Here is a 56,682-nt window from a genome sequence, read left to right on the forward strand (position 1 = left end):
CCAACGTCTACGCGACCTTCGCCAACCGCGGCACCTACTGCACCCCGGTCGCGATCAGCGGCATCACCACGGTGGACGGCAAGGACGTCCCGGTCAGCCCCGCCACGTGCGAGCGGGTGTTCTCCGAGAACACCGCCGACATCATCAACACCGTGCTGCTCGGCGTCACCGAGAAGGGCGGCACCGCGCGCGACCTCGGCCTGGACGACGACCGCCAGATCGCCGGCAAGACCGGCACCTCCGACGAGAAGAAGTCCGCCTGGTTCAGCGGCTACACCGGCAACCTCGCCGCCTCGGTCTGGCTGGGCGGTCCGGCCGGCGGCGTGAAGATGAAGAGCATCCGGATCGGCGGCAAGTGGTTCGACGAGGTCTTCGGCGCCACCGGCCCCGGGCCGATCTGGCAGATGGCGATGAACGACGCCGTCCGGGGCATGCCGGAGAAGGAGTTCGAGACCGTCTACATCCCCAACCCGGCGCCGAAGCGCGACCCCTCGGCAAGCCCGGGCTCGGGCAGCGGCTCGCCGGGCGGCTCCGCGACCGACGCCCCGACCTGGCCCGGGCGCCCGCAGAACACGGGCCGGCCGACGCGCAACCCCAACCCGAACCCCAGGACCACGCAGCAGCCCCAGCAGCCCCAGCTGGACCAGCAGCCGCAGGGCCAGCCCGCGCAGCCCGAGGAGCAGCACCAGGACGGCTGACCCGGCCCGCCCCGCACGGCACCGCGCCCCCGCACGGCACCGCGCCCCGGAACGTCGACGGACGTTCCGGGGCGCGGTCGCGCTCACCGGGCACGGGAGGGCCCCGGAGGGCCCCGGCGTCAGTTCACGCCCTTGGCCGCCCAGAAGTCCTGGCGGGCCAGCACGCTGCTGTCCGTCTGGTCGGTGAAGAAGCCGTCCACGCCGAGCTCGTACAGGTACTTCGCCCAGCCGATCGCGTCGCCGTACGCGTTCGGGTCGGTGCCCCGGCGGTAGTCCAGCGGCAGGAAGGCGTTCTCGTTGCGCACCGTGTACGGGTGCAGCAGCAGGCCGGCCGCGTGCGCGTCCTTGACCAGGGTGGTCGGCGGCAGCAGCTTGCCGGTCGCGTCGACGGGCGCGATCAGCGTGGTGGTCGGGCCGAGGCCGTGCGCGAAGGAGGCGATCCAGCGCAGGCCCTCGGGCTTCACCAGGTCGGCCACGGTGCGCTGGTCGCCGGACAGCACGAAGTCGTAGGGCCGGCTGGTCGGGCCGCTGAGCAGGAAGACCTTCGGGTTGTCGACCAGCTTGGCGAGCCGCTGCAGGCTGCTCGGCTCGAAGGACTGCAGGATCGCGCGGCCGTTGCGCCCCGCCAGGCCGGTGCGGCGCAGCTCGTCGGCGAGGCGCTCCTCCAGCGGCAGGCCGATCGAGCGGAAGTAGCTCGGGTGCTTGGTCTCGGGGTAGACCCAGACGTCCCGGCCCAGCTCGCGGCCGCGCTTGCGGGCGAAGTCGGCCACCTCGCGGAAGGTCGGCACGGCCCAGCGGCCGTCGTAGAGCGTGTTGCGCTGGCGCTGCTGCGGCAGCCGCTCCTTGGCGCGCAGGGTGCGCAGCTCGGCGAGCGTGAAGTCCTCGGTGAACCAGCCGGTCTGGGCGGCGCCGTCGATGCTCTTGGTGGTGCGGCGGTCCGCGAACTCCTTGTGGTCCGCGACGTCCGTGGTCTCCGCGATGTTGTTCTCGTGGCGGACCACCAGGTGGCCGTCCTTGGTGGGGACGAGGTCAGGCTCGATGACGTCCGCGCCCAGCTGCAGCGCCAGGTCGTAGGAGCCCAGGGTGTGCTCGGGGCGGTAGCCGGGGGCGCCGCGGTGGCCGACGATCAGCGGGTGCGGCAGGCGGTCCAGGCCGGTGCCGGTGCGCACCGGCGGGCGGGTGCCGGTCGCGCGGCCGGCGGCGACGCCGCGCTCGTCGGCGGCACCGTACTGCTCGTCGCCCGGCTGGTCCCCGGTGGGGGCGGCGAAGGCCTCGCCGGTGCCGGCCGCGAAGGCCGCCGCGCCGAGCCCGGCCGCGCCGGTGGCCCGCAGGAAGGTCCGGCGGGAGGAGGCGGTGGCGTCGGCGGACTCCGCCGGGGTGCTGCCGTCGGACGGACGGTACGTCATGGATGCTCCTAGCTCGCGCTGATGGCGTCGCGGTGTGAGTGCCGCCCGCAGACTAGGAGCAGCGGCGCCCGGCCGGGTGGCCTCCGGGCGAACTGCGGGAGAAGTTCCTGCACCCACCGCCCTTCGCGCACAGGGAGGCCGCCCGTACTCGCGGGGGGAGGCCGCCCGCACGCTCGGGGAGGCCGCCCGAGCGCGGGGAAGGCCGGCCGCGGTCACGCACCGCGGCCGGCCTCCGGTCCGGGGTGACGGACCTGTGCGGGGCCTCCCGGCCGCCGGGCCCGGCCAGGGACGAGGCGGGGCGGGACGGTGGAACTCCGGGAGGTGGTCCCTCGGGGTGGTGGATCTGCACCGATTCTGCTCGGGTGCCCGGGCGTCCCGCCATCCCCGGAATCTGGGATCGCGGGGCGGGCGCCCGCCGACCCCGCCGGCGGCCCGTCCGCTCAGAGCGCGGCCAGCAGCTCCCGGCCCAGCGGCCAGTCGCCCAGCCCGGAATCGGAGTTGAGGTGCCCGAAGGCCCCCGGCTCGACGTACCGCGCACCCCAGGCCCCGGCGAACTCCCGGGCGCGCGCCGCGCTGACCCAGGGATCGTCGGTGCTGGAGACCACGGTGGCCGGGAACGGCAGCCGGGACAGCGCCACCGGACGGAAGCCCAGCAGCTCGGGGACCTCCGCGTGGTCGACGTCGGCGGGTGCGACCAGCAGTGCGCCGCGCACCGCCGCCGTCCGCCCGGCCGGGGCCCCGGCCGCCCAGCGGGCCACCGTCACGCAGCCGAGGCTGTGCGCCACCAGCACCACCGGTCCGTCGGCGGCCGCCGCGGCGACCGCCGCGTCCACCCGCTCCACCCAGGCGTCCGGCTCGGGGTGGTCCCAGTCCTCCTGCTGCACCCGGACGAACGCCGCCGGGTCGGCGGCCTCCCAGCGGCTCTGCCAGTGGGCCGGTCCGGAGCCCTGGTAGCCGGGCAGAACGAGATAGGTGGTGCGGTCCGACATCGGGGCGTCATCCCTCCGGGCTGTCACGGGGACGGACACGACGACGCCGGGGCGCGGAAGGCGCGCCCCGGCGTTGGGTCGAGGGCGAGGAAAGCGGAGGGACTAATTCAGTGGAGTGGAGAAGGAAGCCCCTCCATGGCCTCGCCGGGTCCCACGCTACCAGTCAGGCGGGGACCAGGTCGCGCAGATTTCCGGGGGTGACGATCCGGGAGCCGGGGTGCAGCCCCTCCGGCCGCTCCAGGCCGATGTACGTCACCGGGCCGGCCGGGACCGCACCGCCGTCCCACAGCGTGACGGCGGCGGCCCGGTCCCGCATCAGCTCGGTGAGGTGGCGGACCGTGAGGTAGTCGCGTTCGACGACGCCGCGCAGCAGCACCGCGACCGACACCCGGTTCCCCTCGACCCGGTTGGCGCTGGGCGTGCCCGCGAGGTGGAGGTGCAGCCACTTGGCGCGCCAGCGGCCGTCGGCCCCGCGCAGGAACGCCAGCGGCAGGGCCACCCGGCCGGGGCCGCGCAGGTCCGACTTCATCCGCACGGTGCGCGCCTCGAAGGGCCGTCCCGCCTGCTCGCCGTCCCGCAGCATGAAGCCGAAGAACGACTCCTCGACCTCCTCGAAGCCCTCGCCGGAGAAGATGTTGACCTGGGGGACGATGTACGCGCCGCGCACCGCGTCGAGCCGGAGGTTGATGAACTCCGAGGCGCCCTCCGGTGCTTCGGTAATGTCCCCCGAGTGCTCGCCCCCGATGTCGGTGAGGGCCGTGTACGAGAGCCAGGAGACCGTCCTGTAGGACTCGTCCAGCATCAGTGCCGACAGGTCGAAGTCGGTGTTGTGCTGGGTCTGCTTCCAGTGGACGAAGAAGCGCAGCAGTTCGCCGTCGACGGGGGAGACCGAGCCGCGGGGCAGCACGCCCAGGCCGGCGGACGTCGCCTTGCCGCTGAGCGGCAGGGAGACGTCGAGGACGGCCGGGTCGATCAGCAGGTGCCCCGGATCCGGGAGCCGGCGGACCGTCTCGGCGTCCAGGACGGCGATCAGGCGGCGGCACTCGTCGGCCGGCAGGGGCGGCCGGGTGTCGGCGGCGACCCAGGCGCGGCCGGAGCGGTTGACGAAGACCCGCCGGGCCCCCGCTCCTTCGGAACGGCGGTTCTGGAGGTGCTCGCGGACCGACAGCAGCACCCGGCCGGCCGCCTGCCCGGCCGCCGCCTCGGCGGCGGCCACGACGGCCTCGCGCTGCTCCTGCGTGGCGCAGGCCCGCAGCAGGCGGTCGAGCGCGCGGAACAGCTTCCCCGGGGCGGCGGACAGCAGCCGCACCGCCGCGGTGACGTCCTCCGCGCCGAGCGCGTCCTCGACCCGGCTGTCGAGGGAGCGCGCCTCCCGCTCGCCCCGGGCGACGGCGAACACCTCGGCGGCGTGCGGCCAGCGGGGGTACTCGTGCGGGTGGAGCCGCTCGCCGAGGCGCTTGAACGGCTCGCGGTGCGCGCCGACGTCGGCGAGCTTGGCGGGGGCGGCGGCGACCACCGCGTCCAGGCCCGCGAGCAGCGCGCGGCGGACCGGCCGGGGGAACGCCCGGAACCGGGTCGGCTGCGCGAGCGTGACGTCCCCTTCCGACAGTGCGCAGGCGAGGCGGAGCACGTCGGTGACGGTGTCCAGCAGGAGGTCCGCGCCGGCGTCGAGGCGGGCGCGGTTGACGACGGCGCGGTTCTCCCGGACCGGGATCGCCTCGGGCTGCGGTCCGTCCACGCGGTGTCCGGCGAGTTCGCCGAGGTCGCTCAGGGCCTGCTCGCCCAGCGGGGTGGCGCTGCCCGCCAGCGCCAGGTACAGGGCGGTGACCTCGTCCTCCAGCGGGCCGCCCGGGTGCAGGACGGTCATCCGGTCGCCGGCGGCGGCGATCAGCTCGTCGTGGGCGGCGAGCAGTTCGGCGTAGCCGTGCCGGTAGCGGCCGTAGCCGGGCAGCGTCAGCAGGTCGAGCACGCCCGCGCTGAGCTGGGCGATCGTGCCCTCGCGCTCCCCGTCGTCGGCGAGCGCCTCGGCGATGCACCCCGTCCAGAAGTCGACGGTGTCCGGCACGTTGGCCGGGAAGTCGATGAAGTAGACGTTGTGCCGGACGTGGTCGCCGACCAGTTCGCGCACGGTGGCCAGGGTGCGGGCGGCGGTCGCGCGGACGGTCTCCCCGCTCAGCCCCGACAGCCGCTCCAGTACCCCGGCCGAGAGCTTGAAGCCCACGGACATCAGGGCGGCGTCGAACTGACGCGCCGCGGCCTCGCCGCTCCCGGCCGGACCGTCGGGGACGGGCAGGCGGAAGGTGTGCCGGACGACCATGGATTCGAGGCGGTGGGACATTCCGCCATGATCCCAGAGCCGTGCGGACCGCCGCACCCGGGTTTCGCGGATTCGGGCCGCCACCGGCTCGGGGGCGCACGCCCCCGGGCGTGCGCCGGGTCGGGATGCCGCGCCCCGTTGCGTGGGCGCACCGGGTGCGGGAGCTTGGTGCCGTCCCGTTCGGAGCTCTCCGTCCCGGGAACGTAAAGACGTTGACGGTAAATCACTTCGGAGGAATGTCGGCGATGGCAACGAAGATCCTGCTCGTCACCGGGGACGCCGCGGAGTCGCTGGAGGTGTTCTACCCGTACCAGCGGCTGCGCGAGGAGGGCTACCAGGTCGACATCGCGGCGCCGGCCAGGAAGCGGCTCCAGTTCGTGGTGCACGACTTCGTCGAGGGCTTCGACACCTACACCGAGAAGCCGGGCTACACCTGGCCCGCCGACCTGGCGTTCGCCGACGTCGACCCGGCCGACTACGTGGCGCTGGTCGTCCCGGGCGGGCGCGCCCCCGAGTACCTGCGCAACGACCCCGAGGTGCAGCGGATCGTCCGGCACTTCTTCGAGAGCGAGAAGCCGGTCGCCCAGATCTGCCACGGCCCGCTGGTGGCGGCCGCCGCCGGGGTGCTCGGCGGGCGGACCAGCGCCGCCTACCCGGCCCTGGAGCCGGACGTGAAGGCGGCGGGCGCGACCTACGTGGACGGCGAGGCGGTGGTGGACGGGGTGGTGGTCTCGGCCCGCGCCTGGCCCGACCACCCGGCGTGGCTGCGGGCGTTCATCGAGGTCCTGCGGGTCAAGGCCCCGGTCGGCTGACGGCCGGCGGGAGGGGGCGCCCGCGCTCGCGGCCGCGGGCGCCCGCCGGACCGGCCCCGGCGGGCGGTACCCCGAGCAGGCCCCGGCGGTACCCCCGAGCCGGTCTCGGGGGTGGCCCGGAGCGGGTCTCGGGGGCGGCCCCTCCCTGAGGGGGAGCGGCGCGCCGGGCGAAGCTCGGCCCAGGGACCGACGATCTTTCAGCAGAGTCCTGCCAGAGTGTCAAGTGCCGATATCGGAACGGATGTTGTGGTCATCCGTCGGCACGGACACGAGAGGCGGACGGACATGGCGGAGCACAGGAACGGGACGGATCCGGACGGTCGCGGGGGCACGGGGCGCAGGCGGCGCCGCTCGGCCGTCCGGGTCGTGGCGCTCGCGCTGGCGGGCGCGGGCCTGGTGGGCGTGACGGCCCCGGCGGCCGGCGCCCTCGGCACGGCGGAACCGGGCGGGGTGGTGACGGTGACCAGCACACAGGACACGGCGCGGGACGCCGCGGACCGGGGGCCGCGGAAGGGCGTCGACACCAAGGCCCTGAACGCCGCGCTGCGCGGCATCGTCGACTCCGGCGGCACCTCCGCCGCGCTGGCCAGGGTCGGCGATCACGGCCGCACCCTGTGGAAGGGCGCCTCCGGGGTCGCCGACCGCACCACCGGCGCCCCGGCCTCCGTGGACGGCCGGTTCCGGATCGGCAGCGTGACCAAGACCTTCGTCTCCACCGTCACCCTCCAGCTGGTCGCCGAGGGGCGGCTCGGCCTGGACGACCCGGTGGAGCGCCTGCTGCCCGGCGCGGTGCCGAACGGCGCGAACATCACCCTGCGCCAGCTGCTCAGCCACACCAGCGGGGTGTTCAACTACACCGAGGACCAGGCCTTCGACATCGAGGCGCCGGGCGCCGTCGAACGGTGGCTGGAGTCCGGCCGCTGGACCCGCTGGACGCCGCAGCAGCTCGTCGCCCTCGCCAACGCCCACCCGGCGTACTTCCCGCCCGGCCAGGGCTTCCACTACTCCAACACCAACTACGTCCTGGTCGGACAGATCATCGAGCGGGCGACCGGCCGCAGCTGGCAGCAGGAGGTGGAGCGCCGGGTGATCCGCCCGCTGGGCCTGACCGGCACCTCCATGCCGGACCACGGGACGACCGTCCCCGGCCCGCACGCGCACGGCTACTACGAGCTGCCCACCGGCCCCGTGGACGTCACCGAACTGGACCCGAGCATGGCGGGCGCCTCCGGCGCCGGGATCTCGACCACCGCCGACCTCAACACCTTCATCAACGCCCTGGTCGGCGGCCGGCTGCTGCCCCGCCCGCAGCTCGCGGAGATGATGACGGCCACCCCGCAGAGCGAGAGCCGGTACGGCCTCGGCCTGGAGCGGGCGACCACGGACTGCGGCGTGCTCTGGGGCCACACCGGCGGCATCCCCGGCTACAACACCGTCCTGTACACCAGCCCCGACCTGCGCCGGCAGCTCGCGGTCTCGATGAACGCCCAGGGCATCTCGACCCCGCCGGCCACCCGGGAGGCCTTCGAGAAGCTGCTCGCCGCCGGGACCTGCGCCGACTGACCCCGGCGGGCCACCCGCCCCCGGCGCGGCCGGGCGGGGATGCCATCATGGCCCGCACCTGATGGGCCGTCGTCGCGAGGAGGACGAGAGATGGCAGAACCGCTGATCGCCGAAGTCGGGGGCCGGGTGCCCGCCGTCGACCCGGGCGCCTTCGTCGCGCCGAACGCCGTCGTGGTGGGCAGCGTGACGGTCGGCGCCGGGGCGAGCGTCTGGTACGGCGCGGTGCTGCGCGGGGACGCCGAGGCGATCACGGTCGGCGCGGGCAGCAACGTCCAGGACAACTGCACCCTGCACGCCGACCTGGGCTTCCCGCTGGTGATGGGGGAGCGGGTCTCGGTCGGCCACAACGCCGTGCTGCACGGCTGCGTGATCGAGGACGACGTGCTGGTCGGGATGAACGCCACGGTGCTCAACGGCGCCCGGATCGGCGCGGGCTCGCTGGTCGCGGCGGGCGCCGTGGTGCCGCAGGGCACGCACGTCCCGCCCGGCTCGCTGGTCGCCGGGGTGCCCGCGAAGGTCCGCCGCGAGCTGACCGAGGAGGAGCGGGCCGGCATCACGTTCAACGCGGAGGGCTACCTGCTGCTGGCCGACGGCCACCGGGAGCTCCGCCCGCTGCCGCCGGCCCCCTGACGCGCCTCAGCGGCCCGCGCGGACCCGGTCGTCCGGGGCCGGCGCGGGCCCGGGCACCCGGGCCGCGGAGCCGCCCCCGGCGACCACGACCGTCGCCGTCCGCCCGCGCCGCCGGTCGACGGCCCAGGCGGCCACCGCGATCGCCGCCCCCGAGGCCGCCAGGCCCGAGCCGACCAGCGGCGGCGAGGTCCAGCCCAGCCCGGCGTCCAGCGCCAGCCCGCCGAAGAACGCGCCCTGGGCGTTGGCCAGGTTGAACGCGCCCTGCACCGTCGCCGAGGCCAGCGTCGGCGCGCTGCGCGCCTCGCGCATCACCAGCGTCTGCACGGCCGGGACGATCGCGAACCCGAACAGCCCGACCAGCACCACCGTCACCGCCGCCGACCACTCGCTGCGCGCGGTCACGGCGAACAGCGCCAGCACGGCGGCCAGCAGGACGAACGCGGCGCACACGGTCGGTCGCAGCGCGCGGTCCGCCGCGTAGCCGCCGAGCAGGTTGCCGATCGTCATCCCCACCCCGAACAGCGCCAGCACCAGGGTCACCGAGCCGGTGGCGAAGCCGGAGACCTCGGTGAGCAGCGGGGTGATGTACGAGTAGCAGGCGAAGAAGCCGCCGCAGCCGAAGACCACCGTGGCCAGCGCCAGCCAGAGCTGCCCGCTGCGGAACGCGCCCAGCTCGTGCCGCAGGCCCGCCTGCGCGGGGGAGGGCAGCACCGGGACGAGCCGGGCGATCGCCACCGCCCCGGCCGCGCCGATCGCCACCACCACCAGCATGGTCGCCCGCCACCCCAGGTGCTGCCCGAGCAGCGTCGCGGCCGGCACCCCGACGACATTGGCGAGGGTCAGGCCGGAGAACATCACCGCGACCGCCCGGGCCCGCCTGTCCGGGGCCACGAGCTCGGCCGCCGCCACCGCCCCGGCGCCGAAGAACGCCCCGTGCGGCAGCCCGGTGACCAGCCGGGCGGCGGCCAGCGTCCAGAAGTCGGGGGCGAGCGCGCAGAGCAGGTTCCCGAAGGCGAAGAAGGCGGCCAGCGCGACCAGCACCGCCTTCCGGGGCCGCCCGGCGGCGAGCGCGGTGAGCAGCGGCGCCCCGATCACCACGCCGATCGCGTAGGCCGAGATCAGCCAGCCGGCCTGCGGGATCGAGACGTCCAGGCTGTCCGCCACCTGGGGGAGCAGCCCCATGGCGGCGAACTCGGTGGTTCCGATGGCGAACGCGGTGACGGCCAGGGCGACCAGCGCGAGAGGCAAGGGGGTACTCCGGGAGGGCGTGGGGAGGGAGGAGTCGGGTTTGTCCGGCCGAAATCCTAATCCGAATCCCCGGGCGATCGGATGACGAGCCCGTGTGGCGGGCAGGGCGGTCCGGTGACGGACGGGGGTCGCCTCCCGGACGTCCGCGCGGGAGACTGGGGTCATGTGCCGCAGTATCAAGACGCTCAGACCGCCGGTGACGCCCGACGCCACGGAGGAGGACTACCGCGCGGCCGCGCTCCAGTACGTGCGCAAGGTGTCCGGCTTCCGGGCGCCGGCCGCGCACAACCGCGAGGCCTTCGACCGGGCGGTGGAGGCCGTCACCGAGGCCACCGCCCGGCTGCTCGACGAGCTGGAGGTCCGCGGCGCCTCCGCCCGTCCGTCCCGGGCCGCCGCCTAGGCACGGACCGGGTCGAACAGGGAGCAGGAGGTCGGTGATGAGCCCCGTCACCCGTTACGTACTCACCTTCCCGGGGACCCCCGGCACCCAGGCCCCGCAGGACGTGGTCGTGGTCGCGCGCACCAGCGCCACCGGGCCGGGCGGACACCCGGTCTACGAGGACGCCAGCGGCATCGTCCGGGCCGAGATCAGCGAGGCGGGGGAGGTCCGGATGCTCGCCACCGGCGGCCACCAGACGCCGCACTGCCCGGTGCACGCCCAGCCACTGCCCTGATTCCGGCCCCGGGCGCCCGCCTCGGAGGCCTGCCCCGGTGACACCGCCGCGTCCCGTCGGGCAGACTCGCGGCATGACCACAGCACGCTGGCAGGGCACCGTCGTCGCCGAGAGCGAGGACACCGTCGTCGTCGAGGGAAACCACTACTTTCCGGCCGACTCCGTGCGCACCGAGTACCTGCGCCCGTCCGACACCACCACCGTCTGCGGCTGGAAGGGCACGGCGGAGTACTACTCCCTGCACGTCGACGGCGCGACCAACCCGGACGCGGCCTGGTACTACGCCGACCCCGACCCCGCGGCCGAGCACATCCGAGGCCGGGTGGCCTTCTGGAGGGGCGTGGAGATCACCGGGTGAACCGGCGGCCCGGCGGACGGGACCGGCCGGCGCCCCGGTACACGGCCGTCGTCGTCCTGTCGCAGGACCGCGACACCCCCGGGGCGTATCGCGCCGGGCCGCCGGGTACGGCCACACCATGGCAATCTTCAGGAAGCCGGGACGCCCCGGGCAGCCCGAGCCCACCCCGGACCGCCTCGCCGACGAGCTGGCCGGACTGGTCGAGGAACTCGAACCCGGCGAGCCCGCCGAGGGCGGCCCCGGCGGGCTCGCCGAGTACCGGGCGGAGACCGAGCGCGGCCGGCGGCGCGGCGCCCGGCTGGTCAGCGCGATCGCCCGCCGGCTCGGCACCGGCGGCCGGGTCGCCGCCAAGGGCGCCGCGGTCGGCGGCCGCGCCCTCACCGAGCAGCTGCTCCAGACCGCCCCGCGCATCCCGATCCGCAGCCTCGCCACGCTGCGCGCCCAGCACCCCGGCGCCGCCGACCCGGAGCAGCTGGCCGACCTGCTGATCACCGGCGCGAGCCGGGCCTCCAGCGCGCTCGGCGCCGGCGTCGGCGCCGCCGCGATGCTCCCGGTGCCGCCCGCGATGCCGGTGGAGATCGCCGCCGAGACGATCGCCGTCGCCGCCGTCGAGATCAAGCTGATCGCCGAACTGCACGAGGTCTACGGTTTCCCCGTCCAGGGCACCGCCACCCAGAAGGCCGGCGCGTACGTCGGCGCCTGGGCCAACCGGCGCGGCATCGAACCCACCCTGCTCGCCAAGCCGGCCGGCCTGGCCGCGATGGCGCTCGGCAGCGAGGTGCGCCAGCAGGTCCGCCGCCGGCTCACCCGCAGCTCGCTGCGCCGCCTGCCGTCGCTGACCCCGCTGCTGGTCGGCGCGGGCATCGGCGCCACGATCAACCTGCGCGACACCCGCAAGGTGGCCCGCGAGGTCCGTGAGTCGCTGCGCGGACTCCCGCCGCTGGACCCGGCGTACTGGGCGGCCGCCGCCCCCGACCCGCGGCGGGGCGGCGACTGACCGCCGCGCCGCGGCCGCCACGCGCGCCGGCCGGCCCCGCGCGGACCGGCCGGTGCGGCCTGCGGCGGCGCCGCGGGGGCGGGTCACCCGCCCGGTGTCTGCGGGGCCCCGGCGCCCCGCCCCGCCTTGACGGCGTTCACCATCGCCTGGTGGACGGCCCGCGCGGTGGTCTCGTCGGCCGCCGGGACGGGACTGCCCGCCACCGAGTACCAGTCCAGCGCCCCGGTGTACTGCACGGTGAGCCGCGCCTCACCGTCCGCCCAGGTGGTGTGCACGGTGAGGTCGCCCGAGATCGGGCCGACCTCGACGGTGGTCACCCCGCCGGGCCCGCTGATGATCGACTGGGTGGTCCAGGTGGCCCACGAGGCCCTGGGGTCGAGCGGCGGCTCCACCCGCGCCGCCGGGCCCGGGTCCTGTCCTGCCGTGCCCTGCTGCTGTTCGGTCATGCGCCCATCCTCCCCCGCCGGTCCGCCGCCGCTGGGGCAGCGACACCGGCGGTCGCGAAGGCCGCCCGAGAACCGGGCGGCCTGTGGCAACTCGTCGGTGCGAGCGGGTCAGCTGTCCGCCCTCGGCTCCTCCAGGGGCTCGCCCTCCGCCTGCGAGGTGTCCTGTGCGTGCTGGTTCTGCATCGAGGTGATGCCCTCCTCGGGGTCGGCCGCGCGGACGTCCTCGTCCCGGTCGGTGCTCACCTCGGAGCGTGCGCTCATGTCGGTCATCGCGGGCTCCGTCTCCTCGGCCGGCCGGAGCGACCGGACCCGCCGCGGTACGCCGTGGTGCCGGGCGGCCGCCGGGCCGGTGCGCTGTTTCGCACCTCAAGCCTGCCTCCGCACCCCGGCGAGGGCCAACCGGGGGCCGACCGAGGCCGGCCGGGGCCGGTCGGGGACCGGGCGCGCCGCCCCGCCCGGCCCGGGCGTCACCAGGTGACCGGCAGCGACCTCAGCCCGTAGACCAGCGCCTCCGTGCGGAACTCCAGCGCCTGCTCCGGCACCGCCGGCCGCAACCCGGGGAGCCGCCGGAACAGCGTGCCCAGCGCGATCTGCAGCTCGGCCCGGGCCAGCGGCTGCCCCAGGCACTGGTGCACCCCGAAGCCGAAGGCCACGTGCCGGCGGGAGTCCCGGTCGAGATCGACCTCGCCCACGCCCAGGCGGCCCTCGGTGCCGAACAGCGCGTCGTCCCGGTTGGCCGTCGACAGCATCGCCATCACCCCGTCCCCGGCGCGGATCAGGGTGCCGCCCAGCTCGACGTCCTCCACCGCCAGCCGCGGCACGCCCATGTGCAGGATGGTGAGCACCCGCAGCAGCTCCTCCACCGCCCCGGGCACCGCGGCCGGGTCGGCGAGCCGGGCGGCCTGCTCGGGGTGGCGCAGCAGCAGCGCGGTGGAGAGCGCGATCATGTTGGCGGTGGTCTCGTGTCCGGCCACCAGCAGCAGCAGCCCGGTCCTGGCGATCTCGTCGACGGTGAGGTCGTCGCGGACCGCCAGCCGGCTCAGGGTGTCCTCGCCGGGCCGGGCCCGCTTCTGCTCGGCGAGCCGGGTCAGGTAGACGAGGAGCTCCTCCTGGGCCCGGGCCACCTCCCGGTCGTCGCCGTCGGTGGCGAGCAGCAGCCGGCTGTTCGTCTGGAACACCTCCCGGTCCTCGTACGGGACGCCGAGCAGCAGGCAGATCACCAGGGAGGGGACGGGCAGCGCGAACTCGGCGACCAGGTCGGCCGGACCGCCCCCGGCCGTCATCCGGTCGAGCGCGTCGTCCACGATCTGCTGGATCTCGGGGCGCATCGCCTCCACCCGCTTGACCAGGAAGTCCCCGGTGACCATGCGGCGCAGCCGGGCGTGCTCGGGGTCGTCGAGGCGCACGAAGGAGGGGTTGGCGGCGACCAGTTCGCGCCGTCCCTCGGTCAGGAACGGGAACGCGGGCCGGCGGGCGTCGGCGCTGAACCGGCGGTCCGACAGCACCGTGCGGACCTCCTGGTAGCCGGTGACCAGCCAGCAGGGGCTGCCGTCGGGGAGCTCCGCGCGGCTGACCGGGCCGGTGCTCGCGGCCTCGGTGTACGCGGGCGGCGGCGCGAACGGGCAGGCGGTGTCGTGCCGGGACGGGATCGGGGTGGCGGGAACGGTGGACGTGGTCAAGGTGGTCTCCTCGCGTGACAGGTGGGCCCGTGGCAGGCGGTGGGAGACGGCGGGAGGGCCGCGGGCCCCCGGGCGGTCGTCAGGCGGCGCTGCCGGGCCCGTCGTCCTCGGCCACGGCGATCGCGCCGCCGGGGCAGAGGTCGGCGGCGAGGCGCACGTCGGCGAGCAGCGCGGCGGGGACGGTCGCCCGGCGGACGTTCACCAGGCCGTCCCGCTCGTCCTGTTCGAAGACCTCGGGCGCCGTCATGACGCACTGGCCGGAGCTGCAGCAGCGGTCCCGTTCGACGTTCACCTGCATGTCGGACACCTCTCCGTGGTGTGGCACCGGGTGCACCCGGGCCGGGCCGCCCTCCGCTGTCAGGGTCAAGCTATCCCCGCCTCCTGACGCACACGAAGGGTGGACGGCCACCTTCCGAAGATTGGCCGATTCGCCTCTGGTCGTGAACTGTTGTGGAAAAAACGGAGTTTGATCGAGCGTCAGGCAAACCGTCCGGGACCGCCGGCGGTCCCGGACGCCCGGCCGAGCCCTTCCGCCGCGGCGATCTCCCGAACGGCGGCGACGGTGTCCGCCTCCGCGGCGCCCTTGTCGGGCCGGTAGCGGACCACCCGCGCGAAGCGCAGTGCCAGCCCCGCCGGGTAGCGCGGGCTTCGCTGGACGCCGTCGAAGGCGATCTCCACGACCAGCTCGGGCCGGACCCGGACGGTCCAGGCGTCCCGCTCCACCTCGCGCTCCAGCAGCGCCCCGGTCTGCCAGGCGAGCGTCTCGTCGGTGAGCCCCTTGAAGGTCTTGCCGAGCATCACCCACGGGCCGAGCCCCGGCTCGCCGCCCGCCCGCGCGCCCAGGTGCAGATTGCTGAGGAAGCCGCGCCGCCGCCCGCTGCCCCACTCGGCGGCCAGGACCACCAGGTCCAGGGTGTGCCGGGGCTTGACCTTGATCCAGCCGGCGCCGCGCCGCCCGGCCCGGTAGCCCGCCGCCGGGTCCTTCACCAGGACCCCCTCGTGGCCGTGCGCGAGGGCGTCCTCGAAGAAGGCGAGCGCCTCGGCGCGGTCCCCGGTCTCGGTGTGCGCGACCCGCAGCCCCGGCGGGACCGTCGCTGCGAGGGCGGACCAGCGCTCCCGCCCGGGCCGGTCCACCAGGTCCCCGCCGTCCCGGTGCAGCAGGTCGAAGAACCGCACGCTGAGCGGGACCTCGGCCCGCAGCCGCTCCGGGTCCCGGCGGGCCGCGGTGCGGGCGGCGGTCTCCTGGAACGGCCGCGGCCGGCCGTCCGGCCCGAGCGCGATCGCCTCGCCGTCCAGCACCGCCGAGCCCACCGGCAGGGCCAGCGCCGCCTCCGCCACCTCGGGCACCCGGGCGGTGATGTCGTCCAGCGAGCGGGTGAAGACGCCGACGTCCCGGCCGTCCCGGTGCACCTGCACCCGGATGCCGTCCAGCTTCCACTCCAGCGCGGCCGGGGCGGTGAAGCGGTCCAGCGCCGTGCCGACGTCCGGGGCCGAGGCGGCCAGCATCGGCCGCACCGGCCGGCCCACCTCCAGCCGGAACGCGGCCAGTCCCGGTTCCCCGTCGGTCAGCGCGGCCGCGGCGACCGCCCGGGCCGAGCCGCGGAACATCAGCGCCCGGCGGACCGCCGCCGCCGGCACCCCGGCGGCCCGCGCGACCGCGTCCGCGACCACCGCGTCCAGCGCCCCCTGGCGAAGGTCGCCGACCAGGACGGCGCGCAGGAACGCCTGCTCCGCACCGGTGGCCCGTTCGAAGAGGCCGGTCAGCAGCCGGCGCCGCTCGGCCCGGGCGCCCGCCCCGTGCACGGCGGCGATCGCCTCCAGCGCCCGTTCGGTCTCCCGCACCCCGAGCCGCGGTTCGGCGGCGGGCGGCGGCAGGTCGCGCAGGGCGGCCGGGCCGAGGCCGGTGCGCAGCCGCTGGGACTCGCCGGACAGCAGGGCGACCGCCGCCGGCGCCTCCTCGGGGCCGAGCTCGCGCAGGCAGTCGGCGAGCAGCCCGGTCTTGGCCCGGCGGCCGGGCTCGGCCGCCACGGCGCGCGAGGTCAGGGCCAGGCGGTGGAGCAGCATCGCGGGCCTCCTGGGGAGGGGCGGGCGGTCCGAGGAGGGCCCGCCGGGATGGGCGTCCAGGATCGGCGATCGGGGCCTCCGGCGCGCGTCGGCAGCCGTACGGTCGGGGGCTCCGGCGCGGTCGCCGGAAGGGAGCGGACGGTGCGGACCTCTTGGCCGCACCGTAGATCGGCGCGCTGCCGACGGGCCGTCATGCCGGCGCGTGTCCGGCCACACCGTCCACCGCCACCCCGGGGGAGCCCCGCCATGACCTCGGCCGCCGCCGGCCCGGACGCCGCTGCCCCGACCGGCCCGACCGTTTCGCCCGCCCGCGGCACGTACGACCGGGTCGCCACCCGCACCCGGTCCGTGACCCACGACAGGCCCCCGGCCGGGGCCTGAGCGGACCGCGCGGCAGCCCGCGCCGCCCGTTCGGAAATCCGTTCGCACTTTTCTGTTATCCGGTCACCGCGCGCCGGTCTCCGAGGTGTCGGCACCCGTCCGCCGGACCCTCCGGCGGACCCGACGGCTCCGAACACAGAAAGCGTGCGCGCAGGTGAACAGCGAAGACCGGACGACCATCCTCCCCGCGACCGGGCGGCCCGGCCCCGGCGGGCGCTCCGCGCGCCGCGCCGCGGAACGGCGGCGCGGCCACGGCCGACGGCGCCGCCGCGGCGGGGTCGGGCCGGTGGTGGCCGTGGTCGCGGCCGTTGCCGGCACGGGCGTGATCGCCGCGCTGACCGGCGCCGGGTACGCGGTCTACCGGGGTGAGGAGGGCACCGACGCCGCCGCGCGGGCGGTCTCCCACGAGCCGTTGATCGGCGCGGAGGCCGGTGACCTGAACGGCATCCAGGTGCCCGGCGCGGGCGCCGTCGCCGCGGGGCCGGCCGCGACCGACCCGGCCCGCGCCGCCACGGCCGAGCCCGCGCCCAGCACCGCCCCCGTGACCCCGGCGACGCCCTCGGCGCCGACCGCCACCCCGGGCCGGAGCGCCTCCACCGCACCCGGCACCGCCTCCGCCGCGCCGCGCGACCCGGCCGCGGGTACGGCGCCCGCCGGTGCCGCCGGCGGGGCGGCCGAGCCGCCGAAGCCGACCGCCCCGGCCGCCACCACCACCGCCCCCGGCGCCAAGCCCTCCGCGACCGCCCCGCGCCCGACCGCCACCGCCAACCCGGGCGGCTCGGCCAACGGCTCCTTCGCCCAGCAGGTGGTGGAGCTGGTCAACGTCCAGCGCGCGCAGGCCGGCTGCGGACCGCTCAGCGCCGACTCCCGGCTGGCCACCGCCGCCCAGGTCCACAGCGACGACATGGCCGACCGCAACTTCTTCGACCACGCCAGCCCCGAGGGCACCCACGCCGACCGTCGCATCGAGGCGGCCGGCTACCGGTGGAGCACCTGGGGCGAGAACATCGCGCGCGGCCAGAAGGACCCGGCGGCGGTGATGGAGTCCTGGATGAACAGCCCCGGCCACCGCGCCAACATCCTCAACTGCTCCTTCCAGCAGATCGGCGTCGGCGTCCGGACCGGCTCGGGCGGGCCCTGGTGGACGCAGGTCTTCGCCGCACCGTCATGACGGCCGCCGTGACGGCCGCGGCCACGGCCGCCGTTCGGGGCCGGCCCGAGTCCGATTTTCCGAATCAGCGCGAATTGTTGTTATCTGAGCACTCCCCAGAGGTCTCCGAGGAGGCAGCGGCGGACGGACGACAGCAAGACGGAGTGCGGACCCATGAACGTTGACGTGCAGAGCGGGGCCGGGACGACCCTGGTGCTCGCGGCCCAGGCGGGCGACCCGCAGGCGCGCGAGGCGCTGGTCGCCGCCTGGTTCCCGCTGGTCTACAACGTCGCCGGCCGGGCGTTGAACGGCCACGCCGACGTGGACGACATCGCCCAGGAGACCATGATCCGGGCCCTGGACGGGCTGGAGGGCCTGCGGGACCCGGAGGCGTTCCGCTCCTGGCTGGTCGCGATCACCATGAACCAGGTCCGCAGCCGGTCGACCGGCCAGCAGCAGGCGGCCGTCGGCGGCCTGGACGAGAGCTGGGAGCTGGCCGACCCGCGCGCGGACTTCACCGATCTGACCATCCTCCGGCTCGGCCTCTCCGGCCAGCGCCGGGAGGTCGCCGAGGCCACCCGCTGGCTGGACCCGGACGACCGGGAACTGCTCGCCCTCTGGTGGCTGGAGGCCGGCGGCGAGCTGACCCGCGCCGAACTCGCCGAGGCGCTCGACCTGACGCCGCAGCACGCCGCCGTCCGCGTCCAGCGGATGAAGAAGCAGCTGGAGGCCGGCCGGGTGGTGGTCCGCGCGCTCACCGCCTACCCGCGCTGCCCGGACCTCACCGAGCTGACGGCGGGCTGGGACGGTACGCCGAACTCGGTCTGGCGCAAGCGCACGGCCCGGCACATCCGCGACTGCGCCGCCTGCGACGGGCTGGGGCGCGACCTCGTCCCGGCCGAGGGGCTGCTGGCGGGGCTGGCGCTGGTTCCGGTGCCGATGGACGCCCCGAGCGGGTTCGCCTCCCAGGCCGCGGGTGCGGCGGTCGGCGGGTCCCCGGGCTCCGTCGACGCGACGGGTGCGGCGGGAGGAGCGCCGCCCGCCGCACCGCCCGCCGACCCGGCCGGAGGACCGGGCGGCTGGACCGGGTACGCCCGCCGGAAGACCGTGCTGGCGGGCGGGACGGCGGCGGTGCTGGCCGCTGCGACGCTCGCGATGGTCTGGCCCCAGCACTCCGGACCGGGTGACCAGGCCCCCGACCCGGCGCCCCGGGCCACCGCCCTCGATGCCCCGGCGGCGACGGCCCAGGCGCCCGCAGTGCCGACGGACCGGCCGACCGCGCCGAGCCCGAGCACGTCCCCGTCGGCCGCTGCCGCACCCGACCCGGCGGAGACCCCGGCCGCGGCGACCGTCCCGGCGCCCACTCCGACCGCGAGTCCGAGCACCGGCCGACCGAGCACGGCCCCGGCCGGCTCGGCCAACCTGGAGCGCCAGCTGGTCGAGCTGGTGAACGCCGAGCGGATCCGGCGGGGCTGTGCCGCGCTGCGGATCGACCCGAAGCTGCACGCCGCCGCCCAGAAGCACGCCGAGGACATGGTCGCCCGCAACTACTTCGACCACGCCGCCCCCGACGGCAGCCGGGCGGACACCCGGCTGACCGCGGCCGGCTACCGCTGGTCGCAGTGGGGCGAGAACCTCGACCGGGGACCGAGTGCCCCGGCCGTGGTCTTCAACCGCTGGATGGACGGCGGCATCCACCAGTCGAACATGCTGGACTGCGCGTTCAAGGACGTCGGCATCGGTGTGGCCGGCGGCCCCGGAGGCCTCTACTGGACCCAGGACCTCGGCACCCCGCTCGGCTGACCGGGCCGGTCAGCCTCCCGACCGACCCGCCGTCAGACCGGCAGGCCGACCAGCCCGGGCGCCTCGCCCGTGACATGGCCGGTGGCCTGGCCGACCACCGCGCCGGCGTCCGCGACCTGCCCCGGCAGGGCGTCCGGCACCGAGGCGAGCGGTCCGCCCTGGAGCGGTCCGGTCAGGTCGGCCGGACCGCCGGCGGCATGGGCACTGGGGGCGGTCAGGGAGGCCACGACGCCCACGGCGAGCGAGGCGACGGCGAGCATGCTGCGCTTCTTCATGCCCCCTCCAACGACGTTCCGCCACCCGGGTTACGGCCCGGCCGTCCCCAGGGGGCGCGTCGGGGCCTGTGACGCGCCCCTCGGTGACGCCGGCCGGGCTGTCACACCGGCCGGGCTGTCACTTCGTCCCGGCAGCCGGGACGGACGGGACGGCCCAGGGGGACGGGAGGGCCGAGTCCGGCGGGACGACCGGTGCGGTCCCGGCCGGGCGCAGCGAGGAGAGCGTCCAGGCCAGGGCCTCAAGGGTCCCGTCCGAAGGGCGCCGCATGCAGGCGGTCAGCTGGACGACCTCCGGGCGTCCGCCCAGCATGACCGTCCGGTGCCGGGTCAGCTGCTCGACGCCGCCCCGGAAACTGCATTCCTTGGTGGCCTGCGGGTTGGTCGTCGGATCCGCGTCGTCCCGGTACTTGCCGACGGCCGCCTGGTCGCGGATCAGCCGGAGCGTGATGAGGATGCCGTCGTCCAGGAGCATCCCCGAGGAGACGCACACCGGGTCCTGATGGCCGTCGCGGATCGGGCAGCCGGCCGCGCCGGAGATCTGCTGGGAGGCGAGGTAGGCGGTCGGAACCGCCTGTTCGGCGCTGGGTTGCGCGGTGAGGCTGTACCAGCCCTCCGGAACGTCGACGGTCAGGTCGTCCAGCAGGGGGAACCGGACCGTCCTGCCGTCGACGGCTCCGTCCTCCGGCAGGGGGCTCGGCGAGGCACCGGGGGACGCGGTGGCGGCCGGGCCGGAGGCGGCCGGGCCGAGTACGGTGGCCGGCGGTCCGGGCGCCAGCGCGGGGGCCGCGGCGAGCACGGCGGCGGTCAGGCCGATGCCCAGTCCGCCCGCCAGGGCGGCCCGGCGGCGGCGACGGCGGGTCCGGATCACCCGGGCCAGCACCCGCTCCATCCGGTCCTCCGGCGCCGGCAGCTGCGGGGCGGCCAGCTGGAGCAGGACCCGCAGCTCGTTCGCGACCTCGCGGTCCTCGGCCGACTCGTGGTCCCGGGCGTCCGAGGCCGTGAACTCAGGCTCCGTCACGACGGCCTCCGTCCAGGAGCAGCTCCCGGGCGGGCAGTCGCCCGCGCAGCGTCTGCAGGGCGCGGTGCGTCTGGCTCTTGACGGTGCCCGTGGTGCAGCCCAGCGCCTCGGCCGTGTCCTCCACGCTGAGGTCCTCGAAGAAGCGCAGCACCACCACCGCCCGCTGCCGGGCGGGCAGCGCCCGGACGGCGGCCGCCACCACCTGGCCCACCACCACGTCGTCGAACGGATCCGCGATCGTGGGAGGCTCGGGCAACTGGTCGTGCGGCAGCTCCCCGTGCCAGCGGCGGCGCCACCACGAGACGTGCGAGTTCACCAGCACCCGGCGGACGTACGCCTCGGGCCGGTCGATGGAGATCTGCTCCCAGCGCGGCCACACCTTGGCGAGGGCCGTCTGCAACAGGTCCTCGGCCAGGTGCGGGTCGCCGGTCAGCAGCCAGGCCATCCGGAGCAGCCGGGGGCTGCGGGCGGCGACGAACTCCTCGAAGTCCGGTGTCGCGTTCCTCATCCCGCCGCCCCTGCCATACCGTTCCCGCCACCGTCTCCGTCACCCGCGCCGCCACGTCGGTGGCGGCGGTCCTGCCGGTCGGCCGTGGCCGCCGGGTCCTCGCTGTCGTTCTCACGGCTGCTGAACGCGTTGGGCTCCGCTCCGGGTTGTCCGGGCGGCGGGCCCATTTTCCCCGGGCCGGTCCGGCCGGGTCTCCGCGGGGTGGGGGAGCGTCGCCGGGGCGGCGGAGGGAGGGGCCGGGCGCGGACGCTGGACGGCCCGCGAGCCGGCCGGGACTCGGCCGGGCGGCGGGCGGGCCGTGGTCATCACGATCCGCCGCCCGCCGCCGCCCGCCAAGGGCGCGCGGAGGGCGTTCGGGGGCACCGGCAGGGCGCGCCGAGCCGGGCGGGCCGCCCGTGGCCCGCCACCGCACCTCCCGCCCCCGTGCGGAGCGTCCCCGTCCGGAGCGTCCCCGACCGGCTCAGAGCGTTCCCGACCCGTGCGGCACACCTCCCGTCTCCCGGGCCGCACCGGGATCCACCGGGTCCACCGTCCAGTCGGGGTGACCGGGCATCGGCGGGGTCCGCTCGCCGTAGAGCCACTCGCGCAGGAAGGCGCTCAGCGGCTCCCCGGACACCTCGTCGGCCGTGCGCAGGTAGTCGGCGGTGGTGGCGGTGCCGTGGCGGTGGCGTTGCAGGAAGGCCCGCTCGATCCGGTCGAACACCTCCGGCCCGACCCGCTCCCGCAGGGCGAACAGCACCAGCGCGCCGCCGGTGTACCGCTGGCTGTCGAACAGCGTCGCCGCGGTCGGCGCGGCCACCGGACCGGAGTCGTGGCGCCACTGGTCGCCCTCGGCGTAGACGCTGCGCATCCGGTCGGTGAGCGTGGTGAAGCCGCCCGAGTCCGGCCAGCCGCGCTCGTAGCGGTACATCAGCCCGTAGAGGTCGGCATGGCCCTCGTTGAGCCAGAGGTCGGCCCAGGTGCCCGGGGTGACGCTGTTGCCGAACCAGGAGTGCACCAGCTCGTGCATCATGTGCGAGCCGATCCGCGCCTCCGCCTGGCGCAGGAAGTTCGGCTTGTAGAGCGTCAGCGTCTGCGTCTCCAGCCCGGTGAAGCCGAAGGCCGCCGGGTCGTCGGTGTCGACGGGCAGCAGCCCGTACGTCTCGAACGGGAACCGTCCGAGGCGCTGCTCCGCCCAGGCCAGCTGGCCGGGGGTCAGGGCGAGGGCCGGCTCCAGGTCGGCGGCGCGCGCGGTGGGCACCACGTCGCGCAGCGGCAGCCCGTCCGGGCCCGTGCGCGCGCGGACCGTGTAGCGGCCCACCGAGGCCTGGAGCAGCTCGGTCGCCATCGGCTCGGGTGCGACGTACCGCCGGGTGGTCGTGCCGTCGGGGTGCGGCTCGGTGGCGTCGAGCAGGCCGTTGGCCACACCGAGGAGGTCGTCCGGCGCGGTGACGGAGACGGTGAAGCGGGCCTTGTCGCCCGGCCGGTCGTTGCAGGGGAAGACGGTGTGCGCGCTGTCCGGCTGCCCGGCCACCGCGAAGCCGTCGGGCGTCACCACCCAGCCCGTGTGCGGCAGCGGAGCGCGCGGGTCGGCGGTGTACTCGACCTCCACCCGCAGCACGCGGCCCGCCCGCACCGGACGGGCCGGCCGCACGGTCAGCTTCTCGTCGTGCGCCCGGAACCCGGCCGGGCGGCCGTCGACCCGCACGGCGCGCACGTCCAGGCCCAGCGCGTCCAGCTCCAGGTCCGCGAGCCGGGTCAGCGCGCGGGCGGTCAGCACCGTGGTGCCGTCGACCGTGCGGGTCGCGGGCCGGTAGGTGAAGGCGAGGTCGTAGCCGAGGGCGTCGTAGGCGGTGGTGCCGAGCGACGGGTAGACCGGGTCCCCGGTGCCCGTGACCGGCACGGCCACGGCCGGGGCCGGCCCGAGCGGGAGCGCCGCCAGCGCGAGCAGGCCGGCGAGGACGGGACGGTGCCAGGACAGGATGACCACCTCTCTCGTGTCGTACGGACCCGCGCCCCGCCTCGGGAAACGGGCCCTGTTCCGCGGAGCGACCTTCCGGACACGGACCGTAGCAGAGGGCTCCGACAATCCGGGCGACACGCGGCGTCCCCCGGACGGCCCACTGTGGTAGCCGCGCGGCTGCGCACTGTCATACCGTCGAAGAGTCCCGCCCCCTGACGGACGGGGCCACGGCCGCCGGAGCGCCTGGCCAGGACCGGCGGCCGTACTCATGCCCCGGCGCGCCCGGCCTGCCGCCCCGCCACCTCGTAGGCTGGACAGCCGTGCCGGCCGCCCGCAGCCCCGCCGGCCCACCGGACCGGCAGGAGCGAGCCCGTGACCAGCCCGCATTTCGTGGTGATCGGCGAGTGCGTCGCCGACGTCGTCCGCGCCGACGGCGCGCCCGACACCGTCCACCCGGGCGGCAGCCCGGCCAACGTCGCGTACGGGCTGGCCCGGCTGGGGGAGCCGGTCGCGCTGCTCACCGAGCTCGCCGACGACCCGTACGGCCGGCTGATCCGGGCCCACCTGGAGTCGGCCGGCGTCGTACTGCTGCGCGAACCGTCCGCGGTGGACGGCGACGGCGGCCCCCGCACCCCGTCGGCGGTGGTGCGGCTGGACGCCGCGGGCCGGGCGCACTACACCTTCGACATCGGCTGGACCCTTCCGGCGGTCGAACTCCCCGTCCCGCCGGGACACCTGCACATCGGCTCGATCGCGGCCGTCACCGAGCCGGGCGCGGCGGCCGTGCTGGAGCTCGTCGAGCGGTGGCGCGGCCGGGCCGTCGTCAGCTACGACCCGAACGTGCGGCCCGCGCTGATGGGCGGGCACGCCGAGGCCGTCCGCCGGGTCGAGCGCTGCGTGGCGCTCAGCGACCTGGTGAAGGCCAGCGACGAGGACCTCGGCTGGCTCTACCCCGACCGCACCCCGGAGGAGGCCGCCCGGCACTGGCTCGGCCTCGGCCCGGCCACCGTCGCGGTCACCCGCGGCCCCGCCGGCGCCTTCGCGCTGACCGCCGACGGCCACCGCGCCGAGGCGGCGGCCCGCCCGGTCCGGGTCGCCGACACCGTCGGCGCGGGCGACGCCTTCACGTCCGCCCTCCTGCACGCCCGCCGCACCGGCGCCGACCTCGCCACCGCCCTCACCCGCGCCACCACCGCCGCCACCCTGACCGTCACCCGCCCCGGCGCCACCCCGCCCGACACCGCCGAACTGACGGCCGCCCTGCGCGGATAGCGCCGCACGGCCGGCCCGGCCCCGGGAGGGCCGCCCGCGCGCGCCGTGCCGAGGAGCCCCGCGCCGTCCGCCGATGAGCCCGTCGTCCCCGTGGCTTCAGCACCGAAGCGCGGCAGCAGAGGCCGGGGGCACGGCGCATGGCGCACGGCGTGGACGTTCCGGCGAGGGGCGCGTGTCCCGTCGGCGCGCCGGATCGCCGAGGCGGCGCGACGACCGTTTCCACGGCAGTGTCGGCCGCAAGCGCTTCGACCACGGCCCCGTCCACCGCCACGTGGGTCCGGCGGTGCGGTGCGACCCCGGCGCCGAGGCCGCCGCGGTGGTCCGCACCAAGGCCCGACGGAGGCCTCCCCCGCTGCCGGTGGGCGGCCGCATCTCGGCCGTGATGCCGCCGTGCGGCGCCCCGGCCCTGACGACCCGTTCGCCGGCTTCCCGTGCCGGGCCACGAGGGCCCCCGGGTCGGCGGCCCGAGGAGTGCCACCTCCGCGCGGGGCTTCTCGTGGGCGGACCGGCGCTAAGCGGCCCCTCGCGGACTGCCCAGGGGGCGGGTCCGCTGGGTCTCGGAGTCGAAGCTGCGGGCGGCGTCGAAGGCGCCCGTGAGGTCGGGGTGGCGGCCGAGGAGGGCGTGGGCGAGGGTGACGTCCTCCGGGGAGAGGCGGCGTGTGAGGCCGAGGTGGGGGGACCAGCGGCCGGGGACGTAGTGCGGGTCGGGCTCCTCGGCGTGCTCCAGGACCTCCCAGACGCGCTCGTGCAGCCGCATCAGCGCGACCGTCGGGACGACCGACCAGCTGAGCACCCGGCGCCGGCTGCGGGCCGAGAAGGAGAGCAGGCCGGTCAGCCGGACGGTCAGCGGCAGGGCGCCGGCGAGGAGTCCGTCCAGCCGTTCGCCGGCCCCGTCGGGCATCCGGGCGCAGGCGGCCAGCGTGAGGTGGGGGCGGTGCCCGGGGTGCGGGTTGTGGGCGAGGCTGTCCACGCCGCCGTCGGCGAGCTGCCGCCAGACCGCGCGCACGGCGCGGTCGAGCGGCGGGTCGCAGAGCAGCTCAACGGTCTGCACGGACCAGGTCCTTGGCGTACCAGATCTCGGCGTACGGCCGCTCGCTGTAGGCGGGGATCTCCCGGTAGCCGCAGCGGGCGTACAGGGCGCGGGCCTCGACCAGGTCGAGCCGGGTGTCCAGGACGATCCGCCCGGCGCCGAGCGTCCGCGCCGCCTCGTCGATCGAGGCCATCAGCCGCGGGCCGCCGCCGGTGCCGCGCCGCTCCGGGCGGACGTAGACCCGGGTCAGCTCGACGGTCGCGGCGTCGACCACCCGCAGTCCGGCGCAGGCGGCTGGCTGCCCGGCGTACCGCCCGAGCAGGAAGACCCCGGTCGGCGGCGCGAGGTCGTCGCTGGGCGAGTCGGCGAGCCCGGTCTCGATCTCCTCCGGCGTCCCCTCCCGGCCGAGGTGCAGCCGGTAGTAGCTGTTGGCGACGTCGACGTAGTAGTCCCGCAGCAGCGCCAGGGCCTCCGCGGACCCGACGTCGGCGGGCCCGATCGCCCAGGGTTCGGAGGTGCCGCGCTGCGTGCTGATCGTCATGCGCGCATTATCGGGCGCCCGCCGCCGCCGTCGCGAGCCCTTTTCGATCATGCCCGCCGCAGTGGGCGGGGAGGGTGAGCAGGGAGGATGCGCCGACGGGTGGGCCGGGCGGGTGACGGGGGGATTGGCCGGTCGGCGTGGCGGGGGAGCAGATGATCTATGAACAGACCATCAGATTGTCCTACTGGTGGGGGATCGGTGCGTCGGCGGCGTCGGAGGGGACGGAGCGGACTGGTCGCGGCGGTGTGCCTGGCGGCCGCGGTCGCGGGGTGCGGGGGGACGGGCGGGGGCGGTGCGGTGCCGTCGGCGGAGCGGACCGAGGTGAGCGCGGCGGCGGACCGGGGCGGCCCGCGGCCGCCCGCGGCGCCGCTGGTGCTGCCGGGGCCGGCCCGGGCGGAGGAGGAGGCCGGCGGCGAGGCCCTGGCCCGCAAGGCGCGGGCCGCCCGGGCGGTGCTGGAGACGGCGGCCCGGTGGGGGCTGGCACGGCCGCCGCTGCTCGCCCCGCCGCCCCCGGCGAGCCGCCCCGAGCTGGTCGCCGCCCAGGGGGTGAAGCTCGCGAACGGGCTGCCGCCGGTGGTCTACCGGGTGCCCACCGAGGAGCGGATCGTCTTCCTGACCGTGGACGACGGTGCCGAGAAGGACCCGGAGTTCAGCAGGATGGCCGCCGAACTGGGGATCCCGCTGTCCGTCTTCGTCGCGGACTACCTGGCCCGCGAGGACTACGGCTACTTCCGCCGGCTGGCCGCCCAGGGCGACGTGGTGAACAACCACACCGTCAACCACCGCAACCTCAAGGTGCTCGGCTACGGCACCCAGCGCGAGGAGATCTGCCGCCAGCAGGACCAGCTGGAGGAGCAGATCGGCGTCCGCCCGCGGCTGTTCCGCCCGCCGTACGGCGAGTACAACGAGGACACCCTGCGGGCCGCCGCCTCCTGCGGGGTCGAGGCGGTGCCGCTGTGGAACGAGGAGGCGTTCCCGGACCGCATCGAGTACCGCTACGAGGACCAGCGGCTCCACCCGGGCGACGTCATCCTCACCCACTTCCGCGGCACCGACCTGTGGAACGGCAGCATGACCGACCTGCTGCGCAAGGTGGTCGACGAGGTGACCGCGCAGGGCTTCGCGCTGGCCCGGCTCGACGACTACCTGTAGCGGAGGGCGGGGCGGGGGCGTCAGTCGAGCGCGAGGGCGTCCAGGTACACCCAGGCGCCCTCATGCCGGACGAACCGGCTGTGCTCGGTGAGGACGCCCTCCTCCCGCCCCTCCGTGTAGTGCGCGCGGAAGGCCACCGTGCCCTCGGCGTGGAACGGCCCGCCCTCGGTGCCGGAGAGCACCTCCAGTCGCAGCCAGCGCAGCCCCGGGTCGAAGTCCACGGAGTCCGGCCGGGTGTCCGGGTGCCAGGTGCGCAGCAGGTAGGCCTCGTCGCGGGCGGCGAAGGCGCTGTAGCGCGAGCGCATCAGCGCCTCCGCGGTGGTCGCGGCGGCCTGGCCGCGGTGCAGCCGGCCGCAGCACTCGGCGTAGCTGGCGGGCAGGCCGCAGGGGCAGGGCGAGGAGGGCAGCAGGCGCGGCGCGGGGGCGGTGGCGCGGGCGGCGGAACGGCGTCGGGACATGGGTCCATTCTGGCGCCTCGCCGGAGTCTTCCGCGGCCCCGGCCGAGTGGCCTGAAATTGACTGTCCTCGGACAGTTCGGAGGGCGGAAATCCGCTTGCACCCTCGTCAGGGCATGCCGGGGCGTAGCTGACGGAGTGTCGAAAGAGAATCTAGCGGCCCGCACTGTCCCTGCCAAGGCGCCTGACAATGTGTACGAAATCGCCAACGAACCGTCACACTTGCGCACCGCTGACGGGCGTGGCGAGGGTGATCTTTCCGGCATATCGAACGAGTGACGGAAATGTGCTGGTGATTCGTAGATCTTTACCCCACCATCTCCCAGGGCACACCGCCCATTTCTCGCCGACCACAAGTCGATGCAGCAGCACCCCTCGGGAGAGAATGATGAGTTCTACGGAACTTCCCCCGCTGGATCCGGCCGCTCCGCTGGCCGCTCTGGTGGCCGCGCAGGTCAGACGGACTCCGGACGCCACCGCCGTGATCGACGGCACGCGCCGACTGACCTACCGCGAGCTGGACGCCGCCGCCGGCGCGATGGCGGGCCGACTGGCCGCCGCCGGCGTCCGCGCCGAGACACTGGTCGGGGTCTGCCTACCGCGCACGGCGGACCTGGTGGTCAGCCTGCTGGCAGTGCTGCGGGCCGGCGGCGCGTACGTGCCGCTCGATCCGGCGTATCCGCGCGACCGCCTCGAACTGGTCGTCGGCGACGCACAGGCCCCCGTCGTGGTCACCGACCGTGCCCACGAGCACCTGCTGAACGGTGCCGGCGCCACCCTCCTGTACGTCGACGGCGACGGCCCCACGGCCCCGCTCGACCCGGCCGCCGAGCGCCCCACCACCGGTGACGCCGACACCGACGCGCTCGCGTACGTGCTCTACACCTCCGGCTCCACCGGCCGCCCCAAGGGCGTCCAGGTCACCCAGCGCAGCGTCAACGCGCTGCTCCGCTGGGCCGCGGCCACCTACACCGCCACCGACCTGGCCGGGGTGCTGTTCAGCACCTCCGTGTGCTTCGACATCTCGGTGTACGAGCTGTTCCTCCCGCTCTCCGTCGGCGGCACCCTCGTCGTCGCCGAGAACGCCCTCGCGCTGCCCGAGCTGCCCGCCCGGGACGAGGTCACCCTGATCAACACCGTGCCCAGCGCGATGGCGGCGCTGCTGCGCGGCGACGGTCTTCCCGGCGGCGGGGGTCTGCCGGGCGGCGTGCGCGTGGTCAACCTGGCCGGTGAGGCGCTGCCCCGGCACGTCGCCGACAAGGTCTACGCCCAGCCCCTCGTCGAGCGCCTCTACAACCTGTACGGGCCCACCGAGGACACCGTCTACTCGACCTGGTCGCTGGTCGCCCGGGAGGGGACCGGCGAGCCGGTCATCGGCCGCCCGCTCGACGGGACCCTCGGCCACGTCCTCGACGAGCACCGGATACCCGTGCCCGACGGCGGCATCGGCGAGCTCTACCTCTCCGGCGAGGGCGTGGCCCGCGGCTACCACGGCCGCCCCGACCTCACCGAGGAGCGCTTCGTCCACGTCGACGGCCTGCGCTGCTACCGCACCGGCGACCTGGTCCGCCGCCTGCCCGACGGCGACCTGGAGTACCACGGGCGCGTCGACCACCAGGTGAAGGTCCGCGGCTTCCGCGTCGAACTCGGCGAGATCGAGGCCGTGCTGGCCACCCACCCCGCCGTCGAGGCCGCCGCCGCCGTCGTCCAGCGCGACGAGGCCGGCGACTACCTGGCCGCCTTCGTCCAGCCCGCCCCCGGGGCCGCCGAGCCCACGCCCGCCGAACTGCGCGCCCACTGCGCCGCCTCGCTGCCCGGCTACATGGTGCCGCTGGCCGTCGCCGTCCTGGAGCACCTGCCGCTCACCCCCAACGGCAAGACCGACCGCAAGGCCCTGCCCCCGGTCGCCCGCAGCCGGGCCGGACAGGAGCTGTTCGTCGCCCCCCGCACGCCCGCCGAGATCCGGATCGCCGAACTCTGGCAGGGCCTGCTCGGCGTCCCCGAGGTCGGGGTGCACGACGTCTTCCTCGACCTCGGCGGCCACTCCCTGCTCGCGGCCGGCCTGCTCGCCCGGGTCGAGCGCGAGTTCGGCACCCGGGTGCCGCTCGCCGAGTTCTTCGCGGCCCCGACCGTCGCCGCCCTCGCCGTCCGGGCCGCCAACGGCGGTGGCGGACGGGCCTCCGTGGAGCCCCCGAAGCGGGAGGCCGACCTGCCCGCCCGCGCCACCGAGTTCCAGCGCGAACTGTGGCTGCACGAATCCGTGCAGCCCGACAGCCCGCTCTACAACGTGCCGGTGCGGATCCGCGCCGAGGGCGCCCTCGACCGCGAGGCCCTCGGCCGCGCGCTCACCGAGGTCGTCCGCCGCCACGAGTCACTGCGCACCGCCCTGTACGGCGACCCGAACCCGAGCGAGAACGACGACGCCGTCGCCGACGTCCGCCCGCCGTACCCGGTCGAGGTGCCGCTGCTCGACCTCACCGGCCCCGACGGGCAGGCGCCCGACGAGGTGACCCTCGACGCCGCGCTGCGCGCCGAGGCCGCCCGCCCGCTCGACCTCGCCGGCGGCCGACTGCTGCGGGTCCTCGCCGTGCGGGTCGGTGCGGACCGGCACGAACTGCTGCTCACCGTGCACCACGCCGCGGCGGACGGCTGGGCCGCCGGGCTGCTGCTCGCCGAGGCCGCCCGGGCCCTGCGGGAGGGCGAGCTGCCCGAGCCCGCGATCCAGCTGTCGGACGTCGCCCGCTGGGAGCTGCGCGACGTCGAGGCCGGCCGCGAGGGCGCCGAGCGCTGGGCCGAGCGGCTGCGCGGCGTCGGGGGCGACCAGTACCTGCCCGGCGACCGCTCGCGCCCCAACCCGCAGGACATCGCCGGCCGCCGGGTCGCCCGTCGACTGGACAGCGGGTTCGTCGACGGCGTCGGGAAGTGGGCCGCCGAGGAGGGGGCCAGCCTCTACATGGTGGTGCTCGCCGCGCTCGGCGGGGTACTGCACCGCTACACGGGCCACACCGACGTCGCCGTGCTCAGCCCCTTCGCCGTCCGCCCGGTGCCCGAGCTGGAGACCGTGATCGGCTCGCTGATCAACACCGTCGCGCTGCGCTTCGACGTGTCCGGCGCCGACACCTTCCGCGAGCTGGTCGCCCGGGTCCGCCCGACCGTCCTGGAGGCCGCCGATCACAGCGGCCACCCGTTCGTCGACCACGCCCGGCGCTACGGCGGCGCGCCCGGCCTCACCTCCTCGCCGATCTCGCAGGTGCTGCTCGCCGTCCAGAACCACCCGGTGGCCGGCGTCGAACTGCCCGGACTGAACCTGACGTTCGTCGCGGAGGTGTGCAACAGCACCGCCAAGACCGACCTCTCGCTGTTCCTGGAGTTCCCGGCCGACGGCCCGCTGCTGTCCGCCGAGTACCGCACCTCCCGCTACGAGGAGCGGTCCGTGCGCGCCGCGCTCGACCACCTGGTCGCGCTGCTCGCCGCCGCCGTCGCCGAGCCCGACCGCCCGCTCGCCGAGCTGGTCATGCTCTCCGCCGCCGACGGCGTGTACGGGCAGGGGGCCGCCGACGATCCGGTCAACCGCACCGAGGCGCCGGTCCCCGACGCCCGGCTGCACGAGCTGGTCGCCGCCCAGGCCGCCCGCACCCCGGACGCGACCGCGGTGTCCGCCGCCGACGGCACCCTCGGCTACGCCGAACTCGACGCCGCCGCCAACCGGTTGGCGCACCTGCTGGCCGCCCGCGGCGCGGGCCCCGGCAGCCTGGTCGCCGTCGCCGTCCGGCGCGGCCGGATGCTGCCCGCCGCCCTGCTCGGCGTGCTGCGCAGCGGCGCCGCCTACCTGCCGGTCGACATCGACCAGCCGCTCGCCCGCAACCGGGGCGTGCTCGACGACGCCGGCGTCACCCTGCTGGTCGCCGAGACCGCCACCGCCGGCGACGAACTGCTGCGGGACCGCGAGAGCGTCCTGGTGGACGGCCCCGAGCACGCCGCCGCCCCCGCCGAGGCGCCGGCCGTCACCGTCGGCCCGGAGGACCCGGCCTACCTGCTGTACACCTCCGGCTCCACCGGCAGCCCCAAGGGCGTCGCCGTGCCGCACCGCGCGATCGTCAACTTCCTGACCTCGATGGGCCGTGAACCCGGCCTCACCGAGCGGGACGTGATGGCCGCCGTCACCACCGTCACCTTCGACATCGCCGGCCTGGAGCTGTGGCTGCCGCTGGTCACCGGCGCCCGGGTGGAGATCGCCGACCGCGCCACCGCCACCGACGGGACCGCGCTCGGCGCCTGGCTCGACAAGCAGGGCGTCACCCACCTCCAGGCCACCCCCGCCACCTGGCGGATGCTGCTGGAGGCCGACTGGGCCGGCCGCCCCGGGCTGACCGCCCTGTGCGGCGGCGAGGCGCTCACCGCCGACCTCGCCCGCGCCCTGCTCGGCCGGGTCGGCACGCTGTGGAACCTGTACGGCCCGACCGAGACCACCGTCTGGTCCACCGTCCAGCGGGTCACCCCGGAACTCGCCGACCACGGCGGCGTGGTGGCCCTCGGCGCGCCCATCGCCAACACCCGGCTGCACCTGCTCGGCCCCTCCGGGCAGCCCGTCCCGGTCAACGGCATCGGCGAGCTCTGCATCGCCGGCGCCGGCGTCGCGCTCGGCTACCACGGCCGGCCCGACCTGACCGCCGAACGGTTCACCGCCGAACCCGGCCGCACCGACGGCGCGCCGATGTACCGCACCGGCGACCTCGCCTGCCGCCGCGCCGACGGCCGCCTGGAGTACCACGGCCGCGTCGACGCCCAGGTCAAGCTCCGCGGCTTCCGCATCGAGCTGGGCGAGATCGAGGCCGCGATCAGCGCCGTCCCCGGCGTCACCGCCGGCGCCGCCCGGCTCGTCGAGACCCCGGCCGGCCCGGCCCTGGCCGGCTACGCCGTCGCCCCCGGCCTCACCGAGGACGCGCTGCGCACCGCCCTGGTCGAGCGGCTGCCCGACTACATGGTGCCCGCCGGCCTGGTGCTGCTCGACGCGCTGCCGCTGACCGCGGCCGGCAAGGTCGACCGGGCCTCGCTGCCCGTCCCGGAGCTCGGCGGCGCCGGCGCCCCGCCCGAGGGCGACTGCGAGGAACTGCTCGCCGACCTGTGGATCGAGGTCCTCAAGGTCGAACGGGTCTCCCGGCACGACGACTTCTTCGCGCTGGGCGGCCACTCGCTGCTCGCCACCCGGCTGCTCGCCCGGATCCGGGACACCTTCGAAACGGAACTGCCCTTGCGCGTCGTCTTCGAGGACCGGACGCTGGCCGCGCTGGCCCGCCGCGTCGAGGAGCGCCTGCTGGAGGAGATCGACGACCTCGACGACCTCGGCGACGACCTCGACGGCCTCGACGAGACCGCCGGGAGCACGCTGTGACGACCCACCGCACCGAATCCGGAACCACCGGCAACACCGGAGAGTCCGGACCCATGAACGCACACCCGGCCGCCGGCGACACCGGCGCTCGAACGGGGGAGACCGCATGACCGACCAGCCCACCGCCGGGACCGTCCCGGAACCGGATCCGGCCGCCAGACGGCAGGAACTGCTGCGCGCCCGCCTCGCCAAGGCCAAGGCCGCCAAGGCGGCGGCCGCGGCCGGCGGCACCGACCGCCGGACCATCGCCGCGCGCCCCGAGGGCACCCCGGCGCCGCTCTCCTCGGCCCAGCGCCGGATGTGGTTCCTGGCCCAGTACGAGCCGGACAGCGCCGCCTACCACATCCCGCTCGCCCTGCACCTCGACGGCGAGCCCGACGAGGCCGCCCTCGGCGCCGCCCTCACCGACGTCCTCGCCCGGCACGAGGTGCTCCGCACCGTCTACCCGGAGGTCGACGGCGAGGTGCGCCCCGAGGCGCTGCCCGCCGACCGCTTCACCCTCACCACCGCCGAGGTCCCCGCCGAGGAGGTCGACGCCTGGCTGGAGACCGAGGCCCGCCGCCCCTTCGACCTCGCCGCCGACCTGCCGCTGCGCGCCGCCCTGCTGCGCACCGGCGACGGCGCCGTGCTCAGCCTGGTGCTGCACCACATCGCGGCCGACGGCTGGTCGATCGGCGTGCTCTTCGGCGACCTCGCCACCGCCTACGGCGCCCGCTGCGGTGGCGCCGCCCCGGTGTTCGAGCCGCTGCCCGTCCAGTACGCGGACGTCGCGCACTGGCAGCAGACCGAACTCGCCGCCGAACTCGACCGCCAGCAGGCCTGGTGGCAGGAGCGCCTGCGCGGCGCCACCGCCACCGTCACGGTGCCCGCCGACCGGCCGCGGCCCGCCGTGGCCGGCACCGCGGGCGCCCGGTTCACCGCCGAGCTCGGCGCCGAGCGCAGCCGCCGGATCCGCACCCTCGCCGAACAGACCGGCACCACCGTCTACATGGTGCTGCTGGCCGCCCTGCAGACCGTCCTCGGCCGCTACACCGGCAGCGAGGACGTCACCGTCGGCACCCCGATAGCCGGGCGCACCCGCAGCGAGACCGAGCCGATGGTCGGCTGCTTCGTCAACACCCTGGCGATGCGCACCGACCTCTCCGGCGACCCGACGGTCCGTGAGCTCCTGGAGCGCGTCAAGGACGCCACCCTCGGCGCCTACGGCCACCAGGACCTGCCGTTCGAGCGGCTGATCGACGCGCTCGGCCTGGAGCGCGAGCTCGCCCACACCCCGCTGTTCCAGGTCCTGCTGAACGTCCACAACCAGGCCGAGGCCCGCCCCGAGCTGCCCGGGCACAGCGTCCACTGGCGGCCGATCGGCACCGACACCGCCAAGTTCGACCTGTCGGTGGCCGTCGTCGACACCGGCGGCGAGCTCGCCGCCGACCTCGTCTGGCGCACCGAGCTGTACGACGAGGCCACCGTGCAGCGCGTCCTCGGCCACCTCACCACGGTGCTCGACGCGATGGCCGCCGGCCCCGACCGCCCGCTCGCCGACCTTCCTCTGCTCACCCCGTCCGAGCAGCGGCAGCTCGCCGGTTGGGACGACGAGACCCTGCGCGGCTGGGACCTCGGCGGCACCCTGCACGGCCTGGTCGAGGAACAGGCCCGCCGCACCCCCGACGCGCCCGCCGTGCGCGGCGCCGACGGCGTGCTCAGCTACGCCGAACTCGACCGGCGCGCCAACGCGCTGGCCCACCGGCTGCGCGCGCACGGCGTCGGACCGGACCGCCCGGTCGGCCTGCTGGTCGAGCGCTCCGCCGCCCTGGTGGTCGGCATGCTCGGCATCCTCAAGGCCGGCGGCGCCTACCTGCCGCTCGACCCGGTCTACCCGGACGGACGCATCCACGGCCTGCTCGACGCCTCCGGGGCCGCCGCCGTCGTCACCACCGACGACCTGCGCGACCGGCTCACCGGAGACCTGCCGGTGGTCGTCCCGGACGGCGAGGAGCGCGCCGACGCGCCCGAGGCGGACGTCCGCCCCGAGCACCTCTGCTACGTCATCTTCACCTCCGGCTCCACCGGCGCGCCCAAGGGCGTCGCCGTCGAGCACCGCAACTACCGCAACTACCTGCACGGCCTGCGCGAGCGGATCGGCGGCGACCAGCAGGGCTGGAACTGGGCGCTGGTCTCCACCTTCGCCGCCGACCTGGGCACCACCAACGTGTTCGGCGCGCTCACCGGCGGCGGCTGCCTGCACCTGCTGACCCGCGACCAGGCCACCGACCCGGACGCCTTCGCCGCCTACGCGGCCGAGCACCGGATCGACGCCATGAAGCTGGTCCCCAGCCACCTGGAGGGCCTGGCCGCGCACGGCACGGGCCTCGGTGCGATCCTCCCCGCCCGGCTGCTGATCTGCGCCGGCGAGGCGCTGCGGCCCGACCTGGTGGCCCGGATCCGCGCCGCCCGGCCCGACCTGCCGCTGCACAACCACTACGGGCCCACCGAGACCACCGTCTCGATGCTCGGCATGCCGGTGCCCGCGGACCTCGGCGACGCGGCCACCGCGCCGCTCGGCCGGCCGTTCGGCAACGTCCGCGCCCACCTCCTGGACGCCCGCCGGCGTCCCGTCCCGCTCGGCGTCCCCGGCGAGCTGTACGTCTCCGGCGGCGGCGTCGCCCGCGGCTACCTCGGCCGCGACGACCTCACCGCCGAGCGCTTCCTGGAGATCGAGGGCCGCCGTGCCTACCGCACCGGCGACCTGGTCCGCCGCCGCCCTGACGGCGCCGTCGAGTTCCTCGGCCGGATCGACCACCAGGTCAAGATCCGCGGCTTCCGGGTCGAGATCGGCGAGGTCGAGGCCGAGCTGACCGCCCGCCCCGAGGTGCGCGAGGCCGTCGTGGTCGCCCGCGGCGAGGGCGCCGCCCGCTCCCTGGTCGGCTACCTGGTGCCCGCCGACCCGGCCGCCGCGCCCGACCCGGGCGAGCTGCGCGCCGCGCTGCGCACCCGGCTGCCCGACTACATGGTCCCGGCCGCCCTGGTCGTCCTGGACGCCCTGCCGCTGAACGCCAACGGCAAGGTCGACCGGGCCGCCCTGCCCGAGCCGGTCGCCGCCCAGCCGGTCTCCGGCGGCGGCGAGCTGACCACCGCCACCGAGCACGCGGTGGCCGAGGTCTACCGTCAGGTGCTGGAGGCCGAGGAGATCGGCGCGGCCGACGACTTCTTCGCGCTCGGCGGCGACTCCTTCTCCGCCGTGCGGGCCGTGCGCCTGATCGGTGACGGGCTGTCGGTCATCGACCTGTTCCAGCACCCCACGGTCCGCGAGCTGGCCGCGCTGATCGACGCCCGGGCCGGCGGCACCGCCGACGAGGGCCCGCGCACCCTGCTGCACAAGCTCACCCGCGGCAACGCCCCGGCCACGATCAACGTGGTCTGCGTCCCCTACGGCGGCGGCAGCCCGATCACCTTCCAGCCGCTCGCCGACGCGCTGCCGGTGGGCCACCGGCTGTACGCCGTCGAGCTGCCCGGGCACGACCCGAGCCGCCCCGACGACGAGCTCGCCGAACTCGACGGGCTCGCCGACACCCTGGTCGCCCAGGTGCTGGAGAAGGTCGACGGCCCGGTGCTGCTCTACGGCCACTGCCTGGGCGGCGCCCTCGCCACCGCCCTGGGCGCCCGGCTGGAGGCGGCCGGCGTCGACCTGCGCGGCCTCGCCCTCGGCGGCACCTTCCCCGCCGCCCGGCTGCCCGGCCGCTTCGCCGAGTGGATGGCGCGCCGGATGCCGGGCGACCGGGTGCTGTCCAACCGCGGCTACCTCGAGTACCTGCGCGCCATGGGCGGTTTCACCGACGTCTACGACCAGGCCGAGCAGGACTTCCTGGTCCGGGCGCTGCGCCACGACGTGCGGCAGGCCGAGGACTTCTACACCCGGGCCTACGGGGACGGGCGGCCGGAGAAGATCGACGCCCCGATCCTCTGCGTGGTCGGCGAGAAGGACCGCGCCACCCAGCTCTACGAGGAGCGGTACGCCGAGTGGGAGCACTTCGGCGACACCGTCGAGCTCGCGGTCGTGCCGCGCGCCGGGCACTACTTCCTCAAGCACCAGGCCGACGAACTCGCCCGGGTGCTGACGGAGTTCGCCGCCACCGGGGAGATAGCCGACCCGGCCGCGGTCAAGCGCCCGGCCGCCCGGGCCGAGCTGGGCATCTTCGCCAAGGTGGCGATCGGCCAGTTCGTCTCGATGATCGGCACCAGCCTCTCCACCTTCGCGCTCGGCGTCTGGGTCTACCAGCAGACCAACTCGGCCTTCGACTTCGCGATGATCTCCTTCATCGCGGTGCTGCCGGCCGTCCTGCTGCTGCCGGTTGCCGGGGCGCTCGCCGACCGGGTCGACCGGCGCAAGATCATGATCGCCACGGACACCGTGGCCGCCGCCGGCATGCTCAGCCTCGGCCTGCTGCTCTGGGCCGACCTCCTGGAGATCTGGCACATCTACATCGTGGCCTGCATCGGCTCCACCTGTGGAGCCTTCCAACGGCCCGCGTACCTCGCCGCGATCACCCAACTGGTGCCCAAGCGCTACCTCGGCCAGGCCAACGGCCTCGCCCAGCTCGGCACCGGCGCCGGCGACATGATGGCCATCCTGGCCGGCGGCGTCCTGGTCTCCCTGGTCGGTCTGCACGGCGTGGTGCTGTTCGACATGGCCACCTTCCTCACCGGTGTCACCTGCCTGCTGCTGGTCCGCTTCCCGGACGCCATGTTCGACAAGCAGGAGGAGCCGCTCTGGCGGGAGGTCGTCACCGGCTGGCGGTACATCGCGCGCCGGCACAGCCTGGTCGCCATGGTGGTCTTCTTCGTGGTGTTCAACTACCTGTTCGCCGTCGCGACCGTGCTGATCACCCCGATGGTGCTGGCCACCGGCACGCCGTTCCAGCTCAGCGTCATCACCGCCCTCGGCGGCCTCGGCGCGATGGTCGGCGCCCTCGTCATGGGCCTGTGGGGCGGCACCCGCCGCCGCACCGTCGGCATGATCGGCTTCACCTCGGTGGTCGGCGTCGCCGCCGTCCTCACCGGCAGCCGCCCCGAGACCGCCCTCACCGCCTGCGGACTGTTCGTCCTCTGGGCGGCCATGATGATCCTCAACTCGCACTGGATGTCGCTGATCCAGACCAAGGTCGGCATGGAGCTCCAGGGCCGCGTCCTGGCCACCAACCAGATGCTCGCCATGTCGATGATGCCGCTCGGCTTCCTCACCGCGGGCCCGCTCTCCGACCACGTCTTCGAGCCGCTGATGCGCCCCGGCGGCGCGCTCGCCGACTCGGTCGGCCTGGTGCTCGGCACCGGACCGGGCCGCGGCGCCGGACTGCTGCTCGTGGTGGTCGGCCTGGTGCTCTTCGTCTGGGGCCTGCTCGGCCTCGCCTACCGGCCGCTGCGCCTGCTGGAGGACATCCTCCCCGACGCGCTGCCGGACGCCGAGATCGGCGACAAGGACGCCATCCAGGCCGAGGCCGACCGCCAGCTCGCCCTCGCCCAGGCCGCCCGGAAGGGCCGCCGCGTCCCGGGCGCCGTCCGGGTGCCGCACCCGTCCGGCAAGCCCGAACCGGTCGAGGACGACGACCCGGCGGACCGGGTGCACGCCTCCACCGGCCGGTAGCACCACCCGCACGGACGCGCCCCCCGTTCCCTCTCCGGAGGGGGCGGGGGGCGCCGTCGTGCGCGGACGTTCGGGAGCGCCCTACCGGGCGCGCTTGAACGCGTAGTTGAACTCCGTCGTACCGAAGGCCCCCATCAGCCGGATCCAGAACGGCATCATCATCTCCATCGCCCGGGCACCCGTGATGTCGCCCAGGTCGACCACCCACTCCGCCGGCCAGCCGAAGGTGCCCAGCAGCGCCACCGTGCGCGCCTTGGCGTCCGCGTCGTTCCCGGCCACGAACAGGTTGTGCTCGCCCTCCAGCCGGGACGGGTCCACCATCAGCGGCGCGGTCAGCGTGTTGAGCGTCTTCACCACCAGCGCCTCGGGGAACTCCCGCTGGATCCGCTCACCGACACTGTCGGTGTTCACCGGGTCCAGCGTCAGCTCGCCCTCCGGGGAGAAGACCAGCGGGTTGGAGAGGTCGATCAGCAGCTTGCCGGCCAGGTGCCCGGCCCCCGCGGCCCGCAGCGCCTCCACCGCCACCGTTCCCGGGGTGGCGTTCAGCACCACCTCGCCGAACTCCGCGGCCTCCGCGAAGGTGCCGTGGTGCCCGTGCGGCCCGGCCTGCTCCGCCCACGCCGCCGCGGCCTCGTTCCCCTTGCTCCGCGACCCGAGCGTCACCTCCTGCCCGAGCCCGACCAGCCGGTCCGCGATCGTCCGCGCGACCCCGCCCGTCCCGATGATTCCGTACCGCACCTTCCGTACCCCCTGTCACTCGGACCTCTGCCGCACCGACCCTAGAGCAGCCCGGCCCGCGCGTCCGGCGAACGGCGCGAACGGGCGTCCGCCGACTGGACCACGTCCGCTGGTGGCCGCGTCCGGCGCGCCGAACCATGGCGCCATGAACCGCACCGCCCGCCCGTTCCGGCGCCCCCCGGCCCGCGCCGCCGCGCTCCTCACCGGCCTCGCCCTGCTCGGCCCGCTCGCCGCCGGCAGCGCCCGCGCCGACGTCACCACCATCTCCTTCGGGACCGACCGCACCGCCTGGGACCGCGCCGAACCGCTGCTGAGCCCCGCCGAGGTCGACCGGACGGACTTCGGCGTCCGCTTCTCCACCCAGCTCAACGGCCAGGTCTTCGCCCAGCCGCTGGTGATCGGCGACCTCGTCGTCACCGCCACCGAGACCAACCACGTGTACGGCGTCGCCGCCGACACCGGGCGGATCGTCTGGCACCGCGAGATGGGCCCGGCCTGGGCCTCCGCCGCGATCGGCTGCTCCGACCCGGGCCCCAACGTCGGCACCACCTCGACGCCGGTGTACGACCCCGCCACCGGCACCGTCTACCTCACCAGCAAGGTCGACGACGGCCCCGACGACCACCACCCGCACCACTACGTGCACGCCCTCGACGCCCGCACCGGCGCCGAGCGCAGCGGCTGGCCGGTCACCGTCGGGGGCGACCCGGTCAACGCCCCCGGCAAGCCCTTCAACGCCTACCGCTCGCTCCAGCGCACGGGACTGCTGCTCCTCGACGGCCGGCTCTACTTCGGCTTCGGCTCGCTCTGCGGCATCGGCGACTACATCGGCACGGTGGCCGGTCTCGACACCCGCAGCCGCGAGCTCACCCTGTTCTCCACGGTCGCGGGCTCCGACACCCAGCGGGCCTCGGTGTGGATGTCCGGCAGCGGCCTCGTCTCGGACGGCCCCGGCCGCTTCTTCCTCACCACCGCCAACGGCCAGGGCGCCGGAGCCTCGCCCGCCCCCGGCCCCGGCAACCGCCCGCCCGGCGGCCTCGGCGAGTCGGTGATCCGCTTCGCCGTGGGGGCCGACGGCGGCTTCGCCCCGGTGGACTTCTTCAGCCCGGTCAACAACGCCACCCTGGACCGGAAGGACACCGACCTCGGCTCCGGCGGCCCGGTCGCCCTGCCGTCCTCCTTCGGCACCCCCGCCCACCCCCGGCTGCTCGTCCAGGTCGGCAAGGACGGCCGGATCTTCCTGCTCGACCGCGACGACCTCGGCGGCACCGGCCAGGGACCGAACGGCACCGACAAGGTCGTCGGCCTCACCGGCCCCTACGGCGGCGTCTGGGGCCACCCGGCGGTCTGGGGCGGTGACGGCGGCTACGTCTACACCGTCGAGAACTACGGCAAGCTACGCGCCCTCAAGTACTCGGTGAGCGCGGCCGGCCTCCCGCAGCTGACCAGCGCCGGCACCAGCGCCGAGGACTTCCTCAAGATGTCCGGCTCGCCCGTGGTCACCTCCGACGGCACCCGCGGCGGCTCCGCCCTGGTCTGGGTGATCTGGTCCGGCACCGGCCAGTACGGCGAGGGCGGCGAGCTGCGCGCCTACGACCCCGTCCCGGTCGACGGCACCCTCCGGCTCCGCCGGTCCTTCCCGATCGGCACCGTCAGCAAGTTCTCCGTCCCCGCCACCGACCGGGGCCGCATCTACGTCGGCACCAAGGACCACCACCTGGTCGCCCTCGGCCGCCCCTCGGCCTTCGCCTGACGGCCGCCACCCCGGGGGCTCAGGTGCCCGGGGTGATGGCGAACAGGACGACCACCACGGCGAGCAGGGCGGCGCCGGGGGCGAGTCCCGCCGGGACCCGGGCCCGGCGGGACAGGTAGGCGAGTGGCCACTGGAGGACCGTCAGCAGCAGGGTGGCGAGCAGCAGGCGGTCGGAGAGCGCGAGATCGGCGTGGGTACGCGGGCAGGAGCCGGGCCCGTAGCACGCGTCGGTCATCATCTCCGCGAATCCGCGCAGCGGAAGGACGAACAGCAGGCACGCCGCCGTGACCAGGGTCGACCGCGACGGTACCCGCCACCACTCGCCCCGTTGCGGGGCCGTTGTCCTCGTCATGGCCCGATCGTGCCCGGGGGAGCGGCGGGGAGGGAAGGAGCCGGGTACTCAGGTCGGGGTGCGCCGGGTACTCAGAGCCGGGCGGTCACCGTCTTGGGGCGCTGGTACTCGTGCAGGGCCAGGACCGACAGGTCGGTGCCCTGGCCGGAGGCGCCGCGGCCGCCGTGCGGGAGTTCGGCGGTCTGGACGAGGTGGCAGTTGATCCAGGCCTCGCCGGCGTCCAGGCGGGCGGTGAGGTCGAGGGCGGTGGACAGGTCGCGGGTCCACACGCTGGCGCCGAGCGCCTGCGGCACGGCGTTGGCGAGGGCGAGGGCCGCCTCGGCGGTCGGGGCGTGCTGGACGGTCAGCAGCGGGCCGAACACCTCCTCGACCACCGCCGGGTCGTCGTCCGGGAGGTCGGCGAGCAGCCGGGCGGGGCGCCAGAGGCCGTCGCCGCGGCCGGGGGCGGGCAGCGAGCGCTCGGCACCCGAGGCGGCCAGGATCCGGTCGTAGCGGGCGGCCTGGCCGGCGTTGTTGAGCGGGCCGAAGTCGCGGCCGGCCTCCCGTGCGCCGAGCGCGGCGGCGAGGGCCTCGACGGTCCGCTCGTAGTGCTCGGTGAGGGTGATCACCCGGGCGGGCGCGGCGCAGCTCTGCCCGGCGTTGTAGGTGCAGGCGGCGGCGAGCGCGGACCAGGTGTGGTCGGGGGCGTCCGGCAGGACCAGCGCGGGGCCGTTGCCGCCGAGTTCCAGGCTGACCCGGCGGTGGCCGGCCCGGGCGGCGATGTCGGCTCCGGCGGTGGCGCTGCCGGTGAAGGCGATCAGGTCGACGTCGGCGGCGACCAGCAGCCGGCCGCTCTCGCGGTCGCCGGGCAGGGCGGTGAGCACGCCCTCGCCGAGCGCCTCGGCGGCGTGGGCGGCCAGCAGCGTCGCGGAGTCGGGGGTGGTCTCGGCGGGCTTGACGACCACCGTGTTCCCGGCGGCGAGCGCCGGCGCGGCGCGCCAGGCGGCCATCAGCAGCGGGTAGTTCCACGGCACGACGGCGGCGACCACGCCGACCGGCTCCCAGCGCACCCAGCTCTCGTGGCCCGGCAGGTAGCGGCCGGCGGCGGGCGCGGTGCCGGTGCGCGCGGCGCCCGCGTAGAACCGGAACAGGTCGGCGACCTCGCGTATCTCGGCGGTGGCCTCCGCCTCGGGCTTCCCGGTGCCGGCCTGCTCCAGCACGGTGTACTCGGTGAGGTGGCGCTCGATCAGGTCGGCGAGCGCGTCCAGGCGGCGCTCGCGCTCGCGCGGGGTGAGCGCGCGCCAGTGCGGGGCGGCGGCCCGGGCGCGGGCGACGGTCCCGGTGACCTGCCCGGCGCGCGCCGGGACGAGGGTGCCCCGGGTGTGGCCGGTGCGCGGGTCGGTCAGGTGGAGCTCGGGTGCTTCGGCGGATGCGGTGGACGGTGCCATGGCGGGGCCTCCCGGGCCGGGGCAGCAGGGGACGGGACGATCGACGGAATCACAGCTCGTAGGCGCGCAGCCAGAGTTCGAGGGTGAGCACCAGCCAGAGCTTGCCGCCCTGGCGCGGCAGCAGGGTGCCCTCGCGGCGCATCCAGGTGCGGACGGTGTCCGGGCGGACCAGCCCGCGCTCGCGGGCGGTGCGTCCGAGCAGCAGCTCGCCGGAGAGCTCGCGCAGCGGTCCGCTCAGCCACTGCTGGACGGGCACCCGCATGCCGCTCTTCGGCCGGTCGACGACCGCGGCGGGCAGCAGGTCCCGTACGGCCTCCTTGAGCACCCACTTCTCCACCGTGCCGTGCAGCTTGAGGGTCGGCGGGGTGGCGAAGGCGTGGTCGACGACCCGCCGGTCGAACAGCGGCGAGCGGCCCTGCACCCCGCGCGAGGCGGTGAGCCGCTCGACCTTGGTGAGAATGTGGTGCGCGCCCTTGGTCCGCAGGTTGCAGTGCAGCAGCTGGTTGAGCAGCGCGTGCATCGGCCCGGGGGCCAGGTACGGGGCGACGAAGCGGCGCGGCTGCGGCTCGTCGGCCAGCGCGCGCAGCGCGTCGGCGGTGAGCAGCCGGGGCAGGTCCTCGTAGCACTTGCGGTAGGACCGCAGATAGGCCTCGGCCCGCGCCTCCGGGGCCGGGTCGTCCCGGTGCATCTCGTGCACCAGCATCGGCAGGTTCTTCGGACCGCCGTACACCGGGTCGCCGCCCTCGCCGTTGAGCGCGACGGTGATCCCGTCGGCGGCGACGGCCTCGGCGAGCATCAGGTTGGGGACGGTCAGCGGGTCGCCGACCGGGCTGTCGAGCAGGGCGACGGTGTCGGCGAGCCGGGCGGCGACCTCCTCGCCGGAGACGCTGAGGATCCGGTGCCGGGTGCCGCAGTGGTCGGCGACCAGCCCGGAGTACCCCAGCTCGTTGGGCAGCTGGTCGCCGAAGCTGATCGAGTAGGTGTGCACCGGGTGGTTGTGCAGTTCGGCGGCGAGCGCGGTGACCAGTGAGCTGTCGACGCCCCCGGACAGCAGCACCCCGACCGGTCCGCCCTCCGGCAGCCGCCGCGCGGTGGCCTGTTCGAGCAGCCCGCGCAGCTCCCGCGCGTACGTCGCGGCCGGCGGCGCCCCGCCGTCGGGCAGGCGCTCGGCGGGCTCCCAGAACGGCTCCTGCCGGGCGGTGCCGTCGGCGGCGAGCCGCAGCACCCGGCCGGGCAGCGCCTCGTGCACGCCGCGCAGCAGGGTCTCCTCGCCGGGCAGGTAGGCGAAGGTGAGGAAGGAGCGGACGGCGGCCAGGTTGAGGCCGGTGCCGAGCGCGGGCCAGTGGCGCAGGGCGCGCAGCGAGGTGGAGGCGGCCCAGCAGCCGTCGGCGCGGGCGTAGAACAGGGTGCGGGTGCCGGTGTGGTCGCGCACCAGCACGAGGTCGGCGCCGTCGACCACGGCGAGCGCGAACATCCCGTCGGCCCGGCGCAGGCCGTCGGCGCCGAGCCGCAGCCACAGGCGCAGCAGCAGCTCGCCGTCGGGGCAGCCGGCGGGCGCGGGGGAGCCGGCCGCGGCGAGGGCGGCGAGCAGCTCGGGCCGGTTGTGCAGGGTCACCTCGCCAACGGCGGTGGTGCCGTCGACGGTGAACGGGCCGGTGGCGAAGCCGGGTTCGGCGGGCAGCAGGGCGGCCGGGGCGCCGGTGGGCGCGGGGGCGCCGGTGAGCGCGGCGAGGTGGGTGCGGGCCCGGTCGGCGTCGGGGCCGGCGCAGGCGCAGCAGCGGGGCATGGTGGTGCGGTGCCTTTCGTCGAGTGGCGGCCCGCCGGGGCGGGACCGGGGCCGGGATCCGGGGCGCGGGGCCCGGGCGGCTCAGCCGAAGTCGTCGCCGTCCCAGCCGTCGTCCGAGTCGCTCCAGTCGGCGAAGTCGGCGGACCCGTCGTCGGCGCCCGGGTCGTCGTGGTGCGCGTCGTCGCCGTCCACGGAGACGTCGCCGCCCCCGCCGCCGCCCCCGCCCCCGCTGTCGGCGGAGGCCTGCCGCCGGGCCTCGGCGCGCAGTTCCTCCTCCTCCGCCTCCGACAGCTCGTCCGGCGGCAGCTGCGCGGCCGCGATCGCGGCGACGCCGGCCACGCCGAGGGCGCCGACCACCACGCCGAGCCGCCCGCCGAAGGAGCTGCGGTTGAGCGTGACCAGCCCGCCGCCCCACACGGTGCGCCCGTAGCCGATGTCGCGGCCGTACTCGGTGGCGCCGTCCGCGTACCGCCGCTTGACCAGGTCGCGGCCGAGGGGTTCGTCGGTGCCGGAGCGGCCGAGGCTGTCGTGCCAGTGGATCTGCCGGTCGGTGCCGCGCCGGCGCCACTCGCTGCGGCCGTCCTCGTACCGGCGGTGCACTTGGCCGTCCGCCAGCAGTTCGTCGCGGTAGCCGAGGTGGCGTGCGTTGCTCATGGGTGCGGGGTCCTCACGGATCGGGACGGGACGGGGGTCGGGCGGTGCCGGGCGCTCAGCCGGCGGGCCAGCTGAGGAAGCCGCTGCCGCGCGCGGTGCGCACCCGCCGGTGCAGCGGGGTGCGGCGCGGTCCGGCGGTGCCGCCGCCGCGGACCTGGCGGATCACCGTGTGCAGCAGCCGGGCCGGGGCGACGGCGGCCAGTTCGATGGTCCGCCCGCTGCCGAGCCAGGCCCGCTCCTCGGGGCGCAGCCCGGCGGGCAGCGGGCCCCGGTAGGCGCGCGGGCCGCGCCCGGAGGTCAGGTGCAGGGTGGTGGCGTGCCGGGGCACCAGGCCCATCGAGCGCACCCGGACGCCCGCCGCCGCGTTCGGCCGGTGGGCCGCCCGGACCTCCTCGAAGCAGGCCAGGCCCGAGGGGCTGGCGTCGTGCAGCACGTGCACGACGGCGCCCCCGGCCCGTTCCAGCGCGGCCACCAGCCGTTCGTCGAGCGGCAGGTCGTCCGCCGCGACGATCGGGCAGGCGGCCTCCAGGTGCAGGTCGTTGGCGAGCAGCATCGCGGTGATCTCCCGGCTCTGGCAGACCAGCAGCCGGGGCAGCCCGTAGTCGTAGAGGTCGGACTCCGCGGCGGCGGCCGCACGCGGGCCGGCCGGGCGGGGCGCGGGCGGCGGCAGCAGGCCGGGCAGCTGGTCGCGGCGCGCGGCGAGCGCGGCGGCGAACCGCGCGTACCGGACGGGCGGCGCCAGCGTGTACGGGATGCGGCGCGGTCCGGCGTGCAGCGGCTGGAGCACCCGGCACAGCTCGTAGTAGAGCTGGCGCTCGGTGTACCGCAGCCCGCCGGGCGCCCCGGCCCGGGCGGCGGCGACGGTCAGCGCGCCGTCCAGCAGCGGACGCAGCGTCATTCGGTTCCTGCCTCTCGTCGTCCCCGCCGTCATGCGGGGCCCTTCCCGAGGTGCGGACCGCCCGGGCGGCCCCCCTCCTCGGCGGTGCCGTCCGGCCCGGACCCGGGCCAGGTCATGAAGCCCACGGCGAGCGCCCGCCGGCGGGTCTCGACCGGGGTCTCCGGCCGCCCCGCCGCCGGGGAGCGCACCGGCCCGGTCCGGAGGGCGGCCGGATCCCGGGGCGCCGGCGGCGCGGTGATCCGCTCGGCGGCCCGCTCGGCGAGCGCCAGCAGCCGCTTGGGCGGCAGCGCGGCCAGCGGGGTCCACCAGCCGTCGGCGAACCAGGCGCGCTGGCTGCCGGTCAGCTCGGGCAGCTCCCGCTCCAGCCGCGCCAGCAGTTCCTCCGAGCGGTGGATGTCGCGCAGCAGCGTGTACTTGTGCTCGTCGACCAGCACGGTGCGCACCGAGAGCCCGGCGTCCAGCACCCGCAGTCCGGGCCGTCCGGCGCGGGCCTCGGCGACCCGCAGGTGGCCGTACGGCGAGGCGTCGTGCAGCACCACCAGCGGCAGGCCCGCCGGGACGGCCCGCAGATCGGTGACGACCAGCGCGCGGTGGCGCTCGTGGTAGCGGTTGGCGTGCAGGAAGGCGCTGACCGTCCGGTCCGGACAGAGCAGGGCGAACACCGGGTCGGCGGGCAGCCGCCCGGTCTGCACCAGCCCGTCCTCCACCAGCCCGGCCGGTAGGGCTCCGTAGACCTCCCGCCAGCGGTCCAGCACGGTGCTGCGGAACGCGTCCTCGGTCCAGCGCGAGGTCACCGAGGTGTCCGGCGCGGGCACGTCGGTCAGCCACCACGCGCGGATGCCGAAACCGACCAGCGCGAGCGCGGCCAGCAGGAGCCACTTGGCGAAGCCGGTGCCGCTCAGCGCCACGGCCACCACGATCAGAATCACCGCGAGGCCGAACAGGCCGGCCGCGTCGCCCTTGTTGCCGCGGAACTTCTGCGGCGGCCGCCCCCGGTGCTGGAGGGCGTAGGCGAGCTGTCCGCCGGTGACGGTCAGCCGGCCCTGGTCGGTGAGCTTCGCGGTCAGCTTGCGGATCCGCACGTCGTGCAGGCCGGGGCCTTCGACCTTGGGGTCGAGGGCGAACTCCTTGCGGCAGTACGCGCAGCGGTGACGGGAGCGCTGGCGCTGGAGCAGGTCCTTCTCGCAGTGCGGGCAGATCATTGCGGCACCTCCGGCACCGGCCAGCTCAGGAATCCGACGTGGCGTTGCAGCGCCCGCTCGGCGGCCCGCTCGGCCACCGCCAGGAGCCGCTGGGGCGGTTGGGCGGCGAGCGGGCTCCACAGGCCCTGGCCGAACCAGGCGCGCTCCCCCTCGGTGAGCGCGGGAAGCCGCCGCAGCTGTTCCTCCAACGGCCCGCGCAGTTGGTGCTCGTACAGCTGGACGGCCCGCTCGCCCGCCGCGAGGACGGTGCGCGCCGACACCCCGGCGTCCACCACCGTGCCGTCCGGCCGTGCGGCGCGGGCCTCGGCGGCCAGCAGGCAGCCCTGCGGCGAGGCGTCGTGCAGCACCACCACCGGTAGGTGCCGCGGCAGTTCGCCCGGCGTGGCGACGAGCACCGCCCGGTACCGCTCGGGGAAGCCGTTGGCGTGCAGGAACGCGGTCACCGTCCAGTCCGGGCAGAGCACGGCGAGGGCCGGCGGGCCGTCCAACGCGACCGGCCGGACGGCGGACTCCGCGACCACGCCCGCCGGGAGCGCGCCGTGGACCGCGATCCAGCGCTCGACGACCGAGATGCGGAACTCCCCGGCGCTCCAGGTGTCGCCGTGGCCGAGCGGCGAGGTCCACCGCGCCTCCTCCTGCTTGAGGCGCTCGTTCCGCTCCTGCCAGGCCAGTTCGGCCCGCTCGTGGGCGGCCAGCCGCCCGCGCCGTCGCGGTAGCCGGACCAGCTCGGCCACCCCCGCGTAGAGCGCGACGAGGCCGAAGCCGGCCATCGTGAGGGACAGGACGACGAAGCCGACCGCCAGGGTCAGCAGGAAGCAGGCGCCGGTCAGCAGCGCCGCACCGGCGACGGCCATGAGGGCCATGACGGCCGGATTCTCGAAGGTCGGCGGAATCGGCCGGCCGGTCGGGAGCTTGCGGGGCACGTGCCCGGGCCGCCCCCGCCGGTGGAAGGCCCAGCGCAGCTGCCCCACCGTCAGGACGACCCGGCCGCCGTCGCCCAGCCGCTCCACGGCGCGCCGCAGCCGCAGGTCGTGCAGGCCCCGGGTGCTCTTCGGCTCCAGCGCGAACGGCTTCCGGCAGCGTCCGCAGACCCGCCCGGTGCGTTCACGGGAGAGCAACCGGGCCTCGCAGTGCGGGCAGATCATCGGCCGGAGTCCTCCAGGGCCGCCGCCAGCCTGCGCAGCCCGGCCGCCAGCCGTTCCCGCCGGCCCACCGGCCCGATCCGCTGCTCCCGCTCCACCGCCCGCAGGGCCTCGGCGAGTTCGCCCTCCGCGCGGCGCTCCGCCTCGGCGGCGGTGATCGCGTAGTCCTCGTGGTCGATGCCGTACCCGGTGTTGGCGGCCAGGATGTTGAGCGGCTCGCGGCCCCGGTTGGCGAAGGAGTGCGGCATCAGCTCGGGTATCCGGATCAGCAGCCCGGGGGTCAGCGGGACGTCCACCACCCGGCGCCGCTCGGCGTCGTACAGGCCGCAGGCGGCGTGGCCGAGGCTGAGCACCAGGTGCTCGCCGCCGTGCGCGTGCGGCGTGAAGGCGCTGCGCGGCGCGACGATGCCGAGCTTGTAGGTGGCGTTCGACGGCCGCTCCGGCGAGGTCTTGGCGTCGCCGACCAGGTAGTGGGCGAACTGGCCCTCGTCGATGAACCGCAGCAGTTCCTCACCGGCCGGGCCGTGCGCCGATCCGGGCCCCAACTCCCGGGCGCCGTCCCGGTCGGCGAGCAGCACGCGGCCGTCGGGGCGCAGCCGGTACAGCTCGGCGCCGGCCGGCAGCCGCCCGGCGAGCCGTTCGAGTTCCCGCAGACCGGACCGTACGGACATCGGCCACCCCACCCCCACCTCGACCTGTGCGACGTCATCCCCGGTGACGCGGGCCACCGCGCGGCCGGTTCCCGTCGTCCGGGACCGACGTCGCGGATCTTACGCAACCGGGGTGACATCGCCCGGGACGGAGCGTCGACGGGGGCTCAACGGCCGCGGGCCACCACGAAGTCCGGCAGCGCGGCGAGGAACGCCAACGCCTGCGCGGCCTCCTCGTCCGGCGGCTCCGGCGCCCCCGCCAGCACCGCCGCGACCTCCCGTCCGGCGGCCGCCACCAGTCCGGACGCCGCCTCCCGGGCGCTCGCCACGCAGTCGTAGGCCGCCATCCGGTCGAGCAGCCAGGCGACCTCGTCCGCCGCCCCGGGGCCGCGCTGCGCCCGGGTGAGGCTCAGATGGCGCACCACCCGGGCCCGTTCGGCGGGGGTGGCGCGCTCCAGCAGGTGGATCAGCATGAGGGTGCGCTTGCCCTCCCAGAGGTCCCCGGCGATCTCCTTGCCGTACTCCTCGGCCGCCCCGGTCAGGTTGAGCACGTCGTCCTGGACCTGGAAGGCGGCGCCCAGGTACCAGCCGAACCGGTCCAGCCGGCCCGCGTCGGCGCCGGCGCCCTCGGCGACCAGCAGGCCGGAGCGGCACGGGTAGAGGAAGGTGTACCAGGAGGTCTTCTTCAGGCACATCCGGTAGTAGTCGCCGCTGGTCAGCTCGCAGACGTTGTCCCGAATCCAGGCGATCTCCAGCGCCTGGCCCTCCAGGGACTGGCGGCACATCAGCTCGGTCTCCTCGAACAGCCGCCAGGCCAGCTCCCCGCCGAGCGCGCGCCGGTTGGCCATCACCCGGCGCAGGCCGAGCAGGTTGGTCGCGTTGCCGACGTTCAGCGCGACCTCGACGCCGTACCGGGCGGACAGGGTGGGCGCGCCCCGGCGCAGTTCGCTGCCGTCCTGGATGTCGTCGTGGACGAGGAAGCCGTTGTGGAACAGCTCCACGGTGACGGCCGGGTTGAGGGCCCGTTCGGACCGCCCGCCGAAGGCCGCGCAGGTGGCCAGGCAGAGCGCCGCGCGCAGGCCCTTGCAGGGGCGGGTCGGGTAGTCGGCGGCCAGGTCGTAGAGGTAGGGCGGGCTCTGCTCGGGGATGTGCCGCAGGAGTTCGGCGACGGTGCGCTCGCGGTAGCGGGCCAGGACGTGTTCGACGAGCGGCGCGCCGAGGGCGGGGGGTGCGGCCGGGGCCGTCACCCCTGCGGCCGCTGGTCGGGCCCGGTGCCGTCGTCCGCCCGGGCGGCGCGCTGCGGCCCGAAGGCGTCCTGAAGGCCGCGGTTGGCGAGGCCGGGGGCGAGCGAGCCGAGGCGCAGCAGCAGGTCGAGGACGTCGTGCGCGTTGGCGGTGATGCGCTCGGCGTGCTCGGAGACCTCGCCGGTGGTGCCGGCGAGCACCCGCTCGCTGACCGCGTCGATGAGCTGGTGGGTGTTCTCCGAGACCCGGCGCACCAGCCGGTCGAACTCCTCCTGGTCGACGCGGTGCTCGGTGGTCAGCCGCTCGGTCGCCGCCTTGGCGTCGGCGAGTCCGGCGGCCAGCTCGCGCTCCAGGACGGCCGCCGCCTCCATCACCGCGCGCGAGCCCTGCTCGCCCGACTCGCTGAACCGACCGGCGTCGGGCATGGCTGACCTCCTGGTTCGCGTCCCGGACGGGGCCGGGGGACGGCGGGCCGGTCCGGCGCCGGACAGCGGCGCCGCCTCGATCGCCGATGGTACACGGATGTGTGCGGAGCGTGTCCACGGCGGCGCGGGGCGGCAGTCGCCGAGGGCGCGTGCCGGGGTGCGCTGTCGTGGCCCCGGCGTGCGACGCGGACCGCGCGCCGCCCGCCGGCCGGGCGGCTCCCGGCGCCGGGGCGCGGCGGTCCGGCGAGTCGCCGGCCGGGCGCCATCCGGTCACTGGTAGTGATGGCCTCGTCGCGGAGCGGTCCGCCGGAGCGGTGGGCGGGACCCGCACCGGACGCGCACCGGACAGCACGGAACTGCACGGCGCAGCACGGGACAGCACAGGACACACGCGGGACAGGGAGCGGTCATGGGTGGCAGGCAGCGTCCGCCGAAGGCGCGGAACGTCCGGCCGGTGGCGGACACCGGGGCGGAGATCGCGAGGTTGGAGGGCTACCTCGCCTGGGAGGCGGAGGTCGCGGCGGCCGCGCGGGACGCCCGGGCCTTCGCCGACCGCTTCCCCTGGCTCCCGGCGGACGACCGCGAGGCGCTGGAGAGCGCCTACACCGAGGACCGGCTGCGGTACGCCGAGGAGGTCGTCGACCGGGCCGTGGGCCGCTGCCGGGAGCTGGCCGCCCGCTACCGCGCCGAGTGCCGCCGGGTCTGCGCCCGCTGGGCGGCCGTCTGCCTGTCCGTGGCCTTCGCCGCGGCGCTGCTCGCCGCCCTCCCGGCGGCACTGCGCGCCTGACGGCCCGCCGCCGGCCGCGCACGGGCCCGCCGCACACCCCTCGGGTGCGCGGCGGGCCCGTGCGCGCGGTGCGCGGCTCTCAGTGGTGGCCGTGGCCGCTGCTGATCTCCTGGTGCTCCTCGGCGGTCGGCTTGGCGATCTGGGCGCCCTCGCCGTAGAAGCCGCGGGAGAGCTTGGCCCGGGCGCGCTTCCAGAGCGACACCTTGCGGGCCACCCCGTTCTCGTCCACCTCGGGCGGCAGCACCACCGGCTGCGGCTGGTCGTGCGAGGTGAGCGTGTAGAGCCGGTCCTGCGGCAGCGGCGCGTGCACCTCGACGAACTCGCCGTGCTGCAGCCGCTTGATGACGCCGGTCTCGCGCCCGTGCAGCACCTTCTCCTTGTCGCGCCGCTGCAGGCCCAGGCACCAGCGCTTGGTGATCACGAAGACGATCACCGGCCCGACGAAGAAGCCGATCCGGGCCGCGTTGGTGATCGCGTTGATCGACAGGTGGAAGTGGGTGGCGAGCAGGTCGTTGCCGCCGGCGGCGAGCAGGACCAGGTAGAGGCTGATCCAGGCGGCGCCGAAGGCGGTGCGCACCGGCGCGTTGCGCGGCCGGTCGGCGATGTGGTGCTCGCGTTTGTCCCCGGTGATCCAGCCCTCCAGGAACGGGTAGGACCAGATCGCCACCAGCACCAGCGGGAAGATCATCAGCGGGAGGAAGACGCCCATCACGAGGGTGTGGCCCCAGAGGCCGATCTCCCAGCCCGGCATGATCCGGATCAGGCCTTCGGAGAAGCCCATGTACCAGTCGGGCTGGGCGTCGGTGGACACCTGGTCGGGCCGGTAGGGGCCGTACGCCCAGATCGGGTTGACGGTGGCGATCGCGGCCATCGCCGAGACCACGCCGAACACCAGGAAGAAGAAGCCGCCCGCCTTGGCCATGTACACCGGCATCAGCGGCATGCCGACCACGTTCTCGTTGGTCCGGCCGGGCCCGGCGAACTGGGTGTGCTTGTGGTAGAAGACCAGGATCAGGTGGGCCGTGAGCAGGCCCAGCATGATGCCCGGGATCAGCAGGATGTGCACCGTGAAGAGCCGCGGGATGATGATGGCGCCCGGGAACTGGCCTCCGAAGACGAACATCTCGAAGTACGACCCGACGATCGGCACGGCGAGGATCGCGCCCTCCATGAACCGGATGCCGGTGCCGGAGAGCAGGTCGTCGGGCAGCGAGTAGCCCATGAAGCCGTCGAACATGCCGAGGATCAGCAGGCCCGCGCCGAACAGCCAGTTGAGCTCGCGCGGCTTGCGGAACGCGCCGGTGAAGAAGACGCGCATCATGTGCGCGAACATGCCGGCGACGAAGACGATCGCGGACCAGTGGTGGATCTGGCGGATCAGCAGGCCGCCGCGGATCTCGAAGCTGATGTTCAGCGTCGAGGCGTAGGCCTCCGACATCCGGATGCCCTTGAGCGGCACGTAAGGGCCCTCGTAGACGACCTCGCCCATGGACGGGACGAAGAACAGGGTCAGCCAGACGCCGGTCAGGATGATGATGACGAAGGTGTAGAGGCAGATCTCGCCCAGCATGAAGGACCAGTGGTCCGGGAAGATCTTGCGCAGGTTGGACTTGGACAGGGCGTAGATGCCGAGCCGTCCGTCCGTCCAGTCGGCGAGCGCCTCGGCCTTGTTGGCCGGCGCCGCTCGGGTGCTGGTGGCCGGTCCCGTGCCCGACTGCTGGTCGGCTCTCACGACGGGCTCCCCGGCGTCCGCCGCGGCACGTCCTGGACGCCCGGCCGCGAAACGGCCGGCCGATGGAGTGATGTGATCATCAGACCTCTCGATACGGGGGTGCCGGGCAGGCCGGCGCACGGATCCGGCGACCCGCCGCCCCGTTGCTCAAAGTGATGGAGCGCTTACTCTGTCATGCTGTCGGGAGCGCGCCGACTGTGCACGTCCATCGGCCCGTCCGGCCGCTCGTGTCGGCCCGTCCGGGGGGTCCGCCGCACCGGCGGCGGGCGCGGCCGCGGCTCCGATGCTGCGCTCGGGTGCTGTTGGCGGCGCGGTGAAGCGTTTCGGCGCGCGCCGCGCCGGGGGAGGGTGCGGGGCCGGGCCTACGCTGCGCCAATGGTGGAACACCGGGAACTCTTCGAGGACGTGACAGCCGACCTGGCCCGGGCCGGCTTCGACACCGGGCGCGGGCCCTCGGGCCTGCGGATCGACCCGGGGCCGCGCGGGGTGGTGATCGACTGGCCGCCCGCTGGCGGGCCCACCGGCGGCCCGCCGCCCGCCGAGGGCGTCCGGGCGGCCGTCGCCGTCGCCGTCGCCGCCGTGCTGCGCGAGTCCGGTTACCAGGTGGCGGAGGCGGGCCCCGACGGACTGGTCGTCACCGGCGGCCCCGCCCGGGTCGATCCCGCGCCGGAGGGGCCGGCGGGCCCGGAGCGGGAGCCGGCCGCCGTCCCCGAGCAGTGGTGGGGCTGACCCGGCCGGCCGGTGCCGGATTGCCCCTGCTCCGGGCCACGTGCAACCATGAGGTTGCAACCGCTGGTGCCGGCCGAGGAGCAGCCCCATGAACGACACCGCGACGGCGGACCGGAGCCCGGGCGGCGAGGCGGTCGACGGCGTGCTCGGCGCCCTCGCCGACCCGACCCGCCGCCGGCTGCTCGACCTGCTCGCCGCCCAGGGCGAGGCCACCGCGACCACCCTCGCCGGGCGGCTCCCGGTCTCCCGGCAGGCCGTGGTCAAGCACCTCGCGGTGCTGGACGCCGCCGGGCTGGTCGCCGGCCGCCGGGCCGGCCGCGAGGTGCGCTACGCCGTCCGCCCGGCCGCCCTGGACGACACGGCGCGCTGGATGGCCGGACTCGCCGCCGACTGGGACCGGCGGCTGGCCCGGATCAGGACTCTCGCCGAGGCGCCGGTACCGCCCGGGGCCCGGTGAGGGGGCCCCGGACGGCGGTCCGGCGGCGGCGGGTCAGCCGTGCGCCGCGGCGGCGAGCGCGGCGGCCAGCTCCGCCACCCCGGGCTCCCGCAGCACGCCGTAGTGGTCACCGGCCAGCCGCACCATCCCCGGCGCGGCCCCCGACCAGCCGGAGCCGCCCTCGACGCCCTCGATGCCCTCGATGAACGAGTAGTCGTCACCGGTGGCCTTGAAGACCGTCACCGGGGCCGACAGTCGGCGCTCGGCCAGCTCGCGGAAGCTGTACTCGAACTCGTACGTCTCCCCGACGATCCGGGCGATCCGGCCGATCAGCTCCTCGTCGAGGTCCGGCAGCAGCCGGTGGACGAAGGCGGCGAAGCCCTCCTCGTCGTCCACCTCGGCCAGGCAGCGCGCCAGCTCCGGCCCGCCGATCGACCCGGCGAACACCGAGTACAGGATCGTCAGGTACGCCGGGTTGCGGTAGGAGGACTCGCGCCCGTACCGCTCCCCGTCGGCCCGCCGCAGCTCCGGGTTGCCCGGGCAGATCAGCATCACGTCCGCCACCCGTTCCCCGGCCCGCTCCAGCTGCCAGGCCGCCTCGAAGGCCACCCGGGCGCCGAACGAGTACCCCCACAGGGTGTACGGGCCGTGCGGCCGGACCTCGCGGATCTGCGCGACATCGGCGGCGGCCGTCTCCCGGATCGTCGGGTACGGCGTCTCCCCGGGGTTGATGCCGTACGACTGCACCCCGAAGAACGGCCGGTCCGAACGCCCGGCGAGCGGGCGCAGGTTCATCGGGTAGCCGCCCAGGCCCGGCCAGCAGAACACCGGGTCGCCGGCGCCCTCGCGGTGCAGCGCCACCAGCCGGGACACCGGTGTGCCCGCCGCCCCGCCGCCGGCGCGGGAGGCGTCGATCCGTGCCGCCAGGTCCGCCAGCCCCGGGCACTCGAACAGCACCTGCAGCGGCAGCCGGGTGCCGAACTCCCGGTTCACCCGGTTGACCAGCGCCACCGCGATCAGCGAGTTCCCGCCCGCCGCGAAGAACTCGTCCGCCGCCGAGACGGCCTCGTACCTCAGCGCCGACGCCCACACCCCGGCCAGCCGGCGCTCGGTCGGCGTCGACGGCGCCACGAACGGCGCGCCCGTGCCCGCCTCCCGGACCCGCTCGGCGGCGGCCAGCGCCTTGGCGTCCACCTTGCCGTTCGCGGTCAGCGGCAGCTCGTCCAGCACCAGCACCCGGTTGGGGACCATGTAGTCCGGCAGCACCGCCGCCAGCTCGTCCCTGATCAGCTCCGCCGGGCCCTTCATGTGCACGGCGTCCTCCCGCATGCCCTCGCTGCGGACCTGCTCCTCGCTCACCCGCCCGCCGACGAAGAAGTACGACGGGCCGGCCGCGATCCCGCACCCGGTCAGGACCGCCTCCATCCGCCGGGCGGACGGCAGCGGATGGCCGCTGCGCGAGCTGTAGCCCGAGGACATGAACCCGAAGCCCAGCGCGTTGCGCTGCAGGTGGTGCAGCCGGGTGCCGAGGCCGATGTACTCCAGCCACGGCTCGGCGGCCCGGCTCACCGCCGTGATGCCGAACCCCGCCCGGCGGTACACCTGCTGGTTGATCGCGATCACGTGCCGGGACTCCACGATCTCGTCCGAGATCCGGCTCAGCTCGCCGCCCTCGTACCGGTACAGGCCGGCCGGCAGGCCCTCGACCCCGCCCGGGTGCGCCTGGACGAACAGCTCGGTGTCGTCCCGGCGCGGCCGCCCGTCCTCCGGGACGATCGTGAAGCTGCCCAGGTAGAAGTCCTCCTCGGCGACGTCCAACCGCCGCTGCACGTCCGGCTCGTGGCCCAGCGGACGCACCGCGAGGCCGTACTCCGGCAGCACCTCCTCCAGGACACCCAGCATGTGGCCGGTCTCGAACTCCAGCACCTCCTGGATGTTGTTCCGGTACACCGGCTCGATCGCGCCGCGCCGGCCCAGGAAGTGCACCGCCAGCGCCGGCCCCCCGGGGTCGGCCGCGCCGACCCGGACCAGCGTGTGCTCCAGCGGGTGGTAGTAGTACACGCCCGCGGCCGGGCCGTGCGAGCCGTCCGTCTCCAGGTACAGCTGGGTGGCGTACAGCGCGCCGGGGGAGGCGTACGCGTACTTCGGCAGCAGCCGCTCCTCGCTGTGGAACTGCCCGAACCACCGCAGCACCGGCCCCAGTTCGGCGAGCGTCACGGGAGCCTCCCGGGGCGCCGCCGGCCCGGGGGCCGGGCGGGCCGGGTGCGGGGCGGCCAGCAGCGCCAGCAGGTC

The 56,682-nt window shown here is 75.8% G+C and carries 48 protein-coding genes (2 of these 48 running past the window's edge); 19 read left to right on the top strand and 29 right to left on the bottom strand.

Features of this window, described 5'->3' with window-relative positions:
• Positions 1-698 carry the end of a transglycosylase domain-containing protein gene (locus ACFC0B_RS02265; protein WP_376080925.1) on the top strand. Its footprint begins 1,660 nt before the window's first position, so only the last 698 of its 2,358 coding nucleotides appear in the window; its start codon lies beyond the left edge, outside the window; it ends in the stop codon at positions 696-698.
• A gap of 119 nt (positions 699-817) precedes the next feature.
• On the opposite strand, the gene ACFC0B_RS02270 is transcribed toward ACFC0B_RS02265, so the two are convergent.
• From ACFC0B_RS02270 to ACFC0B_RS02280, 3 genes are all read right to left on the bottom strand, one after another.
• Positions 818-2,104, bottom strand: coding sequence for a glycerophosphodiester phosphodiesterase (locus tag ACFC0B_RS02270; RefSeq protein ID WP_376080927.1), 1,287 nt, complete (start codon positions 2,102-2,104; stop codon positions 818-820).
• A gap of 440 nt (positions 2,105-2,544) precedes the next feature.
• Positions 2,545-3,093, bottom strand: a complete 549-nt coding sequence (locus ACFC0B_RS02275; RefSeq protein WP_376080929.1) for an RBBP9/YdeN family alpha/beta hydrolase — start codon at positions 3,091-3,093, stop codon at positions 2,545-2,547.
• Positions 3,094-3,256: 163 nt separating this feature from the next.
• Positions 3,257-5,431: a hypothetical protein gene (locus ACFC0B_RS02280; protein ID WP_376080930.1), complete on the bottom strand. Its 2,175-nt coding sequence runs from the start codon at positions 5,429-5,431 to the stop codon at positions 3,257-3,259.
• A gap of 224 nt (positions 5,432-5,655) precedes the next feature.
• Here ACFC0B_RS02280 and ACFC0B_RS02285 point away from each other — a divergent pair, with 224 nt between their 5' ends.
• From ACFC0B_RS02285 to ACFC0B_RS02295, 3 genes are all read left to right on the top strand, one after another.
• Positions 5,656-6,222 carry a DJ-1/PfpI family protein gene (locus ACFC0B_RS02285; protein WP_376080932.1) on the top strand — a complete coding sequence of 189 codons (567 nt, stop codon included), beginning with the start codon at positions 5,656-5,658 and terminating at the stop codon, positions 6,220-6,222.
• Positions 6,223-6,507: 285 nt separating this feature from the next.
• Positions 6,508-7,785: a serine hydrolase domain-containing protein gene (locus ACFC0B_RS02290; RefSeq protein ID WP_376080934.1), complete on the top strand. Its 1,278-nt coding sequence runs from the start codon at positions 6,508-6,510 to the stop codon at positions 7,783-7,785.
• Positions 7,786-7,875: 90 nt separating this feature from the next.
• Entirely contained in the window at positions 7,876-8,415 is a 540-nt protein-coding gene (locus ACFC0B_RS02295) for a gamma carbonic anhydrase family protein (protein WP_376080937.1), read from the top strand.
• A gap of 6 nt (positions 8,416-8,421) precedes the next feature.
• On the opposite strand, the gene ACFC0B_RS02300 is transcribed toward ACFC0B_RS02295, so the two are convergent.
• A complete protein-coding gene (locus ACFC0B_RS02300; RefSeq protein ID WP_376080940.1) occupies positions 8,422-9,663 on the bottom strand; it encodes an MFS transporter in 1,242 nt (413 codons plus the stop codon).
• 163 nt (positions 9,664-9,826) lie between these two features.
• On the opposite strand from ACFC0B_RS02300, the gene ACFC0B_RS02305 reads away from it, so the two are divergent.
• The 4 genes from ACFC0B_RS02305 (at position 9,827) to ACFC0B_RS02320 (ending at position 11,692) form a co-directional block, all read left to right on the top strand.
• On the top strand, positions 9,827-10,063 hold the full coding sequence (locus ACFC0B_RS02305) for a DUF2277 domain-containing protein (protein ID WP_376080943.1): 237 nt from the start codon (positions 9,827-9,829) through the stop codon (positions 10,061-10,063).
• 37 nt (positions 10,064-10,100) lie between these two features.
• Positions 10,101-10,337, top strand: coding sequence for a DUF6296 family protein (locus ACFC0B_RS02310; protein WP_376080945.1), 237 nt, complete (start codon positions 10,101-10,103; stop codon positions 10,335-10,337).
• A 73-nt stretch (positions 10,338-10,410) separates the two neighbouring features.
• Positions 10,411-10,695 (top strand): DUF427 domain-containing protein, encoded by a 285-nt coding sequence (locus ACFC0B_RS02315; protein WP_376080948.1) that lies wholly within the window; start codon positions 10,411-10,413, stop codon positions 10,693-10,695.
• Between the two features lie 118 nt (positions 10,696-10,813).
• A complete protein-coding gene (locus tag ACFC0B_RS02320) occupies positions 10,814-11,692 on the top strand; it encodes a hypothetical protein (RefSeq protein WP_376080951.1) in 879 nt (292 codons plus the stop codon).
• 83 nt (positions 11,693-11,775) lie between these two features.
• Here ACFC0B_RS02320 and ACFC0B_RS02325 read toward each other — a convergent pair whose 3' ends face one another.
• The 5 genes from ACFC0B_RS02325 to ACFC0B_RS02345 all read right to left on the bottom strand — a co-directional run bounded on the left by ACFC0B_RS02325 (position 11,776) and on the right by ACFC0B_RS02345 (position 15,881).
• The gene (locus ACFC0B_RS02325) at positions 11,776-12,084 is read right to left on the bottom strand and encodes a hypothetical protein (protein ID WP_376082372.1); all 309 of its coding nucleotides are present in this window, start codon (positions 12,082-12,084) and stop codon (positions 11,776-11,778) included.
• Positions 12,085-12,246: 162 nt separating this feature from the next.
• Entirely contained in the window at positions 12,247-12,408 is a 162-nt protein-coding gene (locus tag ACFC0B_RS02330; protein WP_376080952.1) for a hypothetical protein, read from the bottom strand.
• 197 nt (positions 12,409-12,605) lie between these two features.
• A complete protein-coding gene (locus ACFC0B_RS02335; protein WP_376080955.1) occupies positions 12,606-13,817 on the bottom strand; it encodes a cytochrome P450 in 1,212 nt (403 codons plus the stop codon).
• A gap of 79 nt (positions 13,818-13,896) precedes the next feature.
• On the bottom strand, positions 13,897-14,115 hold the full coding sequence (locus tag ACFC0B_RS02340; protein ID WP_376080958.1) for a ferredoxin: 219 nt from the start codon (positions 14,113-14,115) through the stop codon (positions 13,897-13,899).
• A 179-nt stretch (positions 14,116-14,294) separates the two neighbouring features.
• Positions 14,295-15,881: an ATP-dependent DNA ligase gene (locus tag ACFC0B_RS02345; RefSeq protein ID WP_376080961.1), complete on the bottom strand. Its 1,587-nt coding sequence runs from the start codon at positions 15,879-15,881 to the stop codon at positions 14,295-14,297.
• Between the two features lie 246 nt (positions 15,882-16,127).
• Between ACFC0B_RS02345 and ACFC0B_RS02350 the strand changes: the two genes are divergently transcribed.
• From ACFC0B_RS02350 to ACFC0B_RS02360, 3 genes are all read left to right on the top strand, one after another.
• A complete protein-coding gene (locus ACFC0B_RS02350; protein ID WP_376080963.1) occupies positions 16,128-16,262 on the top strand; it encodes a hypothetical protein in 135 nt (44 codons plus the stop codon).
• A 154-nt stretch (positions 16,263-16,416) separates the two neighbouring features.
• Entirely contained in the window at positions 16,417-17,433 is a 1,017-nt protein-coding gene (locus tag ACFC0B_RS02355; RefSeq protein WP_376080966.1) for a CAP domain-containing protein, read from the top strand.
• A 153-nt stretch (positions 17,434-17,586) separates the two neighbouring features.
• Entirely contained in the window at positions 17,587-19,215 is a 1,629-nt protein-coding gene (locus ACFC0B_RS02360; protein WP_376080969.1) for a sigma-70 family RNA polymerase sigma factor, read from the top strand.
• A gap of 32 nt (positions 19,216-19,247) precedes the next feature.
• Here ACFC0B_RS02360 and ACFC0B_RS02365 read toward each other — a convergent pair whose 3' ends face one another.
• The 4 genes from ACFC0B_RS02365 to ACFC0B_RS02380 all read right to left on the bottom strand — a co-directional run bounded on the left by ACFC0B_RS02365 (position 19,248) and on the right by ACFC0B_RS02380 (position 22,985).
• The gene (locus ACFC0B_RS02365) at positions 19,248-19,490 is read right to left on the bottom strand and encodes a hypothetical protein (RefSeq protein ID WP_376080972.1); all 243 of its coding nucleotides are present in this window, start codon (positions 19,488-19,490) and stop codon (positions 19,248-19,250) included.
• A 118-nt stretch (positions 19,491-19,608) separates the two neighbouring features.
• Positions 19,609-20,508, bottom strand: coding sequence for a hypothetical protein (locus ACFC0B_RS02370; protein WP_376080975.1), 900 nt, complete (start codon positions 20,506-20,508; stop codon positions 19,609-19,611).
• Positions 20,495-21,016 (bottom strand): SigE family RNA polymerase sigma factor, encoded by a 522-nt coding sequence (locus ACFC0B_RS02375; RefSeq protein WP_376080977.1) that lies wholly within the window; start codon positions 21,014-21,016, stop codon positions 20,495-20,497. The genes ACFC0B_RS02370 and ACFC0B_RS02375 overlap by 14 nt, the downstream gene beginning before the upstream one ends.
• A 460-nt stretch (positions 21,017-21,476) precedes the next feature.
• Positions 21,477-22,985, bottom strand: coding sequence for a M1 family metallopeptidase (locus ACFC0B_RS02380; RefSeq protein WP_376080979.1), 1,509 nt, complete (start codon positions 22,983-22,985; stop codon positions 21,477-21,479).
• Between the two features lie 345 nt (positions 22,986-23,330).
• Here ACFC0B_RS02380 and ACFC0B_RS02385 point away from each other — a divergent pair, with 345 nt between their 5' ends.
• Positions 23,331-24,230, top strand: a complete 900-nt coding sequence (locus ACFC0B_RS02385) for a carbohydrate kinase (protein ID WP_376080980.1) — start codon at positions 23,331-23,333, stop codon at positions 24,228-24,230.
• Between the two features lie 511 nt (positions 24,231-24,741).
• Here the strand turns inward: ACFC0B_RS02385 and ACFC0B_RS02390 are convergent.
• Together ACFC0B_RS02390 and ACFC0B_RS02395 are read right to left on the bottom strand one after the other, a co-directional pair.
• Positions 24,742-25,281, bottom strand: coding sequence for a 2'-5' RNA ligase family protein (locus ACFC0B_RS02390; RefSeq protein ID WP_376080983.1), 540 nt, complete (start codon positions 25,279-25,281; stop codon positions 24,742-24,744).
• Complete coding sequence (locus ACFC0B_RS02395; protein WP_376080985.1) at positions 25,268-25,801, bottom strand: GNAT family N-acetyltransferase; 534 nt, start codon at positions 25,799-25,801, stop codon at positions 25,268-25,270. Before ACFC0B_RS02395 ends, ACFC0B_RS02390 begins: the two co-directional genes overlap by 14 nt.
• A 321-nt stretch (positions 25,802-26,122) precedes the next feature.
• Here ACFC0B_RS02395 and ACFC0B_RS02400 point away from each other — a divergent pair, with 321 nt between their 5' ends.
• Positions 26,123-26,953 (top strand): polysaccharide deacetylase family protein, encoded by an 831-nt coding sequence (locus ACFC0B_RS02400; RefSeq protein WP_376080987.1) that lies wholly within the window; start codon positions 26,123-26,125, stop codon positions 26,951-26,953.
• Between the two features lie 20 nt (positions 26,954-26,973).
• Here ACFC0B_RS02400 and ACFC0B_RS02405 read toward each other — a convergent pair whose 3' ends face one another.
• Complete coding sequence (locus ACFC0B_RS02405) at positions 26,974-27,411, bottom strand: YchJ family protein (RefSeq protein ID WP_376080990.1); 438 nt, start codon at positions 27,409-27,411, stop codon at positions 26,974-26,976.
• Positions 27,412-27,796: 385 nt separating this feature from the next.
• Here ACFC0B_RS02405 and ACFC0B_RS02410 point away from each other — a divergent pair, with 385 nt between their 5' ends.
• Together ACFC0B_RS02410 and ACFC0B_RS02415 are read left to right on the top strand one after the other, a co-directional pair.
• Positions 27,797-32,800: an amino acid adenylation domain-containing protein gene (locus tag ACFC0B_RS02410; protein WP_376080992.1), complete on the top strand. Its 5,004-nt coding sequence runs from the start codon at positions 27,797-27,799 to the stop codon at positions 32,798-32,800.
• 106 nt (positions 32,801-32,906) lie between these two features.
• Entirely contained in the window at positions 32,907-38,435 is a 5,529-nt protein-coding gene (locus ACFC0B_RS02415) for an amino acid adenylation domain-containing protein (RefSeq protein ID WP_376080995.1), read from the top strand.
• Positions 38,436-38,516: 81 nt separating this feature from the next.
• On the opposite strand, the gene ACFC0B_RS02420 is transcribed toward ACFC0B_RS02415, so the two are convergent.
• The gene (locus tag ACFC0B_RS02420) at positions 38,517-39,173 is read right to left on the bottom strand and encodes an NADPH-dependent F420 reductase (RefSeq protein WP_376080997.1); all 657 of its coding nucleotides are present in this window, start codon (positions 39,171-39,173) and stop codon (positions 38,517-38,519) included.
• A gap of 145 nt (positions 39,174-39,318) precedes the next feature.
• Here ACFC0B_RS02420 and ACFC0B_RS02425 point away from each other — a divergent pair, with 145 nt between their 5' ends.
• Positions 39,319-40,926 (top strand): PQQ-binding-like beta-propeller repeat protein, encoded by a 1,608-nt coding sequence (locus ACFC0B_RS02425; protein ID WP_376081000.1) that lies wholly within the window; start codon positions 39,319-39,321, stop codon positions 40,924-40,926.
• A gap of 19 nt (positions 40,927-40,945) precedes the next feature.
• Here ACFC0B_RS02425 and ACFC0B_RS02430 read toward each other — a convergent pair whose 3' ends face one another.
• The 10 genes from ACFC0B_RS02430 to ACFC0B_RS02475 form a co-directional block, all read right to left on the bottom strand.
• On the bottom strand, positions 40,946-41,278 hold the full coding sequence (locus ACFC0B_RS02430) for a hypothetical protein (RefSeq protein ID WP_376081003.1): 333 nt from the start codon (positions 41,276-41,278) through the stop codon (positions 40,946-40,948).
• A 71-nt stretch (positions 41,279-41,349) separates the two neighbouring features.
• Positions 41,350-42,705: an aldehyde dehydrogenase family protein gene (locus ACFC0B_RS02435; RefSeq protein WP_376081005.1), complete on the bottom strand. Its 1,356-nt coding sequence runs from the start codon at positions 42,703-42,705 to the stop codon at positions 41,350-41,352.
• A gap of 49 nt (positions 42,706-42,754) precedes the next feature.
• Positions 42,755-44,491, bottom strand: coding sequence for an asparagine synthetase B family protein (locus ACFC0B_RS02440; RefSeq protein ID WP_376081007.1), 1,737 nt, complete (start codon positions 44,489-44,491; stop codon positions 42,755-42,757).
• A gap of 81 nt (positions 44,492-44,572) precedes the next feature.
• Positions 44,573-45,145: a hypothetical protein gene (locus ACFC0B_RS02445; RefSeq protein WP_376081009.1), complete on the bottom strand. Its 573-nt coding sequence runs from the start codon at positions 45,143-45,145 to the stop codon at positions 44,573-44,575.
• A 55-nt stretch (positions 45,146-45,200) separates the two neighbouring features.
• Entirely contained in the window at positions 45,201-46,043 is an 843-nt protein-coding gene (locus tag ACFC0B_RS02450; protein WP_376081011.1) for a hypothetical protein, read from the bottom strand.
• A gap of 29 nt (positions 46,044-46,072) precedes the next feature.
• A complete protein-coding gene (locus ACFC0B_RS02455) occupies positions 46,073-47,245 on the bottom strand; it encodes a hypothetical protein (protein ID WP_376081013.1) in 1,173 nt (390 codons plus the stop codon).
• Positions 47,242-48,390: a hypothetical protein gene (locus tag ACFC0B_RS02460; RefSeq protein WP_376081015.1), complete on the bottom strand. Its 1,149-nt coding sequence runs from the start codon at positions 48,388-48,390 to the stop codon at positions 47,242-47,244. The genes ACFC0B_RS02455 and ACFC0B_RS02460 overlap by 4 nt, the downstream gene beginning before the upstream one ends.
• Positions 48,387-49,058, bottom strand: coding sequence for a cupin domain-containing protein (locus tag ACFC0B_RS02465; protein ID WP_376081017.1), 672 nt, complete (start codon positions 49,056-49,058; stop codon positions 48,387-48,389). The genes ACFC0B_RS02460 and ACFC0B_RS02465 overlap by 4 nt, the downstream gene beginning before the upstream one ends.
• Positions 49,059-49,204: 146 nt before the next feature.
• Positions 49,205-50,284, bottom strand: coding sequence for a polyprenyl synthetase family protein (locus ACFC0B_RS02470; protein WP_376081019.1), 1,080 nt, complete (start codon positions 50,282-50,284; stop codon positions 49,205-49,207).
• Positions 50,281-50,706, bottom strand: a complete 426-nt coding sequence (locus tag ACFC0B_RS02475; RefSeq protein WP_376081021.1) for a hypothetical protein — start codon at positions 50,704-50,706, stop codon at positions 50,281-50,283. The genes ACFC0B_RS02470 and ACFC0B_RS02475 overlap by 4 nt, the downstream gene beginning before the upstream one ends.
• A 409-nt stretch (positions 50,707-51,115) precedes the next feature.
• Between ACFC0B_RS02475 and ACFC0B_RS02480 the strand changes: the two genes are divergently transcribed.
• Entirely contained in the window at positions 51,116-51,493 is a 378-nt protein-coding gene (locus tag ACFC0B_RS02480) for a hypothetical protein (RefSeq protein ID WP_376081024.1), read from the top strand.
• A gap of 79 nt (positions 51,494-51,572) precedes the next feature.
• On the opposite strand, the gene ACFC0B_RS02485 is transcribed toward ACFC0B_RS02480, so the two are convergent.
• On the bottom strand, positions 51,573-53,225 hold the full coding sequence (locus tag ACFC0B_RS02485; RefSeq protein ID WP_376081027.1) for a cytochrome bc complex cytochrome b subunit: 1,653 nt from the start codon (positions 53,223-53,225) through the stop codon (positions 51,573-51,575).
• Positions 53,226-53,600: 375 nt separating this feature from the next.
• Between ACFC0B_RS02485 and ACFC0B_RS02490 the strand changes: the two genes are divergently transcribed.
• Positions 53,601-53,954: a hypothetical protein gene (locus ACFC0B_RS02490; RefSeq protein ID WP_376081030.1), complete on the top strand. Its 354-nt coding sequence runs from the start codon at positions 53,601-53,603 to the stop codon at positions 53,952-53,954.
• 88 nt (positions 53,955-54,042) lie between these two features.
• Positions 54,043-54,411, top strand: coding sequence for an ArsR/SmtB family transcription factor (locus tag ACFC0B_RS02495; RefSeq protein ID WP_376081033.1), 369 nt, complete (start codon positions 54,043-54,045; stop codon positions 54,409-54,411).
• A 33-nt stretch (positions 54,412-54,444) separates the two neighbouring features.
• Here ACFC0B_RS02495 and ACFC0B_RS02500 read toward each other — a convergent pair whose 3' ends face one another.
• Positions 54,445-56,682: the 3' portion of an amino acid adenylation domain-containing protein gene (locus ACFC0B_RS02500; RefSeq protein WP_376081035.1), read on the bottom strand. It continues 1,686 nt past the right edge of the window; the window shows 2,238 of its 3,924 coding nt (coding positions 1,687-3,924); its start codon lies beyond the right edge, outside the window — the gene reads right to left on this strand; it ends in the stop codon at positions 54,445-54,447.

This window comes from Kitasatospora sp. NPDC056184 (genome assembly GCF_042268405.1).
Classification (GTDB): Bacteria; Actinomycetota; Actinomycetes; order Streptomycetales; family Streptomycetaceae; genus Kitasatospora.

Coding starts and splice junctions, on each gene's coding strand:
- ACFC0B_RS02310 (WP_376080945.1), top strand. CDS start 10,101: ATGAGCCCCGTCACCCGTTACGTACTCACCTTCCCGGGGACCCCCGGC.
- ACFC0B_RS02450 (WP_376081011.1), bottom strand. CDS start 46,043: ATGACGCTGCGTCCGCTGCTGGACGGCGCGCTGACCGTCGCCGCCGCC.
- ACFC0B_RS02425 (WP_376081000.1), top strand. CDS start 39,319: ATGAACCGCACCGCCCGCCCGTTCCGGCGCCCCCCGGCCCGCGCCGCC.
- ACFC0B_RS02285 (WP_376080932.1), top strand. CDS start 5,656: ATGGCAACGAAGATCCTGCTCGTCACCGGGGACGCCGCGGAGTCGCTG.
- ACFC0B_RS02430 (WP_376081003.1), bottom strand. CDS start 41,278: ATGACGAGGACAACGGCCCCGCAACGGGGCGAGTGGTGGCGGGTACCG.
- ACFC0B_RS02290 (WP_376080934.1), top strand. CDS start 6,508: ATGGCGGAGCACAGGAACGGGACGGATCCGGACGGTCGCGGGGGCACG.
- ACFC0B_RS02365 (WP_376080972.1), bottom strand. CDS start 19,490: ATGAAGAAGCGCAGCATGCTCGCCGTCGCCTCGCTCGCCGTGGGCGTC.
- ACFC0B_RS02435 (WP_376081005.1), bottom strand. CDS start 42,705: ATGGCACCGTCCACCGCATCCGCCGAAGCACCCGAGCTCCACCTGACC.
- ACFC0B_RS02465 (WP_376081017.1), bottom strand. CDS start 49,058: ATGTCCGTACGGTCCGGTCTGCGGGAACTCGAACGGCTCGCCGGGCGG.
- ACFC0B_RS02405 (WP_376080990.1), bottom strand. CDS start 27,411: ATGTCCCGACGCCGTTCCGCCGCCCGCGCCACCGCCCCCGCGCCGCGC.
- ACFC0B_RS02320 (WP_376080951.1), top strand. CDS start 10,814: ATGGCAATCTTCAGGAAGCCGGGACGCCCCGGGCAGCCCGAGCCCACC.
- ACFC0B_RS02480 (WP_376081024.1), top strand. CDS start 51,116: ATGGGTGGCAGGCAGCGTCCGCCGAAGGCGCGGAACGTCCGGCCGGTG.
- ACFC0B_RS02445 (WP_376081009.1), bottom strand. CDS start 45,145: ATGAGCAACGCACGCCACCTCGGCTACCGCGACGAACTGCTGGCGGAC.
- ACFC0B_RS02305 (WP_376080943.1), top strand. CDS start 9,827: ATGTGCCGCAGTATCAAGACGCTCAGACCGCCGGTGACGCCCGACGCC.
- ACFC0B_RS02440 (WP_376081007.1), bottom strand. CDS start 44,491: ATGCCCCGCTGCTGCGCCTGCGCCGGCCCCGACGCCGACCGGGCCCGC.
- ACFC0B_RS02375 (WP_376080977.1), bottom strand. CDS start 21,016: ATGAGGAACGCGACACCGGACTTCGAGGAGTTCGTCGCCGCCCGCAGC.
- ACFC0B_RS02280 (WP_376080930.1), bottom strand. CDS start 5,431: ATGTCCCACCGCCTCGAATCCATGGTCGTCCGGCACACCTTCCGCCTG.
- ACFC0B_RS02460 (WP_376081015.1), bottom strand. CDS start 48,390: ATGATCTGCCCGCACTGCGAGGCCCGGTTGCTCTCCCGTGAACGCACC.
- ACFC0B_RS02495 (WP_376081033.1), top strand. CDS start 54,043: ATGAACGACACCGCGACGGCGGACCGGAGCCCGGGCGGCGAGGCGGTC.
- ACFC0B_RS02360 (WP_376080969.1), top strand. CDS start 17,587: ATGAACGTTGACGTGCAGAGCGGGGCCGGGACGACCCTGGTGCTCGCG.
- ACFC0B_RS02330 (WP_376080952.1), bottom strand. CDS start 12,408: ATGACCGACATGAGCGCACGCTCCGAGGTGAGCACCGACCGGGACGAG.
- ACFC0B_RS02410 (WP_376080992.1), top strand. CDS start 27,797: ATGAGTTCTACGGAACTTCCCCCGCTGGATCCGGCCGCTCCGCTGGCC.
- ACFC0B_RS02295 (WP_376080937.1), top strand. CDS start 7,876: ATGGCAGAACCGCTGATCGCCGAAGTCGGGGGCCGGGTGCCCGCCGTC.
- ACFC0B_RS02455 (WP_376081013.1), bottom strand. CDS start 47,245: ATGATCTGCCCGCACTGCGAGAAGGACCTGCTCCAGCGCCAGCGCTCC.
- ACFC0B_RS02340 (WP_376080958.1), bottom strand. CDS start 14,115: ATGCAGGTGAACGTCGAACGGGACCGCTGCTGCAGCTCCGGCCAGTGC.
- ACFC0B_RS02270 (WP_376080927.1), bottom strand. CDS start 2,104: ATGACGTACCGTCCGTCCGACGGCAGCACCCCGGCGGAGTCCGCCGAC.
- ACFC0B_RS02415 (WP_376080995.1), top strand. CDS start 32,907: ATGACCGACCAGCCCACCGCCGGGACCGTCCCGGAACCGGATCCGGCC.
- ACFC0B_RS02395 (WP_376080985.1), bottom strand. CDS start 25,801: ATGACGATCAGCACGCAGCGCGGCACCTCCGAACCCTGGGCGATCGGG.
- ACFC0B_RS02315 (WP_376080948.1), top strand. CDS start 10,411: ATGACCACAGCACGCTGGCAGGGCACCGTCGTCGCCGAGAGCGAGGAC.
- ACFC0B_RS02275 (WP_376080929.1), bottom strand. CDS start 3,093: ATGTCGGACCGCACCACCTATCTCGTTCTGCCCGGCTACCAGGGCTCC.
- ACFC0B_RS02345 (WP_376080961.1), bottom strand. CDS start 15,881: ATGCTGCTCCACCGCCTGGCCCTGACCTCGCGCGCCGTGGCGGCCGAG.
- ACFC0B_RS02475 (WP_376081021.1), bottom strand. CDS start 50,706: ATGCCCGACGCCGGTCGGTTCAGCGAGTCGGGCGAGCAGGGCTCGCGC.
- ACFC0B_RS02490 (WP_376081030.1), top strand. CDS start 53,601: ATGGTGGAACACCGGGAACTCTTCGAGGACGTGACAGCCGACCTGGCC.
- ACFC0B_RS02350 (WP_376080963.1), top strand. CDS start 16,128: ATGACCTCGGCCGCCGCCGGCCCGGACGCCGCTGCCCCGACCGGCCCG.